General features: G+C 50.9%; 49 protein-coding genes, 6 tRNA genes, 1 other RNA gene and 1 riboswitch (1 of these 57 running past the window's edge). Of the genes, 16 read left to right on the forward strand and 40 right to left on the reverse strand.

Annotation, left to right across the window (positions count from 1 at the left end):
• Positions 1-191: 191 nt before the first annotated feature.
• From IAG03_RS00005 to IAG03_RS00015, 3 genes are all read right to left on the reverse strand, one after another.
• Positions 192-1,187: an SDR family oxidoreductase gene (locus tag IAG03_RS00005; RefSeq protein WP_249317568.1), complete on the reverse strand. Its 996-nt coding sequence runs from the start codon at positions 1,185-1,187 to the stop codon at positions 192-194.
• Between the two features lie 73 nt (positions 1,188-1,260).
• Positions 1,261-1,610, reverse strand: an RNA gene (rnpB, locus tag IAG03_RS00010) — RNase P RNA component class A.
• A 40-nt stretch (positions 1,611-1,650) separates the two neighbouring features.
• Positions 1,651-3,108 carry a nicotinate phosphoribosyltransferase gene (locus IAG03_RS00015; RefSeq protein WP_249317570.1) on the reverse strand — a complete coding sequence of 486 codons (1,458 nt, stop codon included), beginning with the start codon at positions 3,106-3,108 and terminating at the stop codon, positions 1,651-1,653.
• A gap of 245 nt (positions 3,109-3,353) precedes the next feature.
• On the opposite strand from IAG03_RS00015, the gene IAG03_RS00020 reads away from it, so the two are divergent.
• On the forward strand, positions 3,354-3,608 hold the full coding sequence (locus IAG03_RS00020; protein WP_249317572.1) for a helix-turn-helix domain-containing protein: 255 nt from the start codon (positions 3,354-3,356) through the stop codon (positions 3,606-3,608).
• Between the two features lie 201 nt (positions 3,609-3,809).
• Here the strand turns inward: IAG03_RS00020 and IAG03_RS00025 are convergent, their stop codons facing one another.
• Positions 3,810-4,238: a hypothetical protein gene (locus IAG03_RS00025; protein WP_249317574.1), complete on the reverse strand. Its 429-nt coding sequence runs from the start codon at positions 4,236-4,238 to the stop codon at positions 3,810-3,812.
• 271 nt (positions 4,239-4,509) lie between these two features.
• Here IAG03_RS00025 and IAG03_RS00030 point away from each other — a divergent pair, with 271 nt between their 5' ends.
• The 8 genes from IAG03_RS00030 (at position 4,510) to gatB (ending at position 13,993) form a co-directional block, all read left to right on the forward strand.
• A complete protein-coding gene (locus IAG03_RS00030) occupies positions 4,510-5,364 on the forward strand; it encodes a DegV family protein (RefSeq protein WP_249317576.1) in 855 nt (284 codons plus the stop codon).
• Positions 5,365-5,432: 68 nt separating this feature from the next.
• Positions 5,433-5,588: riboswitch (M-box (ykoK) riboswitch) on the forward strand.
• A 273-nt stretch (positions 5,589-5,861) separates the two neighbouring features.
• Positions 5,862-5,993, forward strand: a complete 132-nt coding sequence (locus tag IAG03_RS14175) for a hypothetical protein (RefSeq protein ID WP_283242899.1) — start codon at positions 5,862-5,864, stop codon at positions 5,991-5,993.
• A gap of 74 nt (positions 5,994-6,067) precedes the next feature.
• Positions 6,068-7,417, forward strand: coding sequence for a magnesium transporter (mgtE, locus tag IAG03_RS00035; protein WP_346726079.1), 1,350 nt, complete (start codon positions 6,068-6,070; stop codon positions 7,415-7,417).
• A gap of 329 nt (positions 7,418-7,746) precedes the next feature.
• Complete coding sequence (mgtE, locus tag IAG03_RS00040; RefSeq protein ID WP_249317578.1) at positions 7,747-8,742, forward strand: magnesium transporter; 996 nt, start codon at positions 7,747-7,749, stop codon at positions 8,740-8,742.
• A gap of 306 nt (positions 8,743-9,048) precedes the next feature.
• Positions 9,049-10,797 (forward strand): aspartate--tRNA ligase, encoded by a 1,749-nt coding sequence (gene aspS, locus IAG03_RS00045; RefSeq protein WP_249317579.1) that lies wholly within the window; start codon positions 9,049-9,051, stop codon positions 10,795-10,797.
• 12 nt (positions 10,798-10,809) lie between these two features.
• A complete protein-coding gene (gene gatC / locus IAG03_RS00050; RefSeq protein ID WP_249317581.1) occupies positions 10,810-11,088 on the forward strand; it encodes an Asp-tRNA(Asn)/Glu-tRNA(Gln) amidotransferase subunit GatC in 279 nt (92 codons plus the stop codon).
• Between the two features lie 11 nt (positions 11,089-11,099).
• Positions 11,100-12,563, forward strand: a complete 1,464-nt coding sequence (gene gatA / locus IAG03_RS00055) for an Asp-tRNA(Asn)/Glu-tRNA(Gln) amidotransferase subunit GatA (RefSeq protein WP_249317583.1) — start codon at positions 11,100-11,102, stop codon at positions 12,561-12,563.
• A complete protein-coding gene (gene gatB, locus IAG03_RS00060; protein WP_249317584.1) occupies positions 12,560-13,993 on the forward strand; it encodes an Asp-tRNA(Asn)/Glu-tRNA(Gln) amidotransferase subunit GatB in 1,434 nt (477 codons plus the stop codon). Before gatA ends, gatB begins: the two co-directional genes overlap by 4 nt.
• Before the next feature lie 277 nt (positions 13,994-14,270).
• Here the strand turns inward: gatB and IAG03_RS00065 are convergent, their stop codons facing one another.
• The 5 genes from IAG03_RS00065 to IAG03_RS00085 form a co-directional block, all read right to left on the reverse strand.
• The gene (locus IAG03_RS00065) at positions 14,271-15,035 is read right to left on the reverse strand and encodes a Gfo/Idh/MocA family oxidoreductase (protein ID WP_249317586.1); all 765 of its coding nucleotides are present in this window, start codon (positions 15,033-15,035) and stop codon (positions 14,271-14,273) included.
• Between the two features lie 104 nt (positions 15,036-15,139).
• Complete coding sequence (locus IAG03_RS00070; protein ID WP_249317587.1) at positions 15,140-16,288, reverse strand: glycoside hydrolase family 172 protein; 1,149 nt, start codon at positions 16,286-16,288, stop codon at positions 15,140-15,142.
• 38 nt (positions 16,289-16,326) lie between these two features.
• The gene (locus IAG03_RS00075) at positions 16,327-17,154 is read right to left on the reverse strand and encodes a carbohydrate ABC transporter permease (RefSeq protein WP_249317588.1); all 828 of its coding nucleotides are present in this window, start codon (positions 17,152-17,154) and stop codon (positions 16,327-16,329) included.
• 2 nt (positions 17,155-17,156) lie between these two features.
• Positions 17,157-18,047 (reverse strand): carbohydrate ABC transporter permease, encoded by an 891-nt coding sequence (locus IAG03_RS00080; protein WP_249317589.1) that lies wholly within the window; start codon positions 18,045-18,047, stop codon positions 17,157-17,159.
• Positions 18,048-18,128: 81 nt separating this feature from the next.
• Positions 18,129-19,466: an ABC transporter substrate-binding protein gene (locus IAG03_RS00085; protein ID WP_249317591.1), complete on the reverse strand. Its 1,338-nt coding sequence runs from the start codon at positions 19,464-19,466 to the stop codon at positions 18,129-18,131.
• 174 nt (positions 19,467-19,640) lie between these two features.
• Between IAG03_RS00085 and IAG03_RS00090 the strand changes: the two genes are divergently transcribed.
• Together IAG03_RS00090 and IAG03_RS00095 are read left to right on the forward strand one after the other, a co-directional pair.
• The gene (locus tag IAG03_RS00090) at positions 19,641-21,374 is read left to right on the forward strand and encodes a sensor histidine kinase (RefSeq protein ID WP_249317593.1); all 1,734 of its coding nucleotides are present in this window, start codon (positions 19,641-19,643) and stop codon (positions 21,372-21,374) included.
• Between the two features lie 11 nt (positions 21,375-21,385).
• Positions 21,386-22,921, forward strand: a complete 1,536-nt coding sequence (locus IAG03_RS00095; protein ID WP_249317595.1) for a response regulator transcription factor — start codon at positions 21,386-21,388, stop codon at positions 22,919-22,921.
• 336 nt (positions 22,922-23,257) lie between these two features.
• Here IAG03_RS00095 and IAG03_RS00100 read toward each other — a convergent pair whose 3' ends face one another.
• Positions 23,258-24,349, reverse strand: coding sequence for a Gfo/Idh/MocA family protein (locus IAG03_RS00100; RefSeq protein WP_249317597.1), 1,092 nt, complete (start codon positions 24,347-24,349; stop codon positions 23,258-23,260).
• Positions 24,350-24,767: 418 nt separating this feature from the next.
• On the opposite strand from IAG03_RS00100, the gene IAG03_RS00105 reads away from it, so the two are divergent.
• Positions 24,768-24,926 (forward strand): hypothetical protein, encoded by a 159-nt coding sequence (locus IAG03_RS00105; protein ID WP_249317599.1) that lies wholly within the window; start codon positions 24,768-24,770, stop codon positions 24,924-24,926.
• Between the two features lie 106 nt (positions 24,927-25,032).
• On the opposite strand, the gene IAG03_RS00110 is transcribed toward IAG03_RS00105, so the two are convergent.
• The 10 genes from IAG03_RS00110 to IAG03_RS00155 all read right to left on the reverse strand — a co-directional run bounded on the left by IAG03_RS00110 (position 25,033) and on the right by IAG03_RS00155 (position 30,151).
• The gene (locus IAG03_RS00110) at positions 25,033-25,245 is read right to left on the reverse strand and encodes an integrase core domain-containing protein (RefSeq protein WP_283242900.1); all 213 of its coding nucleotides are present in this window, start codon (positions 25,243-25,245) and stop codon (positions 25,033-25,035) included.
• 462 nt (positions 25,246-25,707) lie between these two features.
• Positions 25,708-25,782 (reverse strand) — tRNA-Cys (locus IAG03_RS00115).
• Between the two features lie 50 nt (positions 25,783-25,832).
• Positions 25,833-25,908: transfer RNA gene (locus tag IAG03_RS00120), tRNA-Gly, on the reverse strand.
• 30 nt (positions 25,909-25,938) lie between these two features.
• A tRNA-Phe gene (locus tag IAG03_RS00125) sits at positions 25,939-26,014 on the reverse strand.
• 6 nt (positions 26,015-26,020) lie between these two features.
• A tRNA-Asp gene (locus IAG03_RS00130) sits at positions 26,021-26,097 on the reverse strand.
• Between the two features lie 6 nt (positions 26,098-26,103).
• Positions 26,104-26,180 (reverse strand) — tRNA-Val (locus IAG03_RS00135).
• 106 nt (positions 26,181-26,286) lie between these two features.
• A complete protein-coding gene (locus tag IAG03_RS00140) occupies positions 26,287-27,039 on the reverse strand; it encodes a class I SAM-dependent DNA methyltransferase (RefSeq protein ID WP_249317602.1) in 753 nt (250 codons plus the stop codon).
• On the reverse strand, positions 27,036-27,341 hold the full coding sequence (locus IAG03_RS00145; RefSeq protein ID WP_249317604.1) for a YerC/YecD family TrpR-related protein: 306 nt from the start codon (positions 27,339-27,341) through the stop codon (positions 27,036-27,038). The genes IAG03_RS00140 and IAG03_RS00145 overlap by 4 nt, the downstream gene beginning before the upstream one ends.
• 231 nt (positions 27,342-27,572) lie before the next feature.
• A complete protein-coding gene (locus IAG03_RS00150; protein WP_249317605.1) occupies positions 27,573-28,613 on the reverse strand; it encodes an alcohol dehydrogenase catalytic domain-containing protein in 1,041 nt (346 codons plus the stop codon).
• 23 nt (positions 28,614-28,636) lie between these two features.
• Positions 28,637-30,151 carry a xylulokinase gene (locus IAG03_RS00155; protein WP_249317607.1) on the reverse strand — a complete coding sequence of 505 codons (1,515 nt, stop codon included), beginning with the start codon at positions 30,149-30,151 and terminating at the stop codon, positions 28,637-28,639.
• 268 nt (positions 30,152-30,419) lie between these two features.
• Between IAG03_RS00155 and IAG03_RS00160 the strand changes: the two genes are divergently transcribed.
• The 3 genes from IAG03_RS00160 (at position 30,420) to IAG03_RS00170 (ending at position 33,464) form a co-directional block, all read left to right on the forward strand.
• Entirely contained in the window at positions 30,420-31,658 is a 1,239-nt protein-coding gene (locus tag IAG03_RS00160; protein ID WP_249317608.1) for a galactokinase, read from the forward strand.
• A gap of 161 nt (positions 31,659-31,819) precedes the next feature.
• Positions 31,820-31,895, forward strand: a tRNA-Thr gene (locus tag IAG03_RS00165).
• A gap of 438 nt (positions 31,896-32,333) precedes the next feature.
• On the forward strand, positions 32,334-33,464 hold the full coding sequence (locus IAG03_RS00170) for an aldo/keto reductase (protein ID WP_249317609.1): 1,131 nt from the start codon (positions 32,334-32,336) through the stop codon (positions 33,462-33,464).
• A 100-nt stretch (positions 33,465-33,564) separates the two neighbouring features.
• Here IAG03_RS00170 and IAG03_RS00175 read toward each other — a convergent pair whose 3' ends face one another.
• The 11 genes from IAG03_RS00175 to IAG03_RS00225 form a co-directional block, all read right to left on the reverse strand.
• Positions 33,565-35,235, reverse strand: coding sequence for a sensor histidine kinase (locus IAG03_RS00175; protein WP_249317611.1), 1,671 nt, complete (start codon positions 35,233-35,235; stop codon positions 33,565-33,567).
• 1 nt (position 35,236) lies between these two features.
• Positions 35,237-35,902, reverse strand: a complete 666-nt coding sequence (locus IAG03_RS00180; RefSeq protein WP_249317613.1) for a response regulator transcription factor — start codon at positions 35,900-35,902, stop codon at positions 35,237-35,239.
• A gap of 7 nt (positions 35,903-35,909) precedes the next feature.
• Positions 35,910-36,569, reverse strand: coding sequence for a phosphate signaling complex protein PhoU (gene phoU, locus IAG03_RS00185; RefSeq protein WP_249317884.1), 660 nt, complete (start codon positions 36,567-36,569; stop codon positions 35,910-35,912).
• Complete coding sequence (gene pstB, locus IAG03_RS00190; RefSeq protein WP_249317615.1) at positions 36,569-37,318, reverse strand: phosphate ABC transporter ATP-binding protein PstB; 750 nt, start codon at positions 37,316-37,318, stop codon at positions 36,569-36,571. Before pstB ends, phoU begins: the two co-directional genes overlap by 1 nt.
• Positions 37,319-37,324: 6 nt before the next feature.
• Positions 37,325-38,191 carry a phosphate ABC transporter permease PstA gene (gene pstA, locus IAG03_RS00195; protein ID WP_249317617.1) on the reverse strand — a complete coding sequence of 289 codons (867 nt, stop codon included), beginning with the start codon at positions 38,189-38,191 and terminating at the stop codon, positions 37,325-37,327.
• A complete protein-coding gene (pstC, locus tag IAG03_RS00200; protein ID WP_249317618.1) occupies positions 38,192-39,040 on the reverse strand; it encodes a phosphate ABC transporter permease subunit PstC in 849 nt (282 codons plus the stop codon).
• An 80-nt stretch (positions 39,041-39,120) separates the two neighbouring features.
• Positions 39,121-40,062 carry a substrate-binding domain-containing protein gene (locus tag IAG03_RS00205; RefSeq protein WP_249317620.1) on the reverse strand — a complete coding sequence of 314 codons (942 nt, stop codon included), beginning with the start codon at positions 40,060-40,062 and terminating at the stop codon, positions 39,121-39,123.
• Positions 40,063-40,225: 163 nt separating this feature from the next.
• The gene (locus tag IAG03_RS00210) at positions 40,226-41,137 is read right to left on the reverse strand and encodes a magnesium transporter CorA family protein (RefSeq protein ID WP_249317622.1); all 912 of its coding nucleotides are present in this window, start codon (positions 41,135-41,137) and stop codon (positions 40,226-40,228) included.
• Entirely contained in the window at positions 41,100-42,143 is a 1,044-nt protein-coding gene (gene rfbB / locus IAG03_RS00215; protein WP_249317624.1) for a dTDP-glucose 4,6-dehydratase, read from the reverse strand. The genes IAG03_RS00210 and rfbB overlap by 38 nt, the downstream gene beginning before the upstream one ends.
• Complete coding sequence (locus IAG03_RS00220; protein WP_249317626.1) at positions 42,140-42,682, reverse strand: NUDIX hydrolase; 543 nt, start codon at positions 42,680-42,682, stop codon at positions 42,140-42,142. Before IAG03_RS00220 ends, rfbB begins: the two co-directional genes overlap by 4 nt.
• 13 nt (positions 42,683-42,695) lie before the next feature.
• Positions 42,696-43,397: a DNA alkylation repair protein gene (locus IAG03_RS00225; RefSeq protein WP_249317628.1), complete on the reverse strand. Its 702-nt coding sequence runs from the start codon at positions 43,395-43,397 to the stop codon at positions 42,696-42,698.
• A gap of 287 nt (positions 43,398-43,684) precedes the next feature.
• Between IAG03_RS00225 and IAG03_RS00230 the strand changes: the two genes are divergently transcribed.
• Positions 43,685-46,840 carry a UvrD-helicase domain-containing protein gene (locus tag IAG03_RS00230; RefSeq protein WP_249317630.1) on the forward strand — a complete coding sequence of 1,052 codons (3,156 nt, stop codon included), beginning with the start codon at positions 43,685-43,687 and terminating at the stop codon, positions 46,838-46,840.
• 387 nt (positions 46,841-47,227) lie between these two features.
• Here IAG03_RS00230 and lysA read toward each other — a convergent pair whose 3' ends face one another.
• From lysA to IAG03_RS00275, 9 genes are all read right to left on the reverse strand, one after another.
• Positions 47,228-48,526, reverse strand: a complete 1,299-nt coding sequence (lysA, locus tag IAG03_RS00235; RefSeq protein WP_249317885.1) for a diaminopimelate decarboxylase — start codon at positions 48,524-48,526, stop codon at positions 47,228-47,230.
• Between the two features lie 20 nt (positions 48,527-48,546).
• Complete coding sequence (yihA, locus tag IAG03_RS00240; RefSeq protein WP_249317886.1) at positions 48,547-49,128, reverse strand: ribosome biogenesis GTP-binding protein YihA/YsxC; 582 nt, start codon at positions 49,126-49,128, stop codon at positions 48,547-48,549.
• Between the two features lie 11 nt (positions 49,129-49,139).
• Complete coding sequence (gene lon, locus IAG03_RS00245; RefSeq protein WP_249317631.1) at positions 49,140-51,563, reverse strand: endopeptidase La; 2,424 nt, start codon at positions 51,561-51,563, stop codon at positions 49,140-49,142.
• A gap of 68 nt (positions 51,564-51,631) precedes the next feature.
• A complete protein-coding gene (clpX, locus tag IAG03_RS00250; protein ID WP_249317633.1) occupies positions 51,632-52,939 on the reverse strand; it encodes an ATP-dependent Clp protease ATP-binding subunit ClpX in 1,308 nt (435 codons plus the stop codon).
• A gap of 18 nt (positions 52,940-52,957) precedes the next feature.
• Positions 52,958-53,539, reverse strand: a complete 582-nt coding sequence (clpP, locus tag IAG03_RS00255; protein ID WP_249317634.1) for an ATP-dependent Clp endopeptidase proteolytic subunit ClpP — start codon at positions 53,537-53,539, stop codon at positions 52,958-52,960.
• 194 nt (positions 53,540-53,733) lie between these two features.
• Entirely contained in the window at positions 53,734-55,023 is a 1,290-nt protein-coding gene (tig, locus tag IAG03_RS00260; protein ID WP_249317635.1) for a trigger factor, read from the reverse strand.
• Positions 55,024-55,169: 146 nt separating this feature from the next.
• A complete protein-coding gene (locus tag IAG03_RS00265; RefSeq protein ID WP_249317636.1) occupies positions 55,170-55,877 on the reverse strand; it encodes a metallophosphoesterase in 708 nt (235 codons plus the stop codon).
• Positions 55,878-55,882: 5 nt separating this feature from the next.
• Positions 55,883-57,391 (reverse strand): threonine synthase, encoded by a 1,509-nt coding sequence (gene thrC / locus IAG03_RS00270; RefSeq protein ID WP_249317638.1) that lies wholly within the window; start codon positions 57,389-57,391, stop codon positions 55,883-55,885.
• A 106-nt stretch (positions 57,392-57,497) separates the two neighbouring features.
• Positions 57,498-57,671, reverse strand: partial view of a dipeptidase gene (locus tag IAG03_RS00275; protein WP_249317640.1) — the 3' end only. It continues 756 nt past the right edge of the window; 174 of the gene's 930 nt are visible here — the last part of the coding sequence; its start codon lies beyond the right edge, outside the window — the gene reads right to left on this strand; it ends in the stop codon at positions 57,498-57,500.

The raw sequence follows: 57,671 nt of genomic DNA on the forward strand, positions 1-57,671 counted from the left end.
CTCTAAAACCGTCTCTCTCGAAACCCTTTAGAATCTTCAGGTCCGTTTCGCTCTTGTTGTTTAATTTTCAAGGTCCGCCGCCCGCCCGTCTCCGGGAGAGCGAGATTTATTTTAGCACCGATCCCAGTGAAAGTCAAGGGGTTTTTCGACATTTTTTTAAAAACTTTTTGCTTCCGTGAATTTGCCTCGTTTCAGATTAAATTATTGTACAAATCTGCCATTTTGTCGCACCACTGATCGAACTCCGGATCTTCACACTGCATTTCCGGGTGGGTCTGCATATACGCAAGCGCCATTCGGACGCCCTGATCGAACCGGATTTCCGCCGTAAATCCCGGAACCAAACGCTTGATTTTTGTATTATCAAAAACAACTGACACCGCTTTATCCCCGAGCAGAGCGCCTTCCAGTTCCGGGCGAGACGCTGCAAGGACTGTAGACGGCAAATACACAGGACGATATTCCACACCGAGTGCGTCGGCCAAAATTTGATGGATGGCGTTCCAGGAAAGCGTCTCGTCGCTTGTAATATGCACCGCTTCCCCGATTACGTGCGGATTTCCCATCAGCCCGACAAATGCTTTGGCAAAATCCACGCTGTGCGTCAGCGTCCAAAGCGAAGAACCGTCTCCATGCACAAGAACCGGTTTGCCTGCCAGCATTCGGAGAATCACCTGCCAGGAGCCGTTTGCACCGTGCATGGCAACCGGAACCTTTTTGCTGTACGTATGACTCGGCCGGACAATCGTGACCGGGAACCCTGTACGGCGGTATTCTTCCATCAGCCGGTTTTCACAGGCGATTTTGTCGCGGGAATACTGCCAATACGGATTTGCAAGCGGCGTGCTTTCGGTAATCAAGTAATGCGAGAGCGGTTTTTGATAAGCGGAAGCAGAGCTGATAAACAGATATTGCCTAGTTTTTCCGGAAAACAGCCGGATATCCCGCTCGATCTGTTCCGGAACAAAATTGATAAAATTGGACACAACATCGAATGTCTCGTCTTTCAGAAGAGACGCCACAGCCGCTTCGTCCCGGACATCCCCCCGTAAAACGCGCGCGCCTTTTGGCACCTCCTGCAGATGCGTCCCACGATTCAGAAGCGTCAGTTCGATCCCTTTTTCCACCGCAAGCGCAGATACTGCCGTGCTGATGGTTCCCGTTCCGCCGATAAAGAGGGCTTTCATCTTCTCATCTCCTTTTTGGATTCCGGTAAAGAAAACCCGGCCTTCGCAGAAGAAAGCCGGGAAATCGTCTGTAAAAGCGACCAAGTCTATAAGCCGGGTCCTGTCTTGAGCAGCCATCTATCTTGGCCGTACGTTGCCATACGGCTCACGCCACCTCCGCGGAACGCGCCGGGCAAGCGCAAATGTTCCTCCACGGTGTTGCTCCGGATAGGGTTTACAGGGCCATGCAGTCTCCTGCATGCCGGTGAGCTCTTACCTCGCCTTTCCACCCTTACCGTGCAAAAAAGCACGGCGGTATTTCTCTGTTGCACGATCCCTGGGGTCGCCCCCGGCGGCCGTTAGCCGTTATCCTTGCCCTATGGAGCCCGGACTTTCCTCAGACACGCCTTTTCAGACTGTGCCCGCGGCTGCCCGGCTTGCTCGCTTTTCACGCAATTAGTGTATCACAAAACCGGAGCCGGTGTCAATTCCGGTTCTGCGAAAGCAGTGTATTCTTTTCTGTCCAAAGTTTTTGCGAAAGATCCACATAGTAGACGTGCGGATTTTCAAAGCGGGTAACCTCATCCCAGAGGGTATCCACCTGCTCTTTGCAGTACGCCTTGATTTCCTGCAGCGTCCGGTCTTTGCCGATATAGCGGCCCTTTTCAAAAATCTTCTCCTGAAGCCGGCGCGCGGTAAAGTTTTCGACGGTTTTGCGTTTCCAGATGTGCTCCGGATCGAAAATCGTATACGGCTTTGTATCGTCGATCACTTCATCGTGCATGGTGATCACGTCGGCAATCGCCTTGCCCGTTTCCCGGTCGTAGAGTCTCCACACGCTTTTAAAGCCCGGCGTTGTAATCTTGACCACATTTTCGCTGAGCTTGATTTTGGGCACAATGGTTCCGTCGTCCGCCTGTACGGCAGCAAGTTTATAAACGCCGCCGAATACCGGCTCTGAGGAAGACGTAATCAGCCTCTCGCCGACACCGAAGGAATCCACCTGCGCGCCCTGCAGAAGCATATCGCGGATAATATATTCGTCGAGTGAATTGGACGCGCAGATTTTGCAGTCCGGATATCCGGCCGCATCCAGCATTTTCCGCGCCTTTCTGGAAAGATAGGTAATGTCGCCGCTGTCAATCCGGATCCCGGCCGGGCGGACGCCCATCGGTTTGAGCACCTCATCAAACACGCGGATCGCATTCGGCACGCCGGAGTTGAGGACATTGTAGGTATCGACCAGCAAAACGCAATTATGCGGATATTCTCGTGCATACGCGCGGAATGCGTCGAGTTCACTGTCAAAAAGCTGCACCCAGCTATGCGCCATCGTGCCGAGCGCCGGAACACCGAACCGGATATCGCTGATTGCGCAGGCCGTACCCGCACATCCGCCGATAAACGCAGCGCGCGCGCCGTGCACGGCGCCGCCGTATCCCTGCGCCCTGCGGGATCCAAATTCCATCACCGCGCGTCCCTGCGCCGCGCGGACAATTCGATTAGATTTGGTTGCGATCAAACTTTGGTGGTTGATGCAAAGCAAAATCATCGTTTCAATAAACTGCGCCTGAATGACCGGTCCGCGAACCGTAACGATCGGCTCCTGCGGAAAAATCGGCGTTCCCTCGGGAATGCACCAGACATCGCAGGCAAATTGAAAGTTTTTCAGATATTCCAAAAACGCCGGGCTGAACTGACTTGTTCCCGCAAGATAATCGATATCTTCCTGTGAGAAATGAAGATTCTTTAAATACTCGACCATCTGCTCGACGCCGGCCATAATTGCAAAACCGCCATTGTCGGGAATTCTGCGAAAGAACATATCAAAATACGCGATTTTGTCCTGAAATCCATTCGCAAAATAACCGTTTGCCATAGTCAGCTCGTAAAAATCCACAAGCATTGTGAGATTTTCTATCCGGCTTTCCTCTTTTACCATCCTTGATCCCTCTCTCTGATGAAATACAGGCTTGCCGCTTCTTGCAACATCTTCGTCATTATAGCAGGATTGCGCTCGTTTTACAATTCCCTTTTCACTTTGATTTTACACGCAGATAGGCCGCCGGGCGCTGCTCTGCTGTTTTCGTTTGGAAAATCATGCTGCTTCTTGCAAAACGATACAAATACCAGTATAATACCCTATAGGAAACCGGAAATTCGAAAACCGCCAGGAGGTGAGGCGTCATGAGATTGCGCAAGCAGTCTTTGGGAACCAGAAATGTAGTTGGCGCGCGTGTAGAACGGGCGCGAAAAGAGCAGGGCATGAAGCAAAAAGAGCTTTTGGCACAGCTTCAGGTCAACGGCGTCGACATGAATGCTTCTGGACTTTCCAAGCTGGAAGGCCAGCTGCGCTATGTAACGGATTTTGAACTCGCTGCACTTGCCGATATTCTAAACGTCTCCGTTGATTGGCTGCTCGGCCGGGAATCCAAATCCTGAGATTCCCGCTTTTTAGGGTATTCCGCCGCGAATACGCAGCTGCAGGCAGATGCATATTTAATTTTAAAAAAGATTCCGGAAACAGATTCCGGAAACGAGCCCTGCGCAAAAGCAGGGCTTTTGTTTTTTCCGATTTTTGCAGCGCATATGCAGCATATAAAAAAGCAGCCTTCCAGATCTCCGGAAGGCTGCCAAATTACTTTATTTTGCAAGCTTGTTATCAATGATCTCTTTCGCCCAGGCAACCGCTGCCTGAATATCTGCGTCGGTAACGGAAGCCTTTTTAAACAGGCCGCTTTTTACTGCAATGCCGTAAGGCTCTGCCGCAACATGCACGCCGTTTGCCTCGAGCGTCTTGGAAATTTCCTCAAGACCGGAGACATCGCCCTTGCCGTTAATCACATAAAATGCGACATTTTTTGCCCGAACCGGTTTCAGGTCCTTACAGAATGCTTCGACCGGTTTTTCCAGACGGCCGGACATCTCAACGCCGATAAAGACAATCTTCTCGTTCTCGCAGGGATATGCGGGCGGAATTTTATCACAAACACATTCGAAAATTCTTCCGAACTCCGCAGCGATTTGCTGAGCGGCTCCGGTCTTGGAAAAATGCAGGGATTTTGCTTTCATGTCAGTCATGCCTCCAAAGTATCGTTTTTGTTATTATAACATATAATAACGGAAAATTTATGAATATTTTTGTGTTTTCGCGGATTTTGTTGTTTTTTGTATTTTTATTTCGATTTCATCGTCAAAATTGTCTATTTTTAAAGATTTCTTTTTCTGTTTTGCGCAAAAAGATAAAAATTCCCGTTTTTATGCGATTTAAGGATAGAAATCCCCTCGATTCTGTGCTATACTAAATCAATTCTGTAACAGGATTATTACGGAGGAATGCAATATGGAACGAAAAATCATCCTCAGTGCTGACGCAACCTGCGATTTGAACGAGGAATTAAAAAAGCGCTATGAAGTCTATTATTCGCCTTATCATATTATCTTAGAGGGACAGGATTATATCGATAACGTCGACATCACAGCCGACGAGTTGTATCGCGCCTATTGGGACAAAAAAGTCCTGCCGAAAACCGCTGCGATCAACACCGCCGAATATGTCGAACGGTTCCGTCCCTGGGTTGAGGCCGGATTCGACGTTGTCCATATCAACTTAAGCCACGCGATCTCTGGGTCGCATCAAAATTGCCTTGCCGCTGCAGAAACACTCGGACACGTTTATCCGGTAGATTCCCTGAATCTTTCCAGCGCCAGCGGACTTTTGGTCATCGAGGCTGCCGAGATGATCCGCGAGGGAATTCCGGCGCCGGAAATTCAGAAGCGTCTGCAGGCCATGACCAGCAAAGTACACGGAAGCTTTATTCTCGACACGCTGGAGTTCATGCACGCCGGCGGCCGCTGCTCCGCCGTGGCTGCGCTGGGTGCAAACCTGCTTTCCTTAAAGCCCTGCATTGAGGTCGACAATACGACCGGCAAAATGGGCGTTGCAAGAAAATACCGCGGACAGCTCGCCAAGGTCCTGGTAAAATATACGAAAGATCAGCTTGCCGCTTACGAAAACATCCGGACAAAGCATATTTTCATCACGCATTCCATCATCGATCCGGAGCTTGTTGATCTGGTTCGGAAAACCATCCAGGAAACCATGCACTTCGATGAAATCCATGACACGTCCGCTTCCTGCACCATTGCTTCGCACTGCGGCCCGAACACGCTCGGAATTCTGTTCATGACCGAGTAAAAAAACCGCCAAAGCGTCGAAAAAGTCATTGACAAACTGTTAAAAAACGCCTATTATGAAAATAGAACTGAATATCTCGGTAGGTGAGGTTACCACAGGGATATGGGTTGCTGCCGCGAAACAGTGGAGACACTGTGAGAAGGTCAACAGGTCATGTCGAATCCAAGGCATGCTCTAACGCAATTTCACGCCCTGCGAAGCTGAAGCTTGAACGGTGATAAAACGGTATTTTGCCGTGTTATGGTTATTTTCTATGGGTATGGTTATCTTAATCCCTGTCACCGTTTCAGGTGGCGGGGATTTTTTATTTCGCACAGCAGCCGGGATTTTCTTTCAGCCCGCCAGAACCATTTCTTCGCAAGCGGTTCTCTGCATCGGCTGAACATCAGGCGCAGCGCCGATTCCCGAAAGACGGCATCAAAAGGCGGTTTTGCGCATTTTCAGCGTCATGCAAAAGAAGGTTCTCTGCGGACAAACTGCATTTGGGAGGTGAGAAAATGGACGCAGGAAGTAGCGGCGACAACATACCGTATCAGCACTGGCTTTTTCATCGGCCGTTCTTGTTCAAAACACAGCCGCAGCAGGCGCGTCTGTTTTCGCGCCTGACAGCCCACCAGCTGGGCCTTTAAAATACCTTTTGCTGTACGGTCTCTGGATGTCTTTGCTTCCTTATGAAAATCGGGGATGATTAGGAGGATTCAGCATGGAAACCATGACCATTACAGAAGAATACATTCTCACGCTTCTGCGTGAAAAACGGTTCGGAGAGCTGCGTCAGATTCTCTCGGACCTGAACCCTGTCGATATTGCCGCCCTGCTCGGCGAGGTCCCGGAGGAAAACCTGCCCCCGCTCTTTCGGATTCTGCCGAAAGAGCTTGCTGCGGATACATTTGTCGAGATGGACAATGACGAACAGGAATTTTTGATTCACGCCTTCAGCGATAAAGAGCTGCGGGAAGTGATGGACGAGATGTTCGTCGATGATACGGTCGATATTATCGAAGAAATGCCCGCCAACGTTGTCAAGCGGATTCTGCGCAATGTGGACCCCGAAATGCGGCAGTCCATCAACCAGATTCTGCACTATCCAAAAGACAGTGCAGGCAGTATTATGACAACCGAATATGTCGATCTCAAAAAGCAGATGACGGTCGAAGAGGCGTTTACCCGCATTCGGAAAACCGGCGTGGACAAAGAGACGATTTACACATGCTACGTGACGGATCCGAACCGCAAACTGCTCGGGCTTGTTTCCGTAAAAATGCTGCTTTTATCCGAAAAGGATAAGATTATCGGCGATATTATGGAAACCAATATCATTTATGTAAACACCATGGACGACAAAGAAGACGTTGCCAAACTGTTCGACAAATACGACTTTCTGGCCATTCCGGTTGTCGACAAGGAAAGCCGTCTGGTCGGCATTGTCACCGTCGACGACGCAATGGATGTCATCCAGGAAGAGACCGAAGAAGACTTTGCCAAGATGGCGGCCATCCAGCAAAACGAAGAGGCCTATTTCAAAACGCCGAGTTGGAGACACGCCAAAAACCGGATTCTCTGGCTGCTTGTCCTGATGCTTTCTGCAACCGTAACCGGAGAAATTATCACCCACTATCAAAATGCCTTTGCCGCCGTTCCGATTTTGGTCGCATTTATTCCGATGCTGATGGGCACCGGCGGAAACTGCGGCGCGCAAAGTTCCACCATGGTTATTCGCGGACTTGCCACCGATGAAATCCGGCTGAAAGATTTTTTCCGCGTCCTCTTTAAGGAAACCCGGATTGCATTTTTGGTCAGCATCGCACTGGCGATCGTCAACGGCGTGCGCATCATCATACAATATGGCGACTGGCGTCTTGCTGTTGTCATGGATCTTGCGCTGATCTGCACTGTTTTCGTCGCAAAAGCGCTCGGCTGCATCATGCCGATGCTCGCACAAAAATGCAAGCTGGATCCGGCAATTATGGCCTCTCCGCTCATCACCACCATCGTCGATGCCTGCTCTGTTTTAATCTATTTTTGTATTGCAACGGCAGTCTTTCAGCTGTAAGCGTTCCCGCTTTCCGGCGCAGCGCCTTTGGAACCGCTTCTCATGAACGATTTTTTCCGGCCGCAGAGATGCCTTAAGCCGGCCTGCACAGTCCGCCGGGAAAGCGCTCTATCGACCTTTTGACTATAAATATCCGTGCTGCAGTTTCGGCATATTCTTGCTGTTTCAGCCGGAGTGTTCTATTTTTGACGAGACAGGTTGGGCAACCCCATCTGTGTGTCTCGCCGCGTTGCCCGCCACCCGTTTCGGGATGGCTTGTTTGCTTTGCCTGTTTGAAAGACTGTCCTTCCTGCGCTGATTGCGCCGTTATTGTAAAGGAGGGATCTTCCATGAATCGGATGACCAAAAAATCCATGCAGCACAGCGAAAATTCCGCCGAAGAGCTGATGAATCCGGGATATATTTCCCTCTCCGCGGGAATGCGTGCGGATGCTGCGCTTGAAAAAATCCGGAAAACCGGAACCCCGTTTTATACCCTCTACATCACGGACGGAAAGCACCGTCTGACCGGAACCGTCGCACTGTGCGACCTTCTGACCTGTGAGCCGCAGACTGCCGTCGCAGATTTGACCGACTGGAAGCCGGTTTCCGTTGTCTACACGCAGAGCCGGGAGGATGCCGCCCGGCTGCTGCAAAAATATGATCTGCTTTCCCTGCCCGTGGTCAACGAGCACCGTGTTTTGCTCGGCATCATCCCCATTGAAAACGCCATCGACGCCATCCGCGAAGAGGCAACAGAAGATTTTGAAAAGATGGCCGCCATCGGCTCTGCGTCCGCAGAGGCTTCTTATTTTGAAACGTCCGACTGGACACATGCCAAAAGCCGCCTGCCCTGGCTGCTCATTCTGATGCTTTCCGCCATTTTCACCGGGGAAGTCATCACGCGCTACGAGGAGGCTTTTCTCGCACTGCCGCTGCTGGTTTCCTTTTTGCCCATGGTGATGGACACTGCCGGAAATTGCGGATCGCAGAGTTCCACCGTAATCATTCGCGCGCTGGCAACCGGCGAGGTGCGCTTCCGGGATTTCTTCCGGGTTCTGCTCAAGGAATCGGAAATCGCCCTTTTTGCGGGCGCAGCCCTCATTCTCGTCTGCACTGCCCGCATTCTCTTGCAATACCACAACCCCACCCTCGCGTTGATTCTTGCCATCTCGCTCGCCTGCACCGTTCTCTTTTCCAAACTGATCGGCGCCGCGCTTCCGATGCTTGCAAAACGGTTGCATCTGGATCCGGCTGTGATGGCTTCTCCGCTCATCAACACCATCGCGGATCTCGGCTCCGTTCTGCTTTATTTTTCCGTTGCCTCATGGCTTTTTCACCTCTAATCACCTGCAAAAAACACAAAAACCTTTTTCAGAAAAAAGTATGAACCGTGATTTTTGCTATTGCATCCCCTGCACATTCTGTGCTACAATAAATTTATGAAATCGATGAGACTAGGGTTCTTTGCAGCAAGGGCGCTGCAAATGGCATTTGCCCGGTTTGATCCAGAAATTTATGAAAAGAATGCAATGGAGCATCCGTAACAGTTGTTTCGGGTGCTCTTTTCTTTTTGCTTTTTCCGCCGCCATGCGGTGAGAATCAATAAATCAGACAGGCGGATTTCCCGCCGCGAAAGGAGATCGTGTAACATGACCGGCAAAACCACCTACCGGACCCACACCTGCGGAGAAATTGGGGAGCAGAACTTGAATTGCAACGTGCGGCTTTCCGGGTGGGTCGAAAATATCCGGGACCACGGCGGCATTCAATTTCTGGATCTGCGCGATCATTACGGTGTCGTGCAGGTTGTCATTCATGAGGACTCCCTCCTAGACGGCGTCAGCCGCGAATGCACCGTTTCTGTCGCCGGGACGGTTGTCCTGCGCGACGAGGAAACCATTAACCCGAAAATTGCAAGCGGTATCGTAGAGGTGCGCGCCGAAAGTCTGACGATCCTCGGCAAATGCCTCCCGAACCTTCCGTTTGAAGTGGCATCCTCCAAACACACCAAAGAGGACGTCCGGCTGCAATACCGGTTTCTGGATCTGCGTAACCCGAAAGTGCACCAGAACATTGTTCTGCGCGCAGAGGTCATTTCTTTTTTGCGCAGCAAAATGCAGGAACTCGGCTTTCTCGAAATCCAGACACCGATTCTCTCTGCATCTTCGCCGGAAGGCGCGCGCGATTATCTAATCCCCAGCCGCCGGCATCACGGCAAATTCTATGCACTGCCCCAGGCGCCGCAGATTTTCAAGCAGCTCCTGATGGTTTCCGGCTTTGACCGGTATTTTCAGATTGCCCCCTGCTTCCGCGACGAAGACGCCCGCGCCGACCGCTCTCCGGGAGAGTTTTACCAGCTGGATTTTGAAATGGCGTTTGCTTCGCAGGAAGATGTTTTTGCCGTAGCAGAAGCGGTCCTTCCCGCGCTCTTTACACGGTTTTCTGAAAAAGCCGTCACCCCGGCGCCGTTTCCGCGGATCCCGTATGCGGAGGCAATGCTCCGATACGGCACCGACAAGCCCGATCTGCGCAATCCGCTGGTCATCACCGATATCAGCGACCTCTTTGTCCATTCCTCGTTCCGGCCGTTTAGCGGCAAAACCGTGCGCGTTATCGCCGTTCCGGACTGCGCCGCTCAATCCCGCACCTTTTTCGGGTCACTCGAAAGCTATGCGGAGTCCCTCGGAATGGGCGGACTTGGATACGTCAAAATCGGGACGGAGAAAGAACTCATCGGTCCGCTGGATAAATACATGTCGGAATCCGACAAAGAAACGCTTCTTTCCCGCACCCAGGTAAAACCCGGCGATGTCATTTTCTTTATCGCCGACCGCGAACGGGAGGCCGCCCACTATGCGGGCCTGATCCGCACCGCGCTCGGCGAACGGCTTTCTCTCATCGCAGACGACGCCTACCGGTTTTGCTTTATCACGGATTTCCCGATGTACGAAATCGACGAGGAAACCGGCGCCTATGCGTTCACACACAACCCCTTCTCGATGCCGCAAGGCGGCATGCAGGCGCTGTGCGAGCAAGCACCGGAAACCATTCTCGCCTATCAATATGATATTGTCTGCAACGGCGTGGAGCTTTCCTCCGGCGCCGTACGCAACCACGATATTGAAATCATGAAAAAAGCCTTTTCCATCGCCGGATATTCTGAGGCGGAACTTGAAAAGAAATTCCATTCCCTGTATAATGCATTTCAGTACGGTGCGCCGCCGCACGCCGGCATGGCGCCCGGAATCGACCGCATGCTGATGCTCCTGTGCGGCGAGGAAAGCATCCGGGAGGTCATCGCGTTCCCGATGAACAGCAATGCGCAGGATGTTCTGCTCGGTGCGCCGGGCGAAGTTACGGAGCAGCAGCTGCGGGAAGCCCATATTAAAATCCGATAAGGAGGCGCCGCCATGATTACACATGAAGAAATCCGGTCGATTGCCCTTCTGGCAAAGCTGGAAGTGCCGGACGAAGAATTGGACGCGCTCACACAGGAAATGGAAAAAATCATTGCATTTGCGGATACGGTCAGCCATGCGCCGGTCTCTGACACCGGCTTTGACAACATTCACCATCTTGAAAATGGATTCCGCCCCGACGTGGTCACGCCTTCCCTGCCGCAGGAAGAAATTCTGCAAAACGCAGAGCGTCAGGAAAACGGCTGCTTTTTCGTGCCGAACAGAAAGTGAGGGGACGCGCAATGGAGCGAAATCAAATTCAGTATCTCGGTTCGCTGTTGCGCCGCCGGGAACTATCCTGTCGGGAGCTTACCCTTATGTATCTGCGTGCCATTGAGGCGGAAAATCCGGCACTGCAGGCGCTCGTTCATCTGACGCCGGACACCGCCCTGGCCTGTGCCGACGCCGTTGACCGAAAAATTGCAGCAGGAGAACCGCTTCAGCCGCTGGAAGGCATTCCCATGGTGCTCAAAGACAACATTTCCACGCGCGGCCTGGAAACCACCTGCTGTTCCAAAATTCTCTCCGGCTATCAGCCGATTTATGACGCGACCGTCTGGGAACTGCTCAAAGCGCAGAATGCCGTTCTGCTTGGAAAAGCAAACATGGATGAATTCGCCATGGGGTCTTCCTGCGAAACCTCCTGTTTTGGCGGCGCGAAAAATCCGCATAATCCGGAGCGCGTCGCAGGCGGCAGTTCCGGCGGCACGGCTTCCGCAGTCGGCGGCGGACTTGCCGCATACGGACTCGGCTCCGACACCGGCGGCTCCATCCGTCAGCCGGCAAGCTTCTGCGGAATCGTCGGCCTTAAGCCCACCTATGGCGCCGTTTCCCGATACGGACTGATCGCATATGCTTCCAGCTTCGATCAGATCGGCCCCATTACCACAAGTGTCGAGGACGCAGCGCTCGTTTATGATGCAATTTCTGTCCGAGACCGTCGGGACGCAACCTCCCGCGGACAGACCGCACCCACTGCGGCTACGCTCGATCTGGACCTCCGCGGACTCAAAATCGGCGTTGCCGAGGAATACTTCACCGGGATTCGCGAGGATGTCCGGAGCGCCGTTCTGCAGGCACTCGACGTCTACCGTTCGCTCGGCGCCACCGTCACATGGTTCCAGATGCCGGCGCTGCAGTACGCATTGCCCGTTTATTATATTCTGGCCTGTGCAGAGGCTTCTTCAAACCTCGGCCGGTACGACGGCATTCGTTACGGGTATCAGACCCCGCACTATACCGGCACACACGAAATGATGTGCAAAACCCGCAGCGAAGGGTTCGGCGCAGAGGTCAAACGCCGGATTCTGCTCGGCACCTATGTTCTCAGCGCCGGGTATTACGACGCCTACTACAAAAAAGCGCAAAACCTGCGCGGTGCGATTGTCTCGGCATTTGACGAGGCTTTTTCCCACTACGATCTTCTGGTTGCGCCGACTGTCCCGACAACGGCATTCCCCCTGCATTTTACGCAGCAGGATCCTGTCGAAACCTACCAGACCGATGTCTGCACCGTTCCGGTCAATATTGCCGGGCTGCCCGGCATCTCGCTGCCCTGCGGCACCGGAACTGACGGTATGCCGATCGGCATGCAGCTGATCGGCGCAGCATTTTCGGAAGCGCGTCTGCTCGGTGCTGCCTATCAATACGAGCGCGCAGCAGGAGACCGCGTATTCCAGAAATCCGGATTGGGGGTTCAGCTATGAGCGGTTATGAACTGGTTGCAGGACTGGAAACACATGTCGAGCTTGCAACAAAAACAAAAATCTTTTGCGGATGTACAACCGCATTCGGCGCCGAACCGAACACCCACTGCTGTCCGGTGTGCATCGGACTTCCCGGCACGCTTCCGCTCTTAAATGAGCAGGTCGTCAATTATGCAATTCTCGCCGGACTTGCAACAAATTGTGAAATTTCAGAGTATTCCAAAATGGACCGCAAGAACTACTGCTATCCGGATCTCCCAAAAGCCTACCAGATTTCGCAGTATGATATGCCGCTGTGCAAAAACGGCTATATTCCGCTTTCCAACGGCCGAAAAATTCGAATCACCCGGATTCATATCGAAGAAGATGCCGGAAAACTCATTCATGAGCGCGGGAACACCTATGTCGACTATAACCGCGGCGGCGTCCCGCTCATTGAGATCGTCTCTGAACCGGACATCCGCAGCGCTGAAGAAGCACGCGAATATGTGGAAACCCTCCAGCTGATTATGCGGCATATCGGCGTTTCCGACTGCAAAATGCAGGAGGGCTCTCTTCGCTGCGACGTCAATATTTCCGTCCGGCCAAAGGGCAGTGAGACGCTTGGCACCCGAACGGAAATCAAAAACATGAACTCCTTTACCTTCATGGCGCGCGCGATGCAGTACGAAATGGAGCGTCAGATCGATCTGCTTGAGAGCGGCGAAACCGTCCGACAGGAAACCCTGCGGTATCTGCCGGACGAAAACCGCACCGAACCGATGCGCGGAAAAGAAGATGCGCACGACTACCGGTATTTCCGGGAACCGGACCTTGTCCCCATTCATGTCACGCGCGAACGTGTCGAAGCTTTGCGCAAACAGCTTCCGGAGTCTCCGACCGAAAAGCTCCGCCGTTATACAGAGGAGCTCGGCTTGCCGCAGGCGGACGCACAGCTGCTGGTCAAATACCGTCGGGTCGCCGAATACTTTGAAGCGGCAAGCAAGGAAACGAAAAGCCCCAAAACGGCGGCAAACTGCATTTTGGGACCGATTTTCAGCCGGCTTTCCACGGAAGAGGAAAAGGAAACTTTCGAACTGCCGGTTTCACCGGAGGCGCTGCGGGAACTCATAGCGCTCTTTGATGCGGGAAAAATTCGGATGAACCTTCTGCGCGCCACACTGGAAAAAATGCTCGACACCGGCAAACCCGCTTCCGCGTTTCTGACCGAAACCGACCTTGCCGGCATTGACGACCAAACACTTCAGACACTCTGCCAAACGGCGGTGCAGTCGAACGAAAAAGCAGTGCAGGATTTCCGCGCCGGCAAAGAAAAGGCGCTCAAGGTTCTGCTCGGGCAAATCATGAAAGCGACCAAAGGGCGCGCCGACGCCGTAAAGGCGGAATCGCTCATTCGGGAAATCATTGCAAACACACCGTCCGCGTCCTGAGGTTCCAACAGGCAGCCGATTTAAGCCGCCTTGCCGGCTTTGTTGTAAATCAAAATTTCTGCCTGGGAAGCCCTGCAAACCACTTTTTGTGACACAAAACAGAAGAACGGTTCCCTTTTTTCCTGCGGAACCGTTCTTTTTTCTGCAAGACGCATGCTGTTTCGTTTGGATGCCGTATGCGTTTTTTGTCTGACCGGCAGCCCCACGCAAAACCGCCGGAGGAATCTTCTGAGATTCCCCCGGCGGTTTTCACTCTTTGGCACAAGCATTGTTCGATTCACGGACGACACCATGGTTTTCTTTCGGTCTGAACCGGTTTTCCGGTCTCCAGCGCCTTTGTCAGGCAATGCGACAGGTAGGTATCCTGGCAGGCCTCCGCCAGCCCGTAAAATTCTTTTCCTGTCTCAACATACGTTTTCATATCCAGAAGCACCTTGGCAAGCGCAAGTTCTTCGTCGCTGAGACGCCGGAAATCCGCAACCGTCCGTTCTGCAAACGGGTTTCGGTAAATATACCGGCCGTCCAGCATCAGCCCGCGCAGAGAATCGCCCTCCAGATTGGAATATTGCCCCAGTTCGACCCGCTGAATTTCCGAACAGGCACAGTCGCCTTCCTCGTTCAGATATCGTACCGTCCGGTCGAAAATCTCTCCGCGCGTTCCGCTGATCCGCAAAAACCGGGAACGGATCCCAGAAAAATACTGTTCTTCACAGAAATCGAAATAGGCGTTTTTGCCGTTTTCAAACGTAAAAACTGCCGTATCTCTGGCAGCTGTGTGCAGCGCGCCGTTTTGCACAAGGCCGTCTCTGCCGCAGGTTTCGACAAGTTCCTGCGAAAAGCGTTTGGCGGAAATTGTACAGGGCATAAATCCCACATCGAGATACCGGCGGATCAGATTCACTGCGTGATAGCCGTGAACCATCGAAATCAGCAGATCCGTCGGCACGCCGATTTTGCCTTCGCAAAGGATGTTTAAAAGCGCACTGTGATAAGGCTGCGCAAAATACTGTTCCGCAACCTGCACCTTTGCGCCACAGCGCACTGCAGCCTCCCAAATCTGATCGACCGCTTCCAAATCCGGCGCAAAGGCGCAATTTTACTGGAGTGTTGCAGCCCGAACTCTCTACTTTCTGAAGTTTTATTCCTTTATTTGATCAATCGTTCTTCGAGAGAAAGAAGCGGCAATGTATTAACAGGCTGATCCAGATAAAAATAGGCACAGCTACACCAATCGTCACTGCGTTCATAGAGGAATGGAAGCCCCTGCCCAAACTCAGGATCCTCTTCCGGATGAACAAAATCTGTCTCATAATTTCCATTAACAGAAGGATATGAATACCCTTTTGTCTCATGCAACAATGCAAGTTCTGCTCGACCATATTTCAGTTCAAATGTATCGACTGCACCGATCTGCTGGACTTCTACGCGGATATCTTTTTGGAAATAAACCGGATCCGCCACATGGAAACGGAAAAAATCAAGTTCCATCTTTTCCGAATCATATACTGGGCATCCACAGTAGAGATCATAAAAATAATCTTGTCCCCATGCACTGGCCAAATAATCTTCCGAACCGGTTCCGCAAAGAGAAGGATACTCTTCATCTCCATCGAGATAAATTTTCACCTCACCTTCTCCCCACCAAGTCTGGCAATAAAGCTCTGTATTACAGAGAACACCAATATTTGTACCGAGATATCTACCGCGACCTTCAACCTTAGCAAGAATTTTATAATCTTGCCGAATTGTAGTTGGATTTTCTCTGTTAAACCAAGCGTGAAAATACATCACATTCTCATCAAGTTCATCGCCCAATGTATAGTTGATGTCATAATAAACCTGAAGGATATCTTTTCCGCTCTGGTTGCGAATCAAAACCTTGAACCCCTTGCGAAAAGGCATCGGAATGAAGCAGGTGAAATTTCTACCTTCCGGGCTTGTAAAAAGCGCGGATTTGAACGTCGCCATTCTTCCGATGCTATGGCAGAAGAAATCTCCAATTGGAACACTCACTGCAGGCTGTTCCGCCTGATCCCAATAAAATTCAATGGTAACACCACGAAGAACTTCTTTGGAAAAATCACTAAGTGTCATCCACATACGACGCACAATACCCGTTCCTTCTTTTTCAAAGGCTAATACTTTTTCTTCACCATCACGGAAGGTAAATTTCGCAGAACCTTTCCGGCCGCCACGCGTCATTCCGGCTTTCCCCTTCTCTCCGGTATAATTCTCCGGACTGCACCATCTCGTTTGAATGTTTTTCGGAACTGAATACATAGAATTGTCAAACATACTTTTCAACCTTTCCTTTCAGTAATAATATTATATAATTAACCTTTCACTCCGGAAAGCTTAATTCCTTCAACAAAATAACGCTGAAAAATCACAAAGAGTACAATCGTAGGAATTGCCGCAATTACAGATGCTGCCAGAATTAAATTCCATTGAGCGGAATAAGCATCCTTAAAGCTGCTGATTGCAACCTGTACAACCCAAAGATCTTGTTTCTGTGTTACTACCATCGGCCAGAGGTAATTGTTCCAGTTCGTAAGAAAAAAGGAAACTGCCATTGTCAGCGTAATTGGCACAGAAAGCGGTGTATAAACCCGGAATAAAATTTTAAAATGAGAGGCTCCATCAATAATTCCTGCCTCATATAAATCGCGGGGAACACCCTTAAAAAATTGTCGGTACAGGAAAATTCCATATGCATGTGGAATCATTGGCAAAATAACCGCCCAAAGTGTATCAATCAACCCCAAAGATTTTACAATAATAAATAGCGGAATCATAATTACCGAAAAAGAGATCATCATAGTACTAATCATCCAAGTAAAAATCGTCTTTTTCAGCGGAAAACGCAATGTAGAAAAAGCAAATCCAGCCATCATATGAAATAGCAATGCAACAAGCGTAACCGTTGTCGCAATCACAAAGGAATTCAAGATATACCGTAAAAATTTAACCTTTTGAAAGACATCTACAAAATTTTGTAGGCGAATCTCTTCAGCAGGTGGAAACAAGTGAAAGAGAAAAATTGAGGCCGGTTCTTTGATTGAGGAAATAACTAGAATATATACCGGAAGCAACCACAATACGGCAATTACCACTCCTAGAAGGATAAACAAACACTGCAAAGTTTTTTTTCGTATTTTCATCTCTATCCCTCTTTCATCATTCCCGTTATTTTGAACTGGATCATTGTCAGCGCAAACATAATCAGTGCTAAAAGAATCGACGCCGCAGAAGCATAGCCAAATCGATAGACACCAAAGGCCTGATTAAAAATATAATAAACTGTAACTTCTGTAGCTCTTCCTGGTCCTCCAGCCGTCATAATTTTGATTTGATCAAACACTTGAAATGAATTGACCGTCGTCACAACCAAAACAAAAATATTGGTATCACGAATGGAAGGCAATGTAATATTCCAAAATTTCCGCAGAGAACTTGCTCCATCAATTTCAGCTGCTTCATAATAGCTACGCGGAACATCTTTAATTGCAGCCAAAAAAATCACCATATTGTATCCACAAACCAACCAAATTCCCACGACAGCAACCGATTCAAGCGCCTGGGCACCGGAAGAAAGGAAGGTTCCGCGCGGGAGTCCAACCGCCGTCAAAACCGTATTAAAAAATCCTTTTCGATTATCATAAAGAAATAACCAAATCGTTGCCGCTACAACCGTAGAAATTGAATAAGGCACAAAATAGAGACTTCTAAAAATATTTTGCGCTTTTCCGTCTATCGCCTGCACCAATAACGCAAGCAACAGAGAAACAATAAAAACAGCCGGCACATAGATAATTACATAATGCAACGTAACTCCAAGTGAATTTAAAAATCCATCATCCTTTATCAATGCAATATAATTCTTAATCCCGGAAAAATGCATTTCCGATAATCCGTCCCAGTTGAAGAAAGAAATATAAAGCGCATAGAGAATTGGAACAAACAGAAAAATGAGCAGTCCAATAAAATCTGGAAGGATCATCAGATAAGCAGAAAGCGCTTCTCCTGTTTTCGTTTTCAGTCTTTTTTGATTCACGAGTACGCCCCTCCTTTTTTGATGGGACGGACATTCTTTCTTCTCACAAATCTTAGAATGTCCGTCCCTTTAAACTGCTTTTTAACCTAAGATTCCATTATAGCTGGAAGCAAATTCTAACATTTTGGTCTGTGCCTTTTGCGCAGCCTCTGTCGGCGTCATATTATACAACGCATCCTGAATCATATCGCTGAGAATCTCTGATGCTTCTGCCGGAACTGCAAGTTCTGCTTTCGCAGAAGGGTTCAATACCTCTGTGAAAACTGCACGCTGTCCCTTCAAATAAAGATCCTTATTAGCGTCAATAACAGATTGTCTTGCAGAATATCCAAAATTATATGTCAGATACGAACTGGATTTCTCCGGCGGATTATCGAGATATGCAAATCGGATAAATTCCATACAACCTTCAATCGAAGCAGTTTCTTTGTTTACCAAAACTCTCCAACCACCCGCTACTGTAGCGGTATGTCCGTTTTCATCGGGGATCGGAATCTCCGCAGCAACCAAGTTGACATCTGGATAATTTGCTTCTAAAACAGCAGGTGCCCAAGAACCGTTCATCTGCATCGCTGTCTCACCGTCGGCAAGTATGCCAATATCAGAACAGGAACGGGAAAGTGTTTCTGTGCAAGAACCGGAATCCAGAAGATCGCGCCAAAGCTGTAGCGCATTAATTACCTGATCAGAATCCAGTAACGGATTCCCCTTCTCATCAAAGAAATCTCCGCCGTCTTGCATCCAGACAAACGGCATAAAGCTCCACGTCTGCCAGTCTCCTTTATTAATTTCAAATGTAAATCCGGAGTGCTCGTTCGTATTGCATGCAACTGCAGCTGATTTTAATTCACTCCAAGTTTTTGGCGGCTCTACACCCGCTTCTTTTAGCATATCCGCATTGTACCAGAAGTTACAAAGATCAGACATTGTGGGAATACCGTAAAGATGCCCGTTTCTGGTTGAAACGTCCAGTGTTCCAGATACAAAGTCATTCATTTCATCCTCTGTAAGATATTCTTCCAACGGTACGCAAACCTCACCATCTAAAAACTGCCCGATATTTCCAGGACTTGCATAAAAGATGTCTGGGCCGGAGCCAGTCGCAAACGCTGTTGGAAGCTTGGTGTTCATGTATTCATCAATCGGCACACTATCAAATACAATCGTGTATTTATCCTGCGATGCATTAAATTCATCTACAACATCAAGACACCACTGATGCAAAGCATTCGTTGGATTGAGGTGGTTCCAAAATTGCAGCTCAACGCGGCTTCCACTCGGCTTTGTACTTTCGCTAGCACTGCCTGTACTACTGGAATTTTCTGCATCCGGATCCGGAATCGATGCGCTTGTTTGCGCGCAACCAGCACACAGAACCAGTACCAATGTCATAAAAATCACTAGAATACGTTTTTTCATTGTTTTTCCTCCTAAAATAATTTTGTTTGCTTGTTGCTTTTTACATGATATAGAATAAAACTCTTTTTGTAAATTGTAATTTTTTTTAATTTATCGGATAATCTTTTATAAGTTTGTCAATATATTGACTTATTTTACATTTTCTTTTAGTATAAGTTTACAGGAGTGATGTGTATGTCTAACGGTATCGCAAGGTGGTTTATCAATCTATCTTTACAATTTAAAGTGGCATTTGCTTTTCTTATTTGTGCCGCCATCCCTATGATAATTGCCAGCACTTTCTTTTATAATCAATTAAAAAATGAGTCCATACAGTATAAAAGCGACCGCATGGCACAAGATCTCGTCTATTGGACAAGTAATCTAAATAATCAACGCAGCTTTCTTTACAACAATGTCACCAGCATTTATAATGACCGCAACATTATGAACCTTTTATCAAAGGCCGAAAAGAGGGAACTATCGGTCAGTGAACAAAATACCCTTAAACAATATTTGGTTTATTTAACCCGGCTGAATCTGGATATTTCATCAGCATTTCTATCTATTCAAAATACCAACATTATGTATTATTCTAAAAATAGTGAAATTTCGTTTAAAAATGTACAAGAAATCTACCAAACTTATCGAAAAGAAATAGCATTTCAAAACGGGAAACCATGTGCTTTTCCAACAATAGCACAAAAATCTGGTGGTTTCAGTTTGCCGATAGGAATGTTGATCCGCGACAATACCAAGTCCTTTGCTTCACTTGCGAGTATGATCGTCTGTTATGACGATTCTGTGTTATCAAAAACTTGTGATCAAATATATTTTACAGAAAACAGCAAAATCTACATCACAAATGCAAACTATGACCTTCTCTGGAGCAATTCCTCGTCCACTCTTTCTTCTCCTATAAATTACTACTTTTCCCAAAAAAGCGGCGAAGAAACCAACCACATTTTTATTTACCATTCTGCAGTATCTTCACGAGAAATGGAGACTTGGCATTGTCTTATACTTGTACCAGAAGAAGATATGATCGATTTAAGTTTCATTTTCTCTTCTTACTTTATAATTCTGTTCCTTATTTTTCTACTTTTATCATCAACACTTTTTTTGATTCTGAAAACGTTTATTTTAACTCCGCTACACCGTATGATTGCTCTAATTAATATATCTGATCTTAAAAATCCACAATTTTTGCCGGACAAAGGCCATACCGATGAATTCGGAGTTCTTTATAAAAGTTTTAATAATATGTATCAGAAAAATCTACATCTGCTGGAAATCGTTAAAAAAAGCCAAAAAGAGCAGAGCCGTCTTGAGTATGAAGCGCTGAAAGCACAAATCAACCCGCATTTTCTCTACAACACTCTTGACACCATTCACTGGATGGCGATCGAACATAATGAGCACAAAATTTCAGATACTGTTACTGCTTTATGTTCCATCTTGCGTTATTCAATAAAAAAAAGTAACGAAAAATATGTAACATTGTCAGAGGAATTAACCTGGACAAAAAATTATATTTTTATTCAGAAACAGCGGTTTGAAGATCGCTTTTCTGTAACGTTCGATATAGATGAATCCCTTTCTGACTGCCTAGTTTTTCACTTAATCTTACAGCCATTTATCGAAAATGCCATCATTTATGGCATGAAAAACACACTCTCCGGTGGTGTTATTCACATCCGAATTTTTTCTGAAAAAAGCGAATCTCTGCTCATTCAAATATTTGACAACGGCGTTGGAATGGATCCAAAACATTTAGAAGCTATTCAGTTAGGTATTGGTGTTGGTATCGGCATCTATAACATTGATCAACTTATTAAACTTAATTTTGGCTACCATTATGGTGTAACTATTCATTCTGAACTCGGAATCGGAACTGAAGTGCACATCCGATTCCCAATAAAACGCTAAGGAGATTATGGATGTATACTGCAATTATCGTAGATGACGAATCTGTGGCGCGTCATGGAATCAGCACTCTACTATCTAAACATAGTCCGTTGTGGAAAATTGTAGGATCCTTTGCTGATGGTCAAAGTGCATTACAGTTCATTAAAAAAACTTGCAATTCTCTCGATTTAATAATTTCCGATATTTGCATGCCAAATATGAACGGTTTGGAGCTAATCCGTGTTGCAAAAACTTTGCATCCCTCGGTTTCGGTAATTTTTGTCAGTGGATATGACGAATTTGAGTACGCACGTTCTGCTCTGACCCTAAAAGCTGATGCTTTTCTTTTAAAACCACTTGTATCCAAAGAATTTTACCAAGAATTAGATCGTATTCTTGAAATTCGGAAATTGCAAAGTCAAAATGCCGATTTTCCATCTTCAAACCCACCACATAGAATTTCCTATCTAAACTTTCTTTTCAATGAACTTTTGCGTGGAAACATTTCTATCCGCCCACTTTTTGAAAGTATAGTCTGTCAAATTCCTCCAAGCTATCATATCGTGGTGTTAAAATCAGCTGTTTCCTATTTGCAGGACAATTCTTCGTTTAATTTGCCTCCAGAGAATATTTCCAATCCGTTTTTTGTTTTTTCTATTGAACCCTCTTATTTTGCTCTCATCCTAACCTCGGAAGGAGGAGATGCCCAACTCCAGCAATTTGCTCAAATTAATCCACATTTTTTCTTTGGTATTAGTCAGCGGAAACTTGATGCAAAAGAACTTTCCATAGCATATCAGGAAGCTTATATTGCAGTAAACCAGTCGCTTTATTCTCAAGCTATTCCCAAAAAGTACAAAATCTTTATATATCAAGAACTGAAGAGCAAAAGTATTCCCTTCCCCCAGGAGCTTTGCATACGAATCGTCAACGCAATGGGCGCTGGAGATCTTAGTTCCGCAGAAAATGGTTTAACGCTTTTTTTCACAGCTATTCGAAAAGAGCGTTTGCCAATTAATCAATTAGAAGATTGGATTAAACGCCTCCTTTACCTTATTAGTAATCTGGTTGAACAAACGCCTTTTGAATTTCCTGGTTATGATGTAAACAACATCATAAAAAAGCTTCCTTGTTTTCAAACACTCGAAGAAATTCACCTGTTTTTCAGCACGTACACTTTGGAAATTACGAAACAGATGCAAGTCCTGTTAAAAAAACGTCATCACACTAAAATTGAACAGATCAAACAATATGTGCATATCCACTACGCCGAAGACCTTTCTTTGGAACGACTTTCTGAACACTTTGGAATTAGTGCCTCTCATATCAGTAATCTGTTTCATACTGTTACCGGAACTAAACTAATCAGTTATATTACAAATATTCGACTGGAAGAAGCTAAAAAACTTCTTCGCAACACGGATGACTGTATTTATCATATTGCCTTACAGGTTGGGTTTTCTGATGCGGGATATTTCAATCGGATTTTTAAAAAAGAAGTTGGGATTTCTCCAAAAACATATCGTAATTTTACGAAAAACGATACAAACAATCTTCGCCAATTTTGACAAAGCTTGTTTGTCTGTTCAGATGCCTATTCTGATTTTCCCTGATACCATCAAGCATTGTGCGCAAAAAGGTTTGCAGAGTCCGGCTGAATGAGAAGTCAGCCGGACTCTGCAAACCTTTTTGCGCATAAATCTTGACAGTACCTTGTGACACAAAACAGAAGAACGGTTCCCTTTTTTCCTGCGGAACCGTTCTTTTTTCTGCAAGACGCATCCCGCTTCGTTTGGATGCCGTGTGCGTTTTTTGTCTGACCGGCAGCCCCACGCAAAACCGCCGGAGGAATCTTCTGAGATTCCCCCGGCGGTTTTCACTCTTTGGCACAAGCGCTCTTTGATTCACGGACGATACCATGGTTTTCTTTCGGTCTGAACCGGTTTTCCGGTCTCCAGCGCCTTTGTCAGGCAATGCGACAGGTAGGTATCCTGGCAGGCCTCCGCCAGCCCGTAAAATTCTTTTCCTGTCTCAACATACGTTTTCATATCCAGAAGCACCTTGGCAAGCGCAAGTTCTTCGTCGCTGAGACGCCGGAAATCCGCAACCGTCCGTTCTGCAAACGGGTTTCGGTAAATATACCGGCCGTCCAGCATCAGCCCGCGCAGAGAATCGCCCTCCAGATTGGAATATTGCCCCAGTTCGACCCGCTGAATTTCCGAACAGGCACAGTCGCCTTCCTCGTTCAGATATCGTACCGTCCGGTCGAAAATCTCTCCGCGCGTTCCGCTGATCCGCAAAAACCGGGAACGGATCCCAGAAAAATACTGTTCTTCACAGAAATCGAAATAGGCGTTTTTGCCGTTTTCAAACGTAAAAACTGCCGTATCTCTGGCAGCTGTGTGCAGCGCGCCGTTTTGCACAAGGCCGTCTCTGCCGCAGGTTTCGACAAGTTCCTGCGAAAAGCGTTTGGCGGAAATTGTACAGGGCATAAATCCCACATCGAGATACCGGCGGATCAGGTTCACTGCGTGATAGCCGTGAACCATCGAAATCAGCAGATCCGTCGGCACGCCGATTTTGCCTTCGCAAAGGATGTTTAAAAGCGCACTGTGATAAGGCTGCGCAAAATACTGTTCCGCAACCTGCACCTTTGCGCCACAGCGCACTGCAGCCTCCCAAATCTGATCGACCGCTTCCAAATCCGGCGCAATCGGCGTCTCAGAAAGTACGGGGATTTGCCGCTCAAACAATTTTTGGTTCCATTCAAACGCAACTTCCCAAGGGTACGCAACCACAGCGAAATCGAATGTCTCTTTCATCAATTCATCAAAATCATAAAAGACCGGAACATGCTCTGTTTCTTCCAATCTTTTTCCTTTTTCGCGGTTCCGCAGAAGCACCCCGGCAACGGAAAACATCTCCGGAAGCATCTTCGCAACCCGCAAAAAGAATGCGGCCCGCCAGCCTGCGCCGAGTATCGCAAATCGAATCATTGCTGCATCTCCTTTTCGTTTGGTCGGATTTGGTCGGATTTTCATTTTAAATTATGCGCCGTCCTGGACGATCTGTCCGAATTTTGAGACACATTTGCAGAAAATCAAAGATCCGTACCTGTTCAAGTTTTTTTGAAATTTGGTTTTGGAGGGGCAAATGCGCTGCAGATGCGAACGCCGGCATCCATATTCTAAACCAAACCGCGTCCCAAACACCGCAACCCCAGCCGAAAACGGCCTTTATCTGGATCGGTTTTGAACTTTCGAGCAAAGGCCGCAAACACTTTTCGGTTCTGACTATAGCATAGCGGGCCGCTGTTTGCAAGCGTCTTTCCGGTGGTCCGCTCAATTTTTCGGAAAAAATTTCCGCTCATAAGCGTTTTCAGCACGTACAGAATAAGCGCCGGAGGTGAAAAACATGCCTGATCTTTTCCGCTTTGACGACGCAATGGAAGAATACTTTTCTGCGCTTCCGGCCGATCTGCAGGATGAAATTCTGCACAGCAATCTGAAAATCGGATGCCTTGCCGATTTGATCCAAACCGCAGAAGCCCTGACAGAACAGCGAAATTCTTAAAGAACACGCGTGTTGGATGCGCAAATAAAAGTGGCCGGAGCGCACTAGACAGCCTCAGAATGTGCGGACAGCTCAAAAAAGCAGCCCTGTGTAGGAATATTCAATTTTAAGCAGAGTGGTGCAGCGTCAGCGGTGCCACTCCTGTTTTTGCCTGAATGCACTCATAGTTGTAGAAGTGAATGTATCTGTCGATCAGATCATTTGCTTCCCGGAACGTCTTTGGCTTGTGCCGATAAATACATTCTGTTTTTAGAATAGAGAAGAAATTTTCCGCCATTGCATTGTCATAAGGATTTCCTTTCCTTGACATGGATGGCATTATGCCATAAGATTGTGTTAGCTTGAAGTATGCTTGTGAGGTGTATTGAAAGCCCTAGTCGCTTTGGAGCTGCAACTCCGCAGCGATTTTCTCTTTCTTCATGGCCAAACGGATCGTGTCCAGTACCAGACTTACTGTTTGACGGGATGGTCTCCTTATTGCCGGCTGACTTCTCATTCAGCCGGAGCCTGCAAACCTTTTTGCGCATAAATCTTAACAGTACCTTTCCATGTCGTATGATCTAATCTGTTTATGTCTTTTTCTTTCACGTGAAAGTCCTCCCTGTTTTGATTGTTGTGTGGTCGACAAACCACTTCTTATCTAACAGGGAGCTTTTTTCTTGTCTACTCTACTCCTCGCTATAAGCTATTTTTTTACCCCCGGCATAGCCGGGGGGTGCCTTTGGTACAACCAATAACAGAACCCATGCATAACTTTCGTTATGCATGGGTACTGTCTAATTGGAGGCGACACCCAGATTCGAACTGGGGAGTGAGGGTTTTGCAGACCCTTGCCTTACCACTTGGCCATGTCGCCATTTTAGGATAAAATGCGCACCCACAACGAAATGAGTGCGCGCCCTATTATGGAGCGGACGACGAGGCTCGAACTCGCTACCTCCACCTTGGCAAGGTGGCGCTCTACCAGATGAGCTACGTCCGCATTTTTGCAGCTTTTCTTAAGAAAAGCTGCTGGTGCCTCCGGGCGGAATCGAACCACCGACACGGGGATTTTCAGTCCCCTGCTCTACCATCTGAGCTACAGAGGCAAATTATGGCGACCCGGAACGGGCTCGAACCGTCGACCTCTAGCGTGACAGGCTAGCGTTCTAACCAACTGAACTACCGGGCCATAATTTGGTGGGAACAATAGGACTCGAACCTATGACCCCCTGCTTGTAAGGCAGGTGCTCTAACCAGCTGAGCTATGCTCCCGTCATTCGCGTCCTTGTGCCCTATCGCACATCAGCGACGTATAATATAATACTACAGCGACAAATGAATGTCAATACTTTTTTTAAATTTTCGCGCAAGAAATTCTTTATGCTTCCCGTTTCTGCGCAGCCACCACAAGCCGTTCACAATTTGGATCCGGCGGCAGCATCGTCATATCCGCAAATACCCCGCGCACCTGAAACCCGGTTTCCTCTAAAAGCGCACACAGTTTTTCCTGCGAATATGCGCGCTCGTAAAAATGGGTGCTGGACCGCCGGTAAACCGTGCCGCTCTCCTTCTCAAAGAAATCCAGCGTAATGGAAACACGGTCTGTCTCTGCATCCAACGCATTCTGCCAAACGCAAAAGACCTGCTCCGTATCATAGACAAACGTGTGATTCCCCAAAACAGTACGGTGCTTATACACTGTATTCATATCAAAGAGAAAATATCCCCCCGGATTCAAAAACAACGAAACCCGCTCAAATGTTTTGCGCAGATCCCGTTCACCGGAAAGATGGTTCAGACCATCCAGCGTACAGATTACGGTGTCCACCGTTCCATACAGATCCAGCTGCTGCATCTTTTGACACAAAAACAAGATTGAAAGTCCGGCCTCATCCGCCTTCTGCATGGCTTCGGAAAGCATTGCTGCGTCCGCATCCGTCCCGTAAATATCAAACCCGCGTTTCGCCAGTTCCACCGTCATACTGCCCGTTCCGCAGGCAAGATCCAGTGTTAGGCCCGGCGCATGTTCAAAATGCGCAAGCAGGCTGCACAAATAGTCTGCACGCTGCGAATAGCCCGCTTTGCGCATCAGGCCATCATAATACGGCGCAAAAGGTGCATATGCGCTCATTTTTCTTCCTCTTTCCGGTTCGCCATACGCTGAAAAACCAGCTCGTAACCGTCACAGCCGTAATGAAGCGAACGATTTACACGGCTGATGGTCGCCGTCGATGCGCCGGTTTCCGAAACCACGTCGCTGTAAACCCGCTTTTCGCTGAGCATATGCGCGACAACTAAGCGCTGGGACATCGCTTTGATCTCCGGAACCGTGCAGAGATCCTCGAAAAAGTCATAGCACTCCTCTAACGTTTTCAGCTCCAAAATTGCCTTAAACAAGAAGTCCGTGCTTTCATTTTTCAGTTTACTGCTCAACTTTTTCACGCTCCTTTGCTTTTCACCTCTAAAATAGTAACACATAAAAGTTTAAAAGTAAAGAGCTGAACCAGGTTCTTTTCCTCCATTCTCCCGATGCTTTCCTCTTTTGACGCTCTTGCAACGAAACCGTTTCCCGAAACCAGGTCCTACATCTCACGCAAAAATGCCCCATTCTGCGCGGTTGCACAGAACGGGGCATTGTAGAATGCAGAGATTCTTTTGGAAAAATCAGTCGAACAATACGACGTTTTTCAGGCCTTTCGCCTGTTTTGCCAGCTCAAACAGCTCGTGGATTTCGGTAATCGGCGCGCACTTTGTCGCCAGATTGTCAACCTTTACGGTTCCGTTGGCGATAAAGCCGAGCGTCTTGCGGTACTGCGTGATGCTTGCACGCGTCGTGCCCGTCACAACGAGTTGCTTATAATGAATGATGTTGGAATTGAGCTCTACAAACTCTTTGCCCTTCGGCAGTCCGCCGAAGAAGCAGACGCGTCCGTTTACCGCTGCCTGACCGAACGCCGCTTTCTGCGCCGCAGGCGAAGGACACGCGGTAATGATGACGTCAAATCCGTGTTTTCCGGTCAGCTCTTTCACTTTTGCATCGTCTACCAGACCCACGGTGATGAAATCCGGATCAATCTTTTTGCACTGTTCCAGGCGCTCTTCTACGAGATCGCTGACAACGACTTTTCCGGCGCCCGCCATTTTCGCGAGTTTCGCGTGCATCAGGCCAATAACGCCCGCGCCGACAATCAAAACGAAATCACCCGGCTGGATATGGCAGTGCTCCGAACCGTTGAGCGCGCAGGAGAACGGCTCGTTGAGCGCACCCGCGATAAAAGAAACGTTATCCGGCAGAACCGTCACGTTGCCGCTGCGCACTGCATTTTCCGGAATCAGCATATACTCCGCAAAACCGCCGTCCGTGTTGACGCCCAGCGCGCGGTAATCCGGACACAGATGGCCGTTTCCGCTGACGCACATATCGCAGGTTCCGCAGCCGATATTCGGCGCAACCACAACGCGCATGCCGACCTGATACGCCGTAACGTTCTCGCCGACTTCGTCAATTACGCCCGCAAACTCGTGGCCGAGCGTCAGTGGATGGTCGGCGTCAATTCCGTTTGCGCCCGCGGTCAGCATCCGGACATCGGTTCCGCAAATTGCGGCTGCCTTGATCTTTAACAGGATCTCATTTTTTCCCACTTTGGGCTTCGGAACTTCTTCCACACGAAGATCGTTGATTCCATACATTCTTGCAGCTAACATCGTCATGTACCTCCTGGATTGTATTATCGATAAATTTTAGACTTGTAAACACCGGTCAGCGCGTCGATTGTCTGCAAATAGGTCTCTGCATACGCCCCGTACGCTTCATGATTTGCAGCATTCGGATGAATGCTCTTGACCGGATGCATAATCTTGCGGATCGGTTCGCGGTAATCTGTAAAAACGCCTGCACCGACGCCTGCAATGACCGCACTGCCGACCAGAGCCGTATCTCCCATCGAGAAGGAGATGACGTTGAGACCCAAAACATCCGATTTGATCTGGTTGAACACATCGGACTTCGCGCCGCCGCCGGTTCCGTACATATTTTCAAACCGGTTGTGCGGATAAAGCGTCTTCAGGACGGAAAGATAATAATGATACTCATAGGCGACGCCTTCCATGACCGCACGGAACAGGTGTTCTTTTTTGTGTTTCCAGTCAAGTCCGATAAAGCTGCCCTTGACATAGGGGTTGTTCGGCAAAACGCGTCCGGCAAAGTGCGGAATAAAGAGAATTCCTTCGCTGCCAGCCGGAAGCACGCCGGCCTTTTTCTCCAGTTCCTGGTAAGACATCGGCGGTTCGCCGGTAAATTCATCGCGGAACCAGCGCACGCAAAGTCCGCCGCCGTTGATGTAAGCCAGCGGCATCCATAAGCCGTCCACCGGAGAGCGCATCATCGTCAGGGTCTCGTACTCGGTATCCGGCACAAATTCGTCCACCACACTGCACATGACGGACGCCGTTCCGGCGCAGTCCAGCACCAGATCTTTTTCAAACAGACCGGACCCAAATACCGAACATGCTGTATCGCCGCCGCCCGCAACAATCGGCGTGCCTTCCTTCAGGCCGCTCGCCATCGCACATTCTGCCGTACAGGTTCCAATCACCTCAAACGGCGAGACGATCCGCGGGAACTTTTCCTTGGAAACCCCGAAAGTCTCCAGCAATTCGTCCGACCAGACCTTGTTTTTGTTGTCGCCGAAGCCGGAATACTGAATGCAGGTATAGTCAAAATACGCCTCTTCCCCGCGCAAACCGGTCATTTTTCCGACCACATAACCGTGCGGCAGGACAAACTTTTTAATTCTTTCGTACGCCTCCGGATGTTCATTTTTCCACCAGAGAATTTTCGGGCCGTGTGTATAGGTTACCGGACCGCCGGTGATCTCCGTAACCCGCCGCCCTGCGACAGAACGCATCTGTTCCACATAAGCGTCACAGCGCGTATCGAGCCAGGAATCATAATAGGTTGCCGCTTCGCCGTCTGCGCCGACGCCCATGATACCGGCCATCTGAGAATCAATTCCAACAGACAAAATATCCGTCGCATTGACGCCGGATTTTTCGATGATGTCGTGAATTGTGCGAATACAGGACTCATAAATGTCGTCCGCCTCCTGCCAGACGGTGCCCGGCTTGGGCTGAATCAGTTTCGAGCCTTCGAACGAAGACGCAATCGTGTTCATTTCCGTGTCAAAAAGGACTGCTTTGGTTCCCTGCGTTCCGATGTCGATCCCAATGAGATATCCCGCCATGCTGCACCTCCGCAAATTTTCAATCTATTCCTTTGGAATGACTCTATTCTATCATCATTTACTTGCGATTGCAACTTGTATTTTTACCATATAGTATCATTTATTTTTGTTTTATGTCACTTTCTAGCGCTGTAAGTCTCTTTTTCTTTCTCTCCAAAACAGCAATTGACATTCCCAGCCGCCTGTGTATATAATAAGAAATTGCAGAAGCATGAACGTTAATGTCCCGGTTATCCGGCCATTATTTTCAAAGAAAAGAGGGAGTTTCATGACCGAATCCTTTCAGGCATTATATCCGCACCAACTTGACGCGCAAAAACAGCGCTATGAAACCATAAAAGAGGGATTTTCCGAATATTTCGGAAACAATCGCGATTTTTCGTACTTCAGCGCACCCGGACGCACAGAAATCGGCGGAAACCACACCGACCATAACCGCGGCTGTGTCCTGGCAGCGGCGGTCAATCTGGACATTGTGGCTGCTGCCGCCAAAAATGATGAAAATGTCATCCGCCTCAAATCCATTGAATACGAAAAAATGGATGTCATTGATCTTTCCGATCTCTCCGTACAGGAATCGGAAAAAGAGCGTTCCTCTTCCCTTTTGCGCGGTATCTGCGCGCGCTGTAAGCAGCTTGGCTATCAAATCGGCGGCTTCGACGCCTTCACCATGTCCCAGGTTCTCAAAGGCTCCGGCCTCTCGAGTTCCGCTTCCTTTGAAGTGCTGGCCGTGACGATCATCAGCCATCTCTATAACGACGGCGCCATTGACCCGATTACCGCCGCACAGATTTCGCAGTACGCCGAAAATGTCTACTTTGGAAAGCCCTCCGGATTGATGGACCAGATGGCCAGCTCGGTCGGCGGCTTTACGGCGATCGATTTCCGGGATCCTGAAAAACCGGTTCTCGAAAAAGTTTCTTTCAGCCTTGATGGCGTCGGGTACGCCATGTGTATCGTCGACACCGGCGGAAGCCACGCCGACCTTACAAGCGACTATGCTTCCATTCCAAGTGAGATGAAGGCAGTTGCGACGCTGCTCGGCTGTGAACATCTGCGGGAAGCCGACGAGGCAGAATTTTTCCGCCGTCTCGGAGAAATCCGCAAACAAACCGGCGACCGCGCCGCCCTGCGTGCGATCCATTTCTTCGCGGACAACCGGCGCGCACAGGAAGAAGCCCACGCGCTCAAGGGCGGCAATTTTGAGTACTTTAAAGAGCTGATTCTCGAATCCGGGGATTCTTCCGCCATGTATCTGCAAAATGCCTATTCCATCAAAGATCCGCAATCGCAGGGAGTCAGCCTTGCGCTTGCCGTTTCCGAACGGATTCTCCGTGGAAAAGGCGCTTGGCGTATCCACGGCGGCGGCTTTGGCGGCACGATGCAGGCATTTGTGCCCCTGGATCTCGTTCCGCGGTACAAGGCGGAAATCGAATCCGTGTTCGGCAAAGACACCTGCCACATTCTTTCCATCCGGAATGCCGGCGGCGTAAAGGTTTCCCTGTAACGTATTTTGCACCTCCTCCCGGCGTAAAAATGGCTGGGAGGAGGTTTTTTCAGGAAGTCGGAGAAGATTTGGAAAAATTCATCGGAATCCGGGCCGGAACAGCTTGACACCGTTTGTGAAATGTGGTATCATTTTCAAGTCGCCAAAAATGGTGCAAAATTGCTGGTGTGGCTCAGTCGGTAGAGCAGCTGATTCGTAATCAGCAGGTCAGCGGTTCAAGTCCGCTCACCAGCTCCAAGCCGTCTCAAACAGATTTTGTTTGAGACGGCTTTTTGTTTTTTATCGGGTTCTTATTCTTCGTTGAGAAACAAGCGATGCCATCGTTTTGGCGGACAGGAATGCGTCTATCCTGCAGCAAGCCCTTTGGGGGCCGCAGGTTTTTGCCGTTTCTGCCTGCTGATATCCGCCAAACACAGCGTTCACGCAATGTTTGCTTCTTGAAACGCCGTCGTGCTGACACCCGCCAAAGCGCAAAGAGAAAAGCGCGCCAAAAAACACGCTAGCAGGTATATTTGCCCTTGGGAATCGGCCGTCAGCTCCTTTGATTGCTTTTAATCGTATTTTTACAGAATTCAACATCTTTTGAAAAATCTATATTTGCGATTTAAACCCGCAGATTTTATAATAAAAGAAAAGCAGATTTTAAAAATCTCACGAAAACAGGAGGGGCCTTCCATGATTTTTCGAAATTTTCAGGACATCCGTCTGTCCGCGCTCGGGCTGGGCGCCATGCGTCTGCCGGTTGTCGACGGAAACGATGCGCAAATTGACGCTGCAGCGGTCGCAGAAATGGTCGCCTATGCAATGGAACACGGCATTAATTACTACGACACTGCCTGGGGCTATCATAGCGGCAATTCCGAAATTGAGATCGGCAAAGCGCTTTCCGCCTATCTGCGGGACAGCTATTATCTGGCCACAAAATTTCCCGGATACGATCTTTCAAACATGCCGAAAGTCGCAGAAATCTTTGAGCGTCAGCTTCAAAAATGCGGCGTGACATATTTTGACTTCTATCTGTTTCATAATGTCTGCGAAATGAACATCGATGCATATCTCGACGAGCAATATGGCATTTTCTCCTATTTGATGGAGCAAAAGAAAAACGGGCGGATTCGGCATCTGGGCTTTTCCTCGCACGGAAGCTGCGAAGTCATGACCCGGTTTCTGAAAGCCTACGGCGCCGAAATGGAATTTTGTCAGATTCAGCTCAATTATCTGGACTGGTCTTTCCAGGATGCCAAGCAAAAAGTAAACCTCCTGCGGGATTGGAACATTCCGATCTGGGTTATGGAGCCGTTAAGAGGCGGCCGGCTGGCAAGTCTGCCCGACGCAGATATGACACGATTGAAGGCGTTGCGCCCGGAGGAATCGGCGCCCGCCTGGGCATTCCGTTTTTTGCAGGGAATTCCCGGCGTGACAACCGTGCTTTCCGGCATGTCCAATTTAAACCAGTTAAAAGAAAATATCGCGACGTTTGAGACGGCGCGTCCGCTCTCGGAGCCCGAAACAGAGGCGCTGCTCTCCATTGCCGACGGCATGCTCGGCGACACACTGCCCTGCACCGCCTGTCGTTATTGCGTCAGCCATTGTCCTATGGGGCTGGATATTCCGATGCTTTTGGACCTTTACAATGAGCACAGCTTTACAAACGGCGGATTTCTCGCACCTATGGCACTGATGGCCGTCCCGGAGGACAAACAGCCGTCCGCCTGCATCGGCTGCCGCAGCTGTGAACAGGTTTGTCCGCAGCAAATCCGGATTTCGGAAGCCATGGCCGACTTCGCCAAACGCCTGCACGGATAAGGATTCCTGCGGCCAACGCAAAAAAGCGCATAACCAAAACGCACAAAAGCAAACCGCCCGCACCGGATTTTTTCATCCGGCGCGGGCGGTTTTTCTGACGTTAGGATTCTGTTTTCGGAAACACAATGCGAATGGTCGTTCCTTCGCCTTCCTTGCTCTGCAGGTCAATGGAGGCATGATGGAGAATTGCCGCATGCTTGACAATCGAAAGGCCAAGCCCGGTTCCGCCGGTTTCCTTGGACCGGCTCTTGTCGACGCGGTAGAAGCGTTCGAACACACGGCTCTGCTGTTCCTGCGGAATTCCGATGCCGTTATCGCGCACCGTCAGGACCGCGCGGTCGTCCTCTTTTTCGACGGAGACTTCGGCAAATCCGCCGGGCTGGTTGTATTTCACCGCATTGCTGCAAAGATTCCCGATCATTTCCGCCAAAAGGCGCTGCACGCCGGAAATCTTCACCGGCTCTCCTTCATTCAGCGTCAAACGAATGCCGCTTGCCTGTGCATGCGGTGCAAGCTGAGAAACCGTTTTCTTGGCAATTTCATACAGATTGACCGACGCAAACGGCAGCGCCTGCGTCCCTTCGTCCAACATGGAAAGCTGGATAATATCGTCAATCAGCGCGATCATCCGAGCCGATTCGTGATAAATTCGCTCCGCAAATTTCGGGACATCTGCAGGCTTGGCGATGCCGTCCTTCATCAGCTCCGAATAACCGGAAATCGACTGGAGCGGCGTCTTTAATTCGTGAGAAACATTGGCTGAAAACTCACGCCGCATTTTCTCCGCGTTATATTTCTCTGTCGCATCGAGAATCAGAACCACCACGCCGCGGACCGACTCTCCTTCGAGCACCGGATTGGCCATCCATTCGCAGTACCGGCCGTTTTTCTTGAGGACGCACCGGCCTTCTTTTCCGGAAAGCGCCTTTTCGACTGCCGCGCTGGATTCCGGCTCCCGGCTGACGGTCAGGATATGTTCGCCAGCATACGCGCGCGGCGGAATTCCCAGCAGCCGAACTGCACTGCTGTTAATGGACAGCACATCGCATTCCGGATTTAGGAGAATCATCCCCTCGCTCATATTCTCCGAAATTGCAGAAAACTCGCTTTGCTTCTCTGTCAATTTCCCAATCTGGGTCTGAATCTGCCGGTTTTGCTTTTCGATCCGGGAAAGCAGCGGAGAAAGCTCATCATAGGTATCGTTCGAGAGCGGGTTCTCCAAATCAAGCGCGTTGATCGGCTTGACGATTCGTTTGGTCAGGCCTCCCGCCAAAAGAAGTGCAATGATCAGAATGGCTGCAAACACCAGTACTAAATACGGAATGCTGCCGGCAAAGGCGGCAAACATACTGTCGGTCGTGGCAGCGACACGAAGAATCGATCCGTCGTTCAGACGAACCGCACGGTAAAAGGTCTGCTGATCGATCGTGCCGGACATCCGCACCGATTCCCCGCTGCCTTCTGTAAGTGCGGCCTGAATTTCCGGACGTTCCAGATGGTTTTCCATCTCTCCGGCCGATGCGGCACTGTCATAAAGGACGGTGCCGTCCGGCGCAATCACCGTAATCCGGTTCCGGTCCGCTGCGGGAAGCTGCTCGGCATAATCCGGATTCTCCTCCATCGCCGCTGCGATATAGGTGGTCTCCCGGCGAATTTCTTCCCGGATTTCTTTCTGAAAATTCATATAACTGACAAAACATACCGGAAACGCAACCAAAAGCAGCGCAATGATCGCAAGCAAACTCATATTTCGAAAAACACGCTGTCTCATTTTACCCTCCAATCCGGTAGCCGACCCCGCGTACCGTCTCGATCCGTTCCCCGCACGCGCCGAGTTTTTGGCGCAATGTCCGGATGTGAACGTCGACTGTGCGGGTCTCTCCGTCAAAATCGTAGCCCCAGAGTTCTCCGAGCAGCTGATCCCGGGTAAAGACGACACCCGGATGTTCCATCATGCAGCGGAGCAAATCAAATTCCTTGAGTGTCAGCGAAACCGGTTCTCCGTTCGCCGTCACCGTATGCCGGGTGACATCGAGCGCGATCTCGCCCGCACGCAATTCCTGCGTTTTTTCGGGTTCTACCCTGCGCAAAACCGCCTTCACGCGCGAAACCAGTTCCATCATGCCGAACGGCTTTGTCAGATAATCATCAGCGCCGCCATCGAGGCCGGTCACCTTGTCGAACTCGGTTCCTTTTGCCGTCGCCATGATGACCGGAATGCGTCCGGTCTTGCTGTTTCCGCGCAGGCGTCTGAGGATGGACAGTCCGTCTTCGCCGGGCAGCATGATATCGAGGATTACAAGAGAAGGCGTATGTTTCGCGACAGCCTGCCAAAACGTCTCGCTGTCTGCAAAACCCGCCGCTTCAAACCCGGTAGACTGCAGCGTATATACAATCAGTTCCCGAATATTTTCGTCGTCCTCCACACAGTAAATCATGTCGCGTTTACTCCTTCTCCACGTCGCTTTCTGCATGGACGCCTGTAATCGAGAATTCCACCCATTCTGCAATATTGACCGCATGGTCGCCGATCCGCTCAAAATATTTTGCGATCATCAGAAGATCGATTGCGTGTTCTCCGTCTGCCCTGTCCTGACGGATCATTTCGATAATTTCCCCTTTGACCTTGTCAAAAAGCGCGTCTACCACATCATCGGACGCAATGACCTCGTGCGAGAGTTCCAAATCTCTGCGGACAAACGCCTCAATGCTGCTGTTGACCATCTGGATGGTCGCCCGCGCCATATCGCCGATATGCCCCGCGCTCTCCGACGCCCGGATGTTCTCGAGCGTTACAATTTCGGAAATATCGGCCGCCTGATCGCCCAGACGCTCCATATCGGTAATCATTTTGAGCGCCGAAGAAATTTGCCGCAGATCGCGTGCAACCGGCTGCTGCTGAAGTAAAAGCTTCAGACACAGCGATTCAATTTCGCGTTCCTTGTCGTCAATCTGCGCGTCAATGGTAATGGCATTCTCTGCGAGCTTCGGATCTCCGGTCATCAAAGCCTTTGCGGCGTTTGCAATGGCCGTTTCGCACAATCCGCCCATCGCGGTCAATTCGACATTTAACTGTTTGAGCTGTTCATCAAATTTGCTGCGCATCATCCAAACCTCCCTGTGATATAATCCTCGGTGCGCTTATCGGTCGGCATAGAGAAAAGTTTTTCCGTTTCGCCGAATTCCACGATCTCACCGAGCAGGAAGAATCCGGTCTTATCAGAAATTCGAACCGCCTGCTGCATATTGTGCGTAACAATAACAATAGTATAATCTTTTTTGAGCTCCACGGCAAGATCTTCAATTTTAGAAGTAGAAATCGGGTCCAGCGCAGAAGTCGGCTCGTCCATCAGCAGCACCTCCGGCTCCACCGCCAGCGCCCGTGCGATACAAAGCCGCTGCTGCTGTCCGCCGGAAAGGCCCAGCGCGCTTTTTTTCAGGCGGTCTTTGACCTCGTCCCAGATGGCTGCATCCCGCAGCGCCTTTTCAACGATATTGTCGAGTTTGGCTTTGGCGTGAATGCCGTGTGTGCGCGGGCCAAAGGCAATATTGTCATAGACGCTCATCGGGAATGGATTCGGCTTCTGAAAGACCATTCCGACCCGGCGGCGCAGGAGGTTCACGTCCATGTCCCCGTAAATATCTTCGCCATCCAGCGAAACGCCGCCTGTAATCCGGCAGCCCTCCACCAGGTCATTCATGCGGTTCAACGTCTTTAAAAGCGTGGATTTTCCGCAGCCGGAAGGCCCGATAAACGCGGTGATTTCATTGGCCTGAATCCGCATATTGATATCCTTGAGCGCGTGAAATTCTCCGTAATACAAATCGAGATTCTGGATCTGAAATTTCTCCATACCCCTTTATCCTTTCATCAGTTTTTTTGCCGCAAGCTGCGACAGGCCATTGATTCCAATGACAACAAGCAAGAGCACCACTGCCGTCGCATAGGCTTCGTTGACGTGCAGGCCTTCGCGCGAGAGCGAGTACATGTGCACCGAAAGCATACGTCCGGAGGCCATCGGGTTTGCCGCAACTTCTGTAAATGTTCCGGAGGTATACATCAGCGCCGCCGTCTCCCCGACAATTCGGCCGGTTGCGAGAATCACGCCCGCCAAAATGCCCGGCACCGCGGAAGGCAATACAATCCGGAACACCGTCCGCAGTTTTCCGGCACCGAGTCCAAAGCTGCCCTCCCGGTAGGAATCCGGCACGCTCCGCAACGCTTCCTCTGTCGTACGCATAATCAGCGGCAGAATCATCATTGCAAGGGTAAATGCACCGGCGAGCATGGAATATCCCCATTTCAGCGCCGTGACGAAAAACAACATGCCGAACAAGCCGTAGCAGATGGATGGAATTCCGGAGAGCGTCTCGGCCGTAATCCGAACTACAGAAACCAGCTTATTGCCGCGTTTTGCATATTCGGTCAGATAAATCGCCGCAAACACACCGAGCGGAACCGCAATCAGCAGCGCCGAAAGCGTCATGGTGACGGTATTGACGATCGCCGGCGTCATTGAGACATTTTCAGAAGTATAGTGCCATGCAAAAAGCGAGGGCTTCAGATGCGGAATTCCTTTCACGAGAATATATCCCACCAAAAACAGGAACACCAGCATCGTCAGGAGGGCGGCAAGCGAAACCAGTAAAAACAGCACAAGCGACAGAGGACTGCGCCGGTAAGAAGCCCATTTTTGGCGCAAGGAGCGTTTATTAATCGATTCCATTTATGCCATCCTCCGTTTCACAAGCGAAAACGCGGTATTGATGATCAGAATAAAGACAAAGAGCACAACCGCCGTGGCAATCAGCGCTTCCCGGTGCAGATCGGCGGCATAGCCCATCTCCATGACAATGTTGGTTGTCAGCGTCCGCACGCCCTTGAAGAGTCCTGCCGGCATCCGCGCCTGGTTTCCGGCGACCATAATGACCGCCATCGTCTCGCCGATTGCACGCCCGATTCCGAGAATGACACCGGCAAAAATGCCGGATTTTGCAGCAGGCAGAACCGTGAAGAATACACTGCGCTCATGGCTTGCACCAAGCGCCAGCCCGCCTTCGTAATAGCTTTCCGGCACGGCACGGAGCGCAGATTCCGAAACCTCAATGATCGTCGGCAGAATCATCATGCCGAGCAGCAGCGAGGCGGTAAAGATGCTGTTGCCGTCTGTTCCGGTCAGATCGCGCACGATCGGGACCAAAACGACCATTCCGAAAAAGCCGTAAACAACAGAGGGAATGCCCGCCAAAAGCCCGACTGCCGGTTTTAAGAACCGATACAGTCCTTTTGGGCAAAACCGGGCCATATAAATCGAGGTCAAAATTCCAATCGGCACGCCGATCATGAGCGCGCCTGCCGTAACATAGAAGCTGCCGAGAATCATCGGCAGGATCCCGTAAATGTCATTGCCGGGTTTCCATTTTTGCCCGGTCAAAAACTTGAGGACGCCAATTTTCCCCATTGCCGGGATCCCGTTTGCAAACAGGAAAATACAGATCAGGGCCACCGCCAAAATGGACGCGCAGGCCGCAACCAAGAACACCACCCGCATCGCGGATTCCATCGGTTTTTTCATAGCTTCCTCCCATATGGCAAACGGGCCACGGTAACAGATACCGTTTCCCATTTGCCCTGCGTATTCTCAAACGTTCTTTTTTATTTTGCAGAAGACCAGTCTGTAATTTCTCCGGTAAAGACACCCTTGACCGCTTCACTGGTCATGCCGTCAAAGCTGTTTTCCTTGTTGACAATCACGGCGATTCCGTCGATTGCAATCTTTGTTTCCGTCAGGCCTGCTTCTTTTTCGCTGTCCTTAAGCGCTCTCGATGCCATTCCGATATCGCAGATGCCTTCGATTGTGGAGTTCATACCGGTTGTGGAGTCGCTTTCCTGAATTTCAACTTCTGCGTTCGGGTTGACTGCTGCATAGGCTTCTTTCAGTTTTTCCATCACCGGTGTGACCGAAGAGGATCCTGCCACGGTAACCTTGCCGGAAGGCTGTTTGCCTGCATAGGGTTTTGCTGCGTCATCCGCTGCAATGTAGCCGTTCTCTTCAATGACTGCCTGCCCCTCTGCGCTCAGGATGTAATCTTCAAAATCCTGCGCCGCTTCGCTGAGTGTGCCTTTGGTTGCGATGTTGAAGGGCCTTGACACCTTGTAGCTGCCGCTCTTGATATTTTCGACCGTTGCATCCGCACCGTCGATTTTCAGCGCCTTCACCGTATCGTTTAAAGAGCCGAGCGAAATGTAACCGATTGCCGCGGGGTTGCCTGCCACGGTTGTCATCATGACAGAGGTGCTGTTTGTCACAATCGCTTCCTCAGTCGTGTTGTCAATTTTGTTCCCGTCGGCATCTTTTTCTTCGATCCCGAACAGTTCAATGAATGCGCCGCGGGTTCCGGAGCCGTCTTCACGGGAAACGACGCTGATCGCGCCCAGGTCTGCGTTTGCCGGTTCCGAAGTGCTTTCTGCCTGCGATGTCTGCGATTCCGCTGCAGACGCTGTGCTGCTTGAACTTTCCGTGTTGCCGGATGCACATCCCGCCATTGCGGCAAGGATCAATACGAGCACCAGCATAAGTGATCCAATCTTTTTCATGGTTCATTCTCCTTTTTTTATTCTGTCTTTTTCGTTCTTACAAGTATTATGGTAAATTTACAATGTAAAATGTAAAAGTGCAGGAATGTTAAATGGAGGTAAAATCGCATACAAAAAGAGCCTGTCCGGATTTTACCCGAACAGGCCCTTTACAAGCGCAACTTTACAAAAACTTTTTCTTTTTACAAATCCAAACGCTTCCCGCAACGATCAGCACGCTGGCCGCAATCACAAGCGCATAGCCGTACCGCCATTTCAGCTCCGGCATGTTCGCAAAGTTCATGCCGTACCAGCCGGTCACAAGCGTCAGCGGCAAAAAGATGGTCGCCACAACGGTCAGAATCTTCATGATTTTATTCTGCCGGATATCGAGCTGTGCCTGGTACACCTCGCGCACCTGCATCGAATATTCCCGCAGCATCTGCGTTTCCCCCTGCAGACGCGACAGGCGGTCCATGCAAATCCGCAGATGCAGACAGGCGGTATCATCCAGGTAGTCGTTTTCATTTTCCAAAAGCCGGTGCAGGGCGTCTGTCAGCTGGGTGTAGTACCGGTAAAACCGCATGGTCGTCTTGCGCAGGTGCAGCATCTGATGGTTAAAATTCGGACATGCGCCGCCGAGCACCTCCGTCTCCAGGCGCGCAATCCGGTTTTCCTCTTCTTCCAGGCGCAAAAAATCCTGTTCCGTCAGCAAATCGATGACATCACAAAAGAGCAGTCCCGCCGACGGATGCTTCCATTTCCGCGTTTTGGCGATCCGCTCCAGGAGCTTTTCACAAATTCCGGCGCTGTCCCAAAAGATCACCTGATTTTTCCGCAGACAATATGCCAGTTCCCGATACCCGTTTCCTTTCTCAGCCGGAACGGCAATGGTTCCGAGAACGGCATCCGGATAAACCTCCGCTTTGCAGTACCGGATCCGCTCACATTTTTGCAGAAACGCCGGATCCGTTCCGGCAAGAAGCGGAGACTGCGCCGTTTCTTCCGGTGTCAGCACGGCGGCAAATCCGCCGGTTTCCCGCATGCAGTCTCCGGCCTCACAGGGCTGAAGCGCTGTCCCGATCTGATAATACATGTTCCCCACTTCCCTCTTTCTCTGTAAAACTTACGCCGCCCGGCCGCTTTAGCGCCCACGGGTTCTCGACATACCATTCCACCGTCTTGCGCAGACTTTCCGCAAAGCGATGTTCCGGCCGCCAGGAAAGCGTCCTGCGCAGCTTTTCTGCGCTGAGCGCATACCGGCGGTCATGACCCGGACGATCCGCAACAAACTGCAGCTGGGTCTCCGGTTTTCCGAGCAGCCGTAAAATTTCCCGTACAAGCGAGAGGTTGTCCCGCGGTTCCTCTGCGCTGATCAAATAAAGCTCCCCGGGCTGTCCATTTTGCAAAATGCATTCTATCGCGCTGCAGTGGTCTTCCACAAAAATCCAATCCCGCACATGGTTCCCGGTTCCATACACCGGAACCGGCTGCCCGTTTTGCGCACATTGGATCGCGTGCGGGATCAGCTTTTCCGGATGCTGATAGGGTCCAAAGTTATTGGTACAGCGCGAAACCGTGACCGGCAATCCATAGGTGCGATGATAGGAAAACGCAAGCAGATCCGCACCCGCCTTGCTTGCGGAGTACGGACTGGAAGGCCGAAGCGGCGTGTCTTCTGTAAACTGGGCTGTGCTTTCCAGCGGCAATTCTCCATACACTTCGTCCGTCGAAACCTGATGAAACCGCGAAACGCCAAAGTGCAGGGCGGCGTCGAGAAGCACCTGGGTTCCCAACAAATTGGTCCGCAAAAACAGCGACGGATCGCGGATGGAACGGTCCACATGGCTCTCTGCGGCAAAATTGACGACAACATCGAAGTTCTCCTGCGCAAAAAGCGCAAAGACAAGCTCCCGGTCGGCGATATCGCCCTTTTGGAACCGGTAGTTGGAAGCCCCTTGCAGGCCCTCCAGCGCCTCACGACTTGCAGCATACGTCAGCAAATCCAGATTGACAAAGCGATCCGCCGGGTGCCGCGCCAGCATCCGGCGCAAAAAGGCGCTTCCGATAAATCCTGCGCCGCCGGTTACCAAAACATTCATAAAGCCTCCCGCGGCAGCTGACTGTATTGCCGGTATACCTGCCGGTATTCTTCCGCCGACATGCAATAGAGCGGATCGTGCATCAGAATCCGCTCCCCGAGCAGCGCGGCGTCCATCCATTTGACTGCAGAAATTTCTTCCCGCTGAAACTGCAGCTTTTCCGGAAGTTCCGCGGGATCCAGCAAAAAGACGTCGTTCCACTCATTGCTGCAAAACGCGCCGCTGTGCACACAAAGCTGTTGGGTAAAGAGGTAGCGCAGTGCTTCCGGCTTTGCCTGTACGCCGATTTCCTCCCGAAGTTCCCGCAGCGCGCCTTCCAAAATATCTTCTCCGGCGGAAACATGCCCTGTGCAGGCGGCATCCCAGCACCCCGGAAAGCATTCCTTGTCCGCCGCACGTTTCTGAAGCAGCACTTCGCCGTTTCGGATCACCCAAACATGTACGCTCTGGTGCCAGTCGCCGTCGCGGTGGACGGCCTCCCGCTCTTTTTTCTCGCCGGTTTTCCGTCCGGTTGCGTCCATAAGATCAAACCACTCCATGCTGTGCCTCCTTCTATTTCCGTTTCATCTGTTTTAAAACTGCCTTGGTTTCTGCATCGACGCGAAAAGATTCCCGCGTTTTCTGCAAGGCTTTGTTGTAAGTAAAGAGGTCAAGATTCGTGTCCCCGCGCAAATAGTCCATCGTCTGCTCCGGGAATTTCGCAAAACAGACGGATACAGCCCACGCAACGGCCATCTGCACATAGTATTGCCCGTTACAGGCGACGCTGTCCAGCGCCTTAATTACCTTCGGGAGATAGGATTCCGTTATAAAATGATCCAGCAGCATCACCACGCCGAACCGCGCGTAATATTCGCGGGATTCCTGTAAATAGGGCTGTAAAAAATCCCAGACAGCCTCCGGCGCGCGGCGGGCAAGTTTCAAAGAGGCGCAAAAGCTGTCGCATACGGACCAGTTGTCAATTTTCGGAACAAATGCCGCAACGTACGGCAAAATTTCCGCCGGCTCCGCCCGGACGCCGCCGATCGTCATGCCCTGCAGCATGATTTCTTCCATAAAATCATCTGAAGCGCCTGCAAGATAGGCCCGCCAATCTCCGTGCGCCAGTTCCTTGGCAAGTTTGCGCAGCGCAGGCAACCGCACGCCGAGGATTCGGTTTTCCCCGACCGTCGGCAGCAAACGCGCCGTAAATACCCGGTATTCCGGATCTGCAAGCGCCCCCAATTTTTCGCGCAACCCTTCTCGTTCCTGCATGATACCGCTCCATTCCAAAAATGTCCGACTTCTATTGCAAGCCTCTGTATCTCCCGCCAAAACGCCGTTTTGCCCGATGGTGTGGGACAATTCTGCTATCGGGCTGCGGCAGTTGGCCAGTTCGATTCCCCGCCGGTACTTGGGGGTCTGGCTGAGGTTATTCTCGCTAGATTATTATACCACATCCCGCCTTGTGATTCCATCTTTCTTCCTGAATTCTGCGCTTGCATCTGCGGCCAAAACCGCCTATGATAGAAGTATTCTAAGCTTTCTGGAGGAACCCGGCCATGTTCATCGCAGATCTCCATATTCATTCCCACTATTCCCGCGCGACCAGCCGCGACTGCGCGCTGCCTGATTTGGATCTTTGGGCCAGAAAGAAGGGCATCGCGCTTCTCGGCACCGGGGATTTCACCCATCCCGCATGGCGCGCCGAGCTGAAAGAGGCCCTTGTTCCCGCCGAAGAGGGGCTTTACCGTCTGCGGGACTCTCTGCGTCTGCCCTGTTCCGTTGCCGGCGAGGTTTCGGATCCGCGATTTCTTGTCACCGGAGAAATCAGCTCGATCTATAAAAAGGACGGCCGCACCCGAAAGGTTCATAACTTGATTTTACTGCCGAACCTTGAGGCAGCCGAAGCGCTTTCCCGGCGTCTTGAGAAAATCGGCAATCTGCATTCCGACGGCCGCCCGATTCTCGGGCTCGACAGCCGGGATCTGCTGGAAATTACGCTTGACGTCTGCCCGGACGCTATGCTGATTCCAGCGCATATCTGGACGCCGCACTTTTCCATGTTCGGTGCATTTTCCGGTTTTGACAGCGTCGAGGCCTGTTTCGGGGATCTTTCCTCGGAGATTCGCGCATTTGAAACCGGCCTTTCCTCCGATCCGCCGATGAACTGGCAGCTCTCTGCACTTGATCCGTATGTGATGGTTTCCAATTCAGACGCACATTCGCCGCAAAAACTCGGACGGGAGGCCAACCTTTTCCGTACCGCCTGCAATTACCCCGCCATCCGGCGTGCCCTGCGCGGAGAAGATCCGCAGGGCTTTTACGGAACCATTGAATTTTTCCCCGAAGAGGGCAAATATCACTACGACGGGCACCGCAACTGCGGCGTTTGCCTGACGCCGGGCGAAACGCTGCAGACCGACGGAATCTGTCCGGTCTGCGGCAAAAAGCTCACGATTGGCGTGCTGCACCGCGTCGAAGCGCTCGCAGATCGCCCTGCCGGTATCATCCCGCCGGGCGCACGCCCGTATGAAAATCTGATTCCGCTCCCAGAAGTCATCGCCGCTTCGACCGGCTTTACGCCTGCCAGCATGAAGGTGCAGACCTGTTATGAACATCTCCTGCAAACGCTGGGATCGGAGTTTTCCATTCTGCGCAGCCTTTCCGTGTCGGAATTGGAACCTGTCGCCGGACCGTGCGTGGCAGAAGGCATCCGCCGTATGCGCGCGGGCACGCTTACCATGGATCCCGGCTATGACGGGGAATACGGAAAGCTGCACCTGTTGGAGCCGGCGGAAATCAGTATGCTATCGGGTCAAATGAGTCTTTTTGGCACCGCGGTTGCATGCCCGCCAAAGAAACGCCGCCCCGCGCCGGCCAAGGCGCCGCAAAACGCCCCAAAAGAGGCGTCCGCGCCTTCCGCACCCGCCAAAAACAATCTGAACGCCGAACAGGAGGCCGCCGTCTGCGCCGAGGACGCCTGCATTCTGGCCATTGCCGGTCCCGGCACCGGAAAGACCAAAACGCTGATCGCCCGAATTTCACATCTTCTGGAAACCGGTACCCCGCCAAGCGCCATCACTGCCGTTACCTTTACCAACAAGGCGGCCCGGGAAATGCGGGACCGGCTTGCACAAACCGGTCAAAAGGCCGCTGCCGTCACCATTGGAACCTTTCACGGAATCTGTCTGCGATTGCTTGCGGAAGCCGGAATCGAAACAACTCTGCTCAGCGAAGAGGATGCGCTCTGTTTTGCTGAAGAAACTGTCCGCGCCTTTTCCCTCTCGCTTACGCCAAAGCAGCTGCTCAGCGGAATCTCTCGAATCAAAAACGGCTGCACGCCGGAAGGAAAAGCCGCCGCTCTGCTGACCCCGGAAATTTGCGCCGATTATCAGGCGCGTCTGCAGCAGGCGGACGCTCTGGATTTTGATGACCTTTTGCTCCGTGTATTGGAGGAATCCTTCCCGCTCAAGCGCAAGGTTCGGTTTTCGCATCTGCTGGTCGATGAGTTTCAGGATATCAACTGCGTACAATACCGCTTGATTCAAAAATGGAGCCAGCATAGCCGCAGTCTGTTTGTGATCGGAGACCCGGATCAGTCGATCTACGGGTTCCGCGGTTCGGATTCGCAGTGCTTCACACGCCTGAAAGACGATTTCCCCGATGCCCGGCAAATTGTCTTTCGCCAAAATTACCGATCCACACCGGAAATTCTGCGCTGTGCCGGCGCTGCCATTGCGCGGAATGCAAGCGATACGCGCCTTGCTCTAGAGCCCGCCCGGCCGGGCGGAGCGCCTGTCCGTCTGCTGCGCGCGCCGGATGCATTCTCCGAAGCACTCTTTGTCGCAAAGGAAATCAATCGGATGGTCGGCGGAATCGATATGCTCGACGCACAACTGCAAACAGGCAGCGCTGTGCGCAGTTTCTCCGAAATTGCCTGTCTGTATCGGACGCACCGACAGGCGGAGCTGCTCGAAACATGCTTGCAAAAAGAGGGCATCCCCTATACCGTCACCGGACGGGAATCGCTTCTCCGCGATCCGCAGGTTCGCGGCGTTCTCGCATTTTTCCGCGCACTGCTCTGTCCTGCGGATCGAACCGCGCTGCGCACGGCACTGCTGGAGGGACTTTCCTGTCCGCCGGCGCTGGTTCGTTCTGTTGCTGCAGGAAGCGTTGCGCCGGAATCGGTTCCGCAGTGGCAGGAACTCCGCGAAAAATATCTGCCGCTTCTCAAAAAGAGCCGTCCGCACCAGCTTTTGGATCAGTTTTACGCCGATATCGGGCGTAGCGGTGCAGAGGCGCTGGAAAAGCTGCGGAACCAGGCTGTCCTGTTCCGCAGCCTGCCGGATTTTCTGCAAAACCTGACGCTCGGTACCGAAAGCGACCTGACCCGCAGCGGCGGCAAAACCTATCGGTCGGACGCCGTTTCTCTGATGACGCTGCATGCGGCAAAAGGGCTGGAATTTCCGGTCGTCTTTCTCTGCGGTGTGGAACAGGATCTCCTTCCGCTCTCACAGCCCGGACGAACTGCTGATCCCGCAGAGGAACGCCGTCTGTTCTATGTCGGGATTACCCGCGCAAAAGAGGAATTGCTTCTTTTGACCGGCAAAACGCCTTCTTCGTTCCTTGCGGAGCTTCCGGATTCCGCCGTTCATGCGGAGCGCCTTGCAGAACGGGCGTCTGTCCGCAGCGGGACACAGCTTCGGTTCTTTTAATCTGCGAGAATACGCGAAACATCCCGTATTTCCGCCGATCATTCCGACAGGAGGCAAAGCGTTCTGCTGCAATTTTTCTAAAACAACCTGAAACAAATGTAGTCCTGTTACCGTCTGGCTCCATCGCAAGGCGCATCACCGGAGCCTGATTTTCCGTACGCAAAACGACCCTGTCTGCCTTCTCTGCATATCGCGCAAGCTTCAAAGCGCGTTCTGTAAAAAGCCTGCTTTCCACGTGATGGTTCAAAAGACGCAGTCTGACCGTTCCGGCTTTGCTGCGTCTTTTTTGCATTCCGGAAAATAAAATGAGAAATACGCCGGGCTGTTGGAACGCAAAATACACAAAGCCCCGCCGTACCTTTCCGGAACGGCGGGGCAAATCAATTTTTACAGGTCGTTGCGCACCAAATCTTCGTAGCTTTCACGGCGCACCGCCAAATACGGTTTGCCTTCTTTCACCATGACCAGCGCAGGGCGCGGAATCCGGTTGTAATTGGAGGCCATCGAGTAATTGTAAGCGCCGGTAGAAAATACCGCCAGGATGTCGCCCGGCTCTGCCTGCTGGATTTTGGTATTCTCCTGAATCAAATCGCCGCTTTCACAGCATTTTCCCGCGATCGTGACGGTTTCGTCCGCAGGCTGCGACGCCTTATTTGCCACGACAGCCGTATAATCCGATTTGTAAAGCGCATAACGCGGATTATCCCCCATGCCGCCGTCGACTGAAACATACGTCCGGATGCCCGGAATCTCCTTGATATTACCGATCGTATAGAGCGTGATGCCCGCATTGCCGACAATCGCGCGGCCCGGTTCTACGACAAGGTGCGGCAGCGGCAGATTGTAGTGCGTGCAGACATGCCCGATTGCATCCGCAATCAATTCCATATAATATTCCGGCGGAAGCGGACGGTCGGTCTCTATGTATTTGATCCCGAACCCGCCGCCAAGATTGAGTTCCTCAATGGTAATTCCGGTTTCCTGATGGACTTCCGCCATCAGGGTCGCCATCCGCTCTGCGGCCAGCACAAACGGATCTGTCTCGAAAATTTGGGAGCCGATATGGCAGTGCAGCCCCTTGAGCAGGACATTGGGATACAACGCGGCCTTTTTGGCAGCGTCAAGCGCCTCGCCGGTTTCCAGCGCAAATCCAAACTTCGAATCGATTTGGCCAGTTCGGATAAAGTCATGTGTATGCGCGTCGACTCCGGGCTTTACGCGCAGTGAAATCACCGCAGTTTTTCCAAGCTCTGCGGCATCGCTCTGAAGCAATTTGAGCTCTTCCAGATTGTCGACAATAAAGCAGCCGATTTCGCTTTCCAACGCATACCGGATCTCGTCCGGGGTCTTGTTATTCCCGTGGAAATAAATGCGCTCTGACGGAAATCCAGCCTGCAGCGCCGTGTAAAGTTCTCCGCCGGAAACAACATCCAGACACAGGCCCTCCTCTGCGGCAATTCGGCACATGGCTTTGCAGTTGAGCGCCTTGCTCGCATAGGTAACCTTTCCCATTCCGCCGTTATACCGGCCGAAGGACTCCAGAAACGAACGGCAGTTTTCGCGAATTTTGTCCTCATTCATCACATAGAGCGGTGTGCCGAATTCCTCAGCAAGCGCAAGCGTATCATATCCGCCGACTGTCAGATGTCCGTTTTCATTGATGTCAAATCCGTCATAAAGAAGCATTGCCATTGGCCCTCCAAACATTAGATTTCGCTGTGCTTCGTGATAATTTCCCGAAGCAATTCCACATTTTCTCCATTTGCCGCCGAAACCGGCAGCCAGAGATAACCGTTATCCGTAAAAAGTTCCTCAAAATATGCAGATTGCTGTTCCCGCTGCGCACGGTTGAGTTTATCCACCTTTGTGCACATCACGACAAACGGGAACTGATTTGCAATCAGATAGTCAATCATATTGCAGTCGTCCTTGGAAAGCGCGTGCCGCATATCGACAATCTGTACCACCAGCTGAATTTGTCGGCCGGACGAAAAATACCCTTCGATCAGGTTTCCCCAACGTTTTTTCTCCGCAAACGAAACTTTCGCATAGCCGTATCCGGGCAAATCGACAAACCGGCAGCGATCCACACGGTAAAAATTGATTGTCGCCGTTTTTCCGGGCGAGCTGCTGGTGCGCGCGAGCGCCTTTCGGTTGACCAGCTTGTTGATCAGCGAGGACTTCCCGACATTGGATCTTCCGGAAAACACGATCTCCGGGAGATCCGAAGGAAGCAGCTGCTTTTGCAGTGCTGCCGCAGACTCGAACGAACAATTCTGAAAATTCATCATTTCGGCCCTCACTGGCAAATGTGGGCGGAAGTTCCCACAGAATGTCCCTCCGGCAGATGCACGTTATGTTCCTGCTGCGGGGCAGGCATCCGCACAAGCGCCGCCTGCAGGACTTCGTCCGCGCGCTGCACCGGCAAAAACGAAACTTTTTCTTTGACTGCCTCGTCGACCTCATCGAGATCCGGTGTGTTGCCATACGGAATGATGACCGTTTTCATGCCCGCCCGATAGGCAGCCATGCTCTTTTCTTTCAGGCCTCCGATCGGAAGTACGCGTCCCCGCAGCGTAATCTCTCCGGTCATTGCAACGTCGTGCCGCACCGGAATGCCGCTGAGCGCAGAGGTAATGGCCGTCGCCATGGTAATGCCTGCAGAAGGTCCGTCCTTCGGGATTGCACCCTCCGGCACATGAATATGGATATCGCATTTTGAATAGAAATCGCTCCGGATCCCCAGCTTTACAGCATGTGCGCGGATATAGGTAATCGCCGCCTTGGCCGACTCCTTCATCACATCGCCAAGAGAACCGGTCAGCTCAATTTTGCCGGTCCCGTCCATCACGGCAACTTCAATAGGCATGGTCTCTCCGCCGACGCTTGTCCAGGCAAGACCATTCGCCACACCGATTTCGTCCGTTGTCTGGCGGTCGTCTTCTTTAAATTTTTTCGCGCCGAGCAGCGTTTCCAGGCGCGCCGGCGTAATCACAATCTTTTCTTCTGTTTCCGACGAAACGATTTCTTTTGCGCATTTCCGGCACACCGACGCAATCGTTCTCTCCAGATTGCGGACACCGGCTTCTTTCGTATAGCCGTCGATCATTTCGCGGACCGCAGCCGGTGTAAAGCGCAGCACTTTCGGCGAAATTCCGTGACGTTTGAGCTGTTTGGGAATCAAGTGCTTTGTCGCAATATGGAACTTTTCCTCATGGGTATAACTCGGCAGCGTGATGACATCCATCCGGTCAAGCAGCGGCCCGGGGATTGCCGTATAATCATTTGCCGTGGTCAGGAAGAGCACATTGCTTAAATCAAAGGGCATATCGATAAAGTGATCCTGGAAGGTTGCATTTTGCTCCGGATCCAATACTTCCAGCAGAGAAGAAGACGGATCCCCGCGGAAACTCTGTCCCAGTTTATCAATTTCATCCAAAAGCAGCAGCGGATTGTTCGTGCCGGCCTGTTTGAGCGCCGCAATGATCCGCCCGGGCATCGAGCCGATATACGTTTTGCGATGGCCCACAATATCGGATTCATCCCGCACGCCGCCCAGCGAAACGCGGACATAGTTCCGCCCGGTCGCCTTGGCGATCGATTTTGCAATCGAAGTTTTGCCGACGCCCGGCGGTCCGACAAGGCAAATGATCTGCCGGTTATAATCCGGCGCCAGCTTCCGCACCGCAAGGGTTTCCAAGATTCGCTCTTTTACCTTGGTCAGGCCGTAGTGGTCGCGGTTCAAAATTCGTTCCGCTTTTTTCAGGTCGATCGTTTCCTTGCTCTGTTTATTCCAGGGCAGATCGAGACAGATCTCGAGATATCCCCGGATGACGCTTGCCTCGTGGGACCCGTACGGCATCTTAGACAAGCGGTCGCATTCATGCAGCAGCTTCTCCTGCTGCAGCTGCGGCAGTCCGGCGTCCATAACCTGTTTGCGGAATTCCTCCGCTTCTCCTTGCGGACTGTCCTCTTCGCCAAGTTCCGCTGAAATTGCCTTGAGCTGTTCGCGCAGATAGTACTCCCGCTGATTGTCGTCGATCCGTTCCTTGGTCTTTTCACTGATCTCATTTTCGATCGAGAGAACCTGCAGTTCATTTTCGAGAATATCCGTCAACACGGTAATCCGCTTAATTGGGTTGCGTTCTTCGAGAACCTCCTGTTTGTCGGCATAATCGAGACCGATATTCGCCGCAATAAAATCTGCCAGCTTTCCGCAGTCGTCTTCCTTCACAACGCCTATAATAATATCCGGCGGCACCATACGGGACAGTTTCAGGTATTCCTCAAAAAGCTTCTTGGTATACCGCACCAGCGCTTCCGCACGGGGGCCCTTTTGCCGCGCCTGTTCCTCAAACGGCTGAACTTCCGCCTCCAGGAACGGTCTCTCCTGGGTAATGCCCAGCATCTTTGCACGGTACAGACCTTCCACATACAGGCGCACGCCGTCGTTTCCATGCTGCAGCGTCTGCTTAATCCGTGCGACAACGCCCATCTGGAAAAGCTGCTTTCCGGACGGCTCGTCATCTTCAATGCTCTTTTGCGCTGTGAAAAAGATCAGCTGATCTCTGCCCATTGCCTCGCGAACCGCAAGGATGGACTTCTCCCGTCCGACATCAAACTGCAGGGACATTTCCGGAAATACCACAAGGCCGCGCAGTGCGACCGCCGGGAACCGGATCCCCTCATTTTTTGCTCTTGTAACTTTTACTACCGTACTCATATGCATTAAACTCCAAATCATAACAACAAAGGCTGCTGCATATGCTCCGACACGCAGCAGCCCCTTTTTCAGGCAGTATCCTTATGACCGGATTTTTTCTTTCCGGCGGACATCTGGATACTAACCGGTTTCCGGCTCGTATCCCGAACCAATTCCGGCGCCGCACCGTCCTGCACCACTTCAGGCGTCACAATGACCTTGGCCACCGTATAGTCAGAAGGGATATCGTACATCAGCGGTTCCAAAATATGCTCCATTGTGGAACGCAGTCCACGCGCCCCAGTGTGACGTTCCAGCGTCTGCTTGGCAATGGCGGAAAGTGCCTCCGGCGTAAATTCCAGATCCACCTTATCCAGCGCAAACAGCCACTTAAACTGATTGACGAGGCTGTTTTTCGGCTCCGTCAGAATGCGAACCAGCGCTTCTTCATCTAGACCGTTGAGCGCCGTGATGACCGGAAGCCGGCCGACCAGCTCCGGAATCAAACCGAATTTCACAAGGTCATGCGGCTGCACTTCCGACATCCACGCCGTGGTATCCAGCTCTGCCTTGCTGCGCACCTGTGCGCCAAATCCCATAGAAGAGGAATCCGTCCGTTTTTCGACCACTTTTTCGAGCCCGTCAAACGCACCGCCGCAGATAAAGAGGATGTTCGACGTGTCGACCTGGATAAATTCCTGCTGCGGATGCTTCCGCCCGCCCTGCGGCGGAACGTTGGCGACCGTGCCTTCCAGGATTTTCAGCAGCGCCTGCTGCACGCCTTCGCCGCTGACATCGCGCGTAATCGAAGGATTTTCCGATTTGCGCGCAATCTTATCAATTTCATCGATATAGATAATGCCGCGTTCGGCCCTTTCAATATCGTAATTGGCGGCCTGAATCAGACGCAGCAGGATGTTTTCCACATCCTCACCGACATAGCCGGCTTCTGTCAGAGTCGTAGCGTCCGCAATCGCGAACGGTACTTCCAACATTTTGGCAAGCGTCTGCGCAAGCAGCGTTTTGCCGACGCCGGTCGGGCCGAGCAGCAAGACGTTGCTCTTGCCGATCTCGACTTCACCTTCGCCGCCGTAATAAATTCGTTTGTAGTGGTTATAAACCGCAACGGAAAGGGCAACCTTCGCGTCGTCCTGTCCGATTACATATTCGTCGAGAAGCGTTTTAATCTCGTGCGGTTTGGGTAAAGAGGCCGGAATTTCCTTTGCCTGCCGTGCTCTGTGCTTTGGAAAATCTTCCTCCGCGCAAAGAATGTCCAGGCATTTTTCGATACAGGCATCACAGATATAAACGCCGGGGCCTGCAATCAGCCTTCTCGTCTGCGCCTGCGGCGCACCACAAAACGAGCAAAAAATTTCTCTGTTTTCCGTATTGCTCATAGTAAAACCGCTCCGCTTTTATTGTTTTTCAATCACCTTGTCGATCAGGCCGTACTGCATCGCTTCTTCTGCGGACATAAAGTTGTCACGCTCTGTATCGCGCGCAATCACATCCAGCGGCTGGCCGGTCCGTTCCGACAAAATCCGGTTGAGTCTTTTTTTGACGAGGTTAATATGATCCGCCTGAATCATGATATCCGTCGCCTGCCCCTGCGCACCGCCGCTGGGCTGATGAATCATAATCTCGCTGTTCGGCAGCGCAAAACGCTTGCCCTTCGCGCCGGCAGCAAGCAAAAACGCGCCCATGCTGGCCGCAAGACCCATGCAGATGGTGGAAACATCGCAGCGGATATACTGCATCGTATCATAAATCGCAAGACCGGCTGTGACAGAGCCGCCCGGGCTATTGATATACAGGCTGATATCTTTCGAAGGATCCTGGCCCTCAAGATACAAAAGCTGCGCAACAATCAGGCTTGCAGAAGCATCGGTGACTTCTTCATGCAGCATAATAATCCGGTCATTCAAAAGACGCGAAAAAATATCATAAGACCGTTCACCACGGTTGGTTTGCTCGATAACATAAGGGACTAACGCCATAAAAATGCCTCCTTGCTTTCTGTCTCTGCGCGCAAACGTGCGTCTGACTTCATTTTAGGGTTCTAGAGATTCCCGCTCTCATCGGGGCTCGCCGTTTGACGCCGTATACTCAAGTACCGCAGCTGTCATAAAAGACGGCTGCGATACCCTTTTCTGAGCTGCTTCATGTTCAGCATTGACAGCTATAGGATTTTTTATTCGAAGATTTCAATTTTCGCATTGTCGCGGACAAATGCAATCGCTTTCTCTACGGAAAGATCCTTTGCAACGTCCTCTTCCGGAATGAACGCCTTGATCTTGTCGGCTTCCATCTCATAGGCCTTCGCCATTTTCTCATACTGCGCTGCAAGCTCTTCCTCCGTGGGTTTGAGGTCTTCCAGCTCTGCGATCTTTTCAAGCGCCAAACGGATTTTCACCTGACGTTCCGCCTGCGGGCGTACCGAAGCGCGGATTGCATCGCGATCCATGCCGGTATATTTGGCGTACATGTCAAAATCGATTCCCTGCGAACGGAGACGATATTCAAACTCGCGCACGCTCTCTTCTGCCTGATTCTTGAACATTGCCTCCGGAATATCCGCCTGCAGTTTCTCAATCAGCGCGTCGATCAGCGCATTTTCCACTTCATCGTCCGCCGCCTTCTCGCGGGACTCCGTCAGCTTCTTTTTGAGATCCTCGCGATAGTCCGCGATGGTATCAAAATCACTGACATCCTTTACGAACTCGTCATCAAATTCCGGAAGCTCTTTGGCTTTGATTTCATGTACGGTTACCTTAAAGACCGCCTCTTTTCCCTTAAGATCTTCTGCGTGATAATCCTCCGGGAACGTTACGGTGACGTCAAATGTATCGCCGGTGTGGTGTCCGACAACCTGATCCTCAAAGCCGGGGATAAACTGGCCGGAACCAAGAGAAAGGCTGAAGTTCTCGCCCTTTCCGCCTTCAAACTCCTTGCCGTCGACAAAGCCTTCAAAATCAATCACAGCGGTATCCTGCAGCTGCGCTGCGCGGTCTTCCACCGTAATCATTCGGGAATTGCGCTCGCGAACTTTTTCGACCTCTTTGTCAACATCTTCTTCGGTGACGTCAACCTTCGGCTTTTTCACTTCGATGCCCTTATAGTCTGCAATCGAAACTTCCGGCTTGGTGGTAACTTTACCCTTAAACGTAAAGCCCTCTTTGCCGATCGACACAATTTCCAGATCCGCGTCGTCCTGAATTGCGTCAAGGCCGGCTTCTTTAATCGCTTCCTCGAAAGCGCCCGGAACCAAAAGGTTTACCGCATCCTCATAAAAGACCTGCTCGCCGTAATATTTCTCAACAAACGCACGCGGCGCTTTTCCTTTGCGGAATCCCGGAATCTGGATCTTCTTTGCTTCGCGCTTAAATACGCGGGCAATGGCGTCTTCAAACTGCTCTGCGCCAACCTCGACTTCCAGCTCCCAACGATTGGTATCCACTTTATTGGATGCTTTCAAACTCATGACTTTTGACCATTCCTTTCCCTTCTCTGTATAGGGCCGCGCCCCATAAATCTGCTGATTCTATCGATTTCTGAAAATCATTCCGTGACATTATACCATAGCCCGAAAAAATATTCTATATGTTTCCCGGAAATATTTACACTTTTTTAAATACTTTCTGCTTCCCGGGCGACCAAAACCGGCGCAAAGCCCACAAAATCCCCGGAAATCAGATGCATCCGCACATTTCCCCACGCCCGCAGCGCCGCTTTCCGCGTTGCCGCGGCTCCATGGATGTGTCCGAAATAACAGTCCGCAATCTCATTCTGCTCCAGAACCTGCAAAATCTCCCGGCATTCCGCACCGTCATAAACCGGCGGATAATGCAAAAACACAACGGGACGCTTTCCTGTTTTTTTCGCAGCGGCAATGGAGGTTTCCAGGCGTCCGCATTCCCGCGCGACGATTTTCCGGTCCTCCGCCGTTTCCGCATTGTAGAGCCATCCGCGCGACCCGCACACGGCGATTTCTCCAATCGCATAGGCATTGTTATGCAGAATCGCCATGTCTGAAAAGCCGTTTTCCTGAAAATAGGCGTCAATCTTCGATTTGGTGTTCCACCAGTAGTCGTGATTGCCCTTGAGCAGAATCTTTTTTCCGGGAAGCGCATGCAGAAACGCAAAGTCCGGCCCGGCTTCCTTCAGGTTCATGGCCCAGGAAAAGTCCCCGCCGAGAACCACGGTGTCGTTTTCTCCGACAAGCTTTTGCCAGTTTTCCGCAATGCGCGTTACGTAATTTCCCCATCCGGGGAATGCGTCCATCGGCTTATCCGTTCCAAGCGACAGATGCAGATCCGCAATTGCAAATACCGCCATCTGCGTTACTCAATCCCTGCAAGGCGGTAAACCATCGCCTGCATGTCGTCCCGGTCGCACACATTCCGGAAGCGCACTTCTTTGCCCTCCAGCGCTGCAATCGGCGCAGGAATCGGTGTGCCGGTAACGGCCGCCAATTCGCCGATCATTTCAAAAGGATCGTCCCCGACAGCATCTTCGCCTTTCACCGCACTGAGCACGCTGTCTGCAAACTTGTAGGGGCTTGCGGTCGAAACCAGCACGGTCGGTGTTTTCCGGTCGCCGGTACGGGCAACATAGTCGTGATAAACTTTAACTGCAACTGCCGTATGCGGATCGCACAGATAGTTTTCGCTCTGGAACAGATCGCGAATCGTTTCCTTCGTTTCTGCGTCGGTGCAGAAACCGGCGCTGAACAGCGACTTCATCTGCAAAAGGACATCGTCTGTAACGCGGTAAGAGCCGTTCGCCGAAAGCTGACGCATCCACTCCCGAACCTGCTCTGCGCTGCTCATATCATAAAGCATCCGTTCGAGGTTGCTGGAAATCAAAATATCCATCGACGGAGAAATTGTTGTGTGGAACGGCCGGTTCCGGTCGTACACCCCATCGTTCAGAAAATCCGTCAGAACGTTATTCTCATTCGAAGCACAAATCAGCCGATTAACCGGCAGACCCATCTTCACCGCATAATAAGCGGCCAAAATATTGCCGAAGTTTCCGGTCGGCACCACGATGTTGATCTTTTCGCCTTCATAATCCATTTCGCCGGTCTTCATCAGCTCACAGTAAGCGGTGAAATAATAGACAATCTGCGGCACCAAGCGGCCGAGATTGATGGAGTTGGCGCTTGAAAAGACCGTATTGTGTTCCAAAAGGCGCGCCTTGACGGCCGGGTCGACAAAAATCTTCTTGACGCCGGTCTGCGCGTCATCGAAGTTCCCGCGAATCGCGCTCACGCCGACGTTTTTGCCTTCCTGCGTATCCATCTGGCGTTTTTGCATATCGCTGACGCCGTTCTCCGGATAAAACACGATGATTTTCGTGCCGTCAACGTCCCTAAAGCCCTCGAGCGCCGCCTTGCCGGTATCTCCGGACGTCGCCGTCAGGATGAGCACCGTTTTGCCGGGATCGGCCTTCTGTACCGACCGGGTCAATAGCTGCGGCAAAAGCTGCAGCGCCATATCCTTAAACGCACAGGTCGGTCCGTGCCACAATTCCAAAAAGTACAGGCTGCCTTCCCCATCCGGGACAAGCGTCAACGGCGCCGGCGTCTCGCCGCCGAACTTTTCTTCTGTATAAGCAAGACGCACGCATTCTTCAATTTCCTCGCGGGTAAAATCCGTCAGGAAATCCTTCAGGATAAAGGCCGCACGCTCCTGATAAGACATCAGCTGCATCGCCGTCAGATCCGCATAGGTGTACTTTGGGAGCGATTCCGGAACAAACAGACCGCCGTCCGCAGAAATTCCGCGGGTGATCGCTTCCGAAGCCGTAACCAGTTCCTCTGGGTTTCGCGTACTTCTGTATTTCAATTTGATTCCTCCCGTCCGCACGGGAAGTCCCGCGCACCGCTTGTTTTGCAGTCCTGTTTTTTCAGCATTTCTGCATGTTTCATTCTATAATATTCCACAGGTATTGTCAAAGGGAAATGAAGAAGGCTCTGGCATTTTCATAAAAAATCTTCCGCACCAGCGCTTCGGAATAGCCATGCCGCAGGAACATCTCCGCTAAATCCTCCATGGACTCGATTCCGCGAATTCCGTCCGGCAGATCCGTTCCGTCAAAATCGCTTCCCATACAGAGGGTATTTTC

The organism is Yeguia hominis (assembly GCF_014384705.1).
Taxonomy (GTDB): domain Bacteria; phylum Bacillota; class Clostridia; order Oscillospirales; family Acutalibacteraceae; genus Yeguia; species Yeguia hominis.

Excerpts from the sequence above, each read along its gene's own strand:
- IAG03_RS00005 (WP_249317568.1), bottom strand. The coding sequence starts at position 1,187 with ATGAAAGCCCTCTTTATCGGCGGAACGGGAACCATCAGCACGGCAGTA.
- IAG03_RS00015 (WP_249317570.1), bottom strand. The coding sequence starts at position 3,108 with ATGGTAAAAGAGGAAAGCCGGATAGAAAATCTCACAATGCTTGTGGAT.
- IAG03_RS00020 (WP_249317572.1), top strand. The coding sequence starts at position 3,354 with ATGAGATTGCGCAAGCAGTCTTTGGGAACCAGAAATGTAGTTGGCGCG.
- IAG03_RS00025 (WP_249317574.1), bottom strand. The coding sequence starts at position 4,238 with ATGAAAGCAAAATCCCTGCATTTTTCCAAGACCGGAGCCGCTCAGCAA.
- IAG03_RS00030 (WP_249317576.1), top strand. The coding sequence starts at position 4,510 with ATGGAACGAAAAATCATCCTCAGTGCTGACGCAACCTGCGATTTGAAC.
- IAG03_RS14175 (WP_283242899.1), top strand. The coding sequence starts at position 5,862 with ATGGACGCAGGAAGTAGCGGCGACAACATACCGTATCAGCACTGGCTT.
- mgtE (WP_346726079.1), top strand. The coding sequence starts at position 6,068 with ATGGAAACCATGACCATTACAGAAGAATACATTCTCACGCTTCTGCGT.
- mgtE (WP_249317578.1), top strand. The coding sequence starts at position 7,747 with ATGAATCGGATGACCAAAAAATCCATGCAGCACAGCGAAAATTCCGCC.
- aspS (WP_249317579.1), top strand. The coding sequence starts at position 9,049 with ATGACCGGCAAAACCACCTACCGGACCCACACCTGCGGAGAAATTGGG.
- gatC (WP_249317581.1), top strand. The coding sequence starts at position 10,810 with ATGATTACACATGAAGAAATCCGGTCGATTGCCCTTCTGGCAAAGCTG.
- gatA (WP_249317583.1), top strand. The coding sequence starts at position 11,100 with ATGGAGCGAAATCAAATTCAGTATCTCGGTTCGCTGTTGCGCCGCCGG.
- gatB (WP_249317584.1), top strand. The coding sequence starts at position 12,560 with ATGAGCGGTTATGAACTGGTTGCAGGACTGGAAACACATGTCGAGCTT.
- IAG03_RS00070 (WP_249317587.1), bottom strand. The coding sequence starts at position 16,288 with ATGTTTGACAATTCTATGTATTCAGTTCCGAAAAACATTCAAACGAGA.
- IAG03_RS00075 (WP_249317588.1), bottom strand. The coding sequence starts at position 17,154 with ATGAAAATACGAAAAAAAACTTTGCAGTGTTTGTTTATCCTTCTAGGA.
- IAG03_RS00085 (WP_249317591.1), bottom strand. The coding sequence starts at position 19,466 with ATGAAAAAACGTATTCTAGTGATTTTTATGACATTGGTACTGGTTCTG.
- IAG03_RS00090 (WP_249317593.1), top strand. The coding sequence starts at position 19,641 with ATGTCTAACGGTATCGCAAGGTGGTTTATCAATCTATCTTTACAATTT.
- IAG03_RS00095 (WP_249317595.1), top strand. The coding sequence starts at position 21,386 with ATGTATACTGCAATTATCGTAGATGACGAATCTGTGGCGCGTCATGGA.
- IAG03_RS00100 (WP_249317597.1), bottom strand. The coding sequence starts at position 24,349 with ATGATTCGATTTGCGATACTCGGCGCAGGCTGGCGGGCCGCATTCTTT.
- IAG03_RS00105 (WP_249317599.1), top strand. The coding sequence starts at position 24,768 with ATGCCTGATCTTTTCCGCTTTGACGACGCAATGGAAGAATACTTTTCT.
- IAG03_RS00110 (WP_283242900.1), bottom strand. The coding sequence starts at position 25,245 with ATGCCATCCATGTCAAGGAAAGGAAATCCTTATGACAATGCAATGGCG.
- IAG03_RS00140 (WP_249317602.1), bottom strand. The coding sequence starts at position 27,039 with ATGAGCGCATATGCACCTTTTGCGCCGTATTATGATGGCCTGATGCGC.
- IAG03_RS00150 (WP_249317605.1), bottom strand. The coding sequence starts at position 28,613 with ATGTTAGCTGCAAGAATGTATGGAATCAACGATCTTCGTGTGGAAGAA.
- IAG03_RS00155 (WP_249317607.1), bottom strand. The coding sequence starts at position 30,151 with ATGGCGGGATATCTCATTGGGATCGACATCGGAACGCAGGGAACCAAA.
- IAG03_RS00160 (WP_249317608.1), top strand. The coding sequence starts at position 30,420 with ATGACCGAATCCTTTCAGGCATTATATCCGCACCAACTTGACGCGCAA.
- IAG03_RS00170 (WP_249317609.1), top strand. The coding sequence starts at position 32,334 with ATGATTTTTCGAAATTTTCAGGACATCCGTCTGTCCGCGCTCGGGCTG.
- IAG03_RS00175 (WP_249317611.1), bottom strand. The coding sequence starts at position 35,235 with ATGAGACAGCGTGTTTTTCGAAATATGAGTTTGCTTGCGATCATTGCG.
- IAG03_RS00180 (WP_249317613.1), bottom strand. The coding sequence starts at position 35,902 with ATGATTTACTGTGTGGAGGACGACGAAAATATTCGGGAACTGATTGTA.
- phoU (WP_249317884.1), bottom strand. The coding sequence starts at position 36,569 with ATGCGCAGCAAATTTGATGAACAGCTCAAACAGTTAAATGTCGAATTG.
- pstB (WP_249317615.1), bottom strand. The coding sequence starts at position 37,318 with ATGGAGAAATTTCAGATCCAGAATCTCGATTTGTATTACGGAGAATTT.
- pstA (WP_249317617.1), bottom strand. The coding sequence starts at position 38,191 with ATGGAATCGATTAATAAACGCTCCTTGCGCCAAAAATGGGCTTCTTAC.
- pstC (WP_249317618.1), bottom strand. The coding sequence starts at position 39,040 with ATGAAAAAACCGATGGAATCCGCGATGCGGGTGGTGTTCTTGGTTGCG.
- IAG03_RS00205 (WP_249317620.1), bottom strand. The coding sequence starts at position 40,062 with ATGAAAAAGATTGGATCACTTATGCTGGTGCTCGTATTGATCCTTGCC.
- IAG03_RS00210 (WP_249317622.1), bottom strand. The coding sequence starts at position 41,137 with ATGTATTATCAGATCGGGACAGCGCTTCAGCCCTGTGAGGCCGGAGAC.
- rfbB (WP_249317624.1), bottom strand. The coding sequence starts at position 42,143 with ATGAATGTTTTGGTAACCGGCGGCGCAGGATTTATCGGAAGCGCCTTT.
- IAG03_RS00220 (WP_249317626.1), bottom strand. The coding sequence starts at position 42,682 with ATGGAGTGGTTTGATCTTATGGACGCAACCGGACGGAAAACCGGCGAG.
- IAG03_RS00225 (WP_249317628.1), bottom strand. The coding sequence starts at position 43,397 with ATGCAGGAACGAGAAGGGTTGCGCGAAAAATTGGGGGCGCTTGCAGAT.
- IAG03_RS00230 (WP_249317630.1), top strand. The coding sequence starts at position 43,685 with ATGTTCATCGCAGATCTCCATATTCATTCCCACTATTCCCGCGCGACC.
- lysA (WP_249317885.1), bottom strand. The coding sequence starts at position 48,526 with ATGCTTCTTTATGACGGATTTGACATCAATGAAAACGGACATCTGACA.
- yihA (WP_249317886.1), bottom strand. The coding sequence starts at position 49,128 with ATGAATTTTCAGAATTGTTCGTTCGAGTCTGCGGCAGCACTGCAAAAG.
- lon (WP_249317631.1), bottom strand. The coding sequence starts at position 51,563 with ATGAGTACGGTAGTAAAAGTTACAAGAGCAAAAAATGAGGGGATCCGG.
- clpX (WP_249317633.1), bottom strand. The coding sequence starts at position 52,939 with ATGAGCAATACGGAAAACAGAGAAATTTTTTGCTCGTTTTGTGGTGCG.
- clpP (WP_249317634.1), bottom strand. The coding sequence starts at position 53,539 with ATGGCGTTAGTCCCTTATGTTATCGAGCAAACCAACCGTGGTGAACGG.
- tig (WP_249317635.1), bottom strand. The coding sequence starts at position 55,023 with ATGAGTTTGAAAGCATCCAATAAAGTGGATACCAATCGTTGGGAGCTG.
- IAG03_RS00265 (WP_249317636.1), bottom strand. The coding sequence starts at position 55,877 with ATGGCGGTATTTGCAATTGCGGATCTGCATCTGTCGCTTGGAACGGAT.